General features: G+C 42.4%; 60 protein-coding genes, 1 pseudogene and 1 other annotated feature (2 of these 62 running past the window's edge). Of the genes and pseudogenes, 8 read left to right on the forward strand and 53 right to left on the reverse strand.

Going from position 1 to position 57,671, the window contains the following annotated elements:
* The 37 genes and pseudogenes from SLU01_RS02015 to SLU01_RS02195 form a co-directional block, all read right to left on the reverse strand.
* Positions 1-925, reverse strand: the 5' portion of a protein-coding gene (locus SLU01_RS02015) for a solute carrier family 23 protein (RefSeq protein WP_373866382.1). 371 nt of this gene lie to the left of the window's left edge; only the first 925 of its 1,296 coding nucleotides appear in the window; the start codon lies at positions 923-925; the stop codon falls past the left edge of the window.
* 27 nt (positions 926-952) lie between these two features.
* Entirely contained in the window at positions 953-1,495 is a 543-nt protein-coding gene (gene pyrR / locus SLU01_RS02020) for a bifunctional pyr operon transcriptional regulator/uracil phosphoribosyltransferase PyrR (RefSeq protein WP_147054797.1), read from the reverse strand.
* A gap of 207 nt (positions 1,496-1,702) precedes the next feature.
* Positions 1,703-2,608, reverse strand: a complete 906-nt coding sequence (locus tag SLU01_RS02025) for an RluA family pseudouridine synthase (protein WP_147054799.1) — start codon at positions 2,606-2,608, stop codon at positions 1,703-1,705.
* Positions 2,608-3,084 carry a signal peptidase II gene (gene lspA / locus SLU01_RS02030; RefSeq protein WP_147054801.1) on the reverse strand — a complete coding sequence of 159 codons (477 nt, stop codon included), beginning with the start codon at positions 3,082-3,084 and terminating at the stop codon, positions 2,608-2,610. Before lspA ends, SLU01_RS02025 begins: the two co-directional genes overlap by 1 nt.
* A 138-nt stretch (positions 3,085-3,222) precedes the next feature.
* The gene (gene ileS, locus SLU01_RS02035) at positions 3,223-5,985 is read right to left on the reverse strand and encodes an isoleucine--tRNA ligase (protein ID WP_147054803.1); all 2,763 of its coding nucleotides are present in this window, start codon (positions 5,983-5,985) and stop codon (positions 3,223-3,225) included.
* 38 nt (positions 5,986-6,023) lie between these two features.
* Positions 6,024-6,239: a binding site (T-box leader), on the reverse strand.
* Between the two features lie 56 nt (positions 6,240-6,295).
* The gene (locus tag SLU01_RS02040; RefSeq protein WP_147054923.1) at positions 6,296-6,802 is read right to left on the reverse strand and encodes a DivIVA domain-containing protein; all 507 of its coding nucleotides are present in this window, start codon (positions 6,800-6,802) and stop codon (positions 6,296-6,298) included.
* A 90-nt stretch (positions 6,803-6,892) separates the two neighbouring features.
* A complete protein-coding gene (locus SLU01_RS02045; protein ID WP_147054805.1) occupies positions 6,893-7,669 on the reverse strand; it encodes a YlmH family RNA-binding protein in 777 nt (258 codons plus the stop codon).
* A gap of 39 nt (positions 7,670-7,708) precedes the next feature.
* The gene (locus SLU01_RS02050) at positions 7,709-7,999 is read right to left on the reverse strand and encodes a YggT family protein (protein WP_147054807.1); all 291 of its coding nucleotides are present in this window, start codon (positions 7,997-7,999) and stop codon (positions 7,709-7,711) included.
* 25 nt (positions 8,000-8,024) lie between these two features.
* A pseudogene (locus tag SLU01_RS18420) lies at positions 8,025-8,312 on the reverse strand (cell division protein SepF); the annotation flags it as partial.
* Positions 8,313-8,485: 173 nt separating this feature from the next.
* Entirely contained in the window at positions 8,486-9,181 is a 696-nt protein-coding gene (locus SLU01_RS02060; protein WP_147054811.1) for a YggS family pyridoxal phosphate-dependent enzyme, read from the reverse strand.
* A 71-nt stretch (positions 9,182-9,252) separates the two neighbouring features.
* Positions 9,253-9,495, reverse strand: a complete 243-nt coding sequence (locus tag SLU01_RS02065) for a PRC-barrel domain-containing protein (RefSeq protein WP_170232551.1) — start codon at positions 9,493-9,495, stop codon at positions 9,253-9,255.
* 77 nt (positions 9,496-9,572) lie between these two features.
* On the reverse strand, positions 9,573-10,352 hold the full coding sequence (gene sigG, locus SLU01_RS02070; RefSeq protein WP_147054925.1) for an RNA polymerase sporulation sigma factor SigG: 780 nt from the start codon (positions 10,350-10,352) through the stop codon (positions 9,573-9,575).
* A 96-nt stretch (positions 10,353-10,448) separates the two neighbouring features.
* Positions 10,449-11,159 (reverse strand): RNA polymerase sporulation sigma factor SigE, encoded by a 711-nt coding sequence (sigE, locus tag SLU01_RS02075; RefSeq protein WP_147054815.1) that lies wholly within the window; start codon positions 11,157-11,159, stop codon positions 10,449-10,451.
* Positions 11,149-12,003, reverse strand: a complete 855-nt coding sequence (locus tag SLU01_RS02080) for a sigma-E processing peptidase SpoIIGA (RefSeq protein ID WP_170232552.1) — start codon at positions 12,001-12,003, stop codon at positions 11,149-11,151. The genes sigE and SLU01_RS02080 overlap by 11 nt, the downstream gene beginning before the upstream one ends.
* A 294-nt stretch (positions 12,004-12,297) precedes the next feature.
* The gene (gene ftsZ / locus SLU01_RS02085; RefSeq protein WP_147054818.1) at positions 12,298-13,455 is read right to left on the reverse strand and encodes a cell division protein FtsZ; all 1,158 of its coding nucleotides are present in this window, start codon (positions 13,453-13,455) and stop codon (positions 12,298-12,300) included.
* Positions 13,456-13,495: 40 nt separating this feature from the next.
* Positions 13,496-14,779, reverse strand: coding sequence for a cell division protein FtsA (gene ftsA / locus SLU01_RS02090; RefSeq protein WP_147054820.1), 1,284 nt, complete (start codon positions 14,777-14,779; stop codon positions 13,496-13,498).
* A 94-nt stretch (positions 14,780-14,873) separates the two neighbouring features.
* The gene (locus SLU01_RS02095) at positions 14,874-15,245 is read right to left on the reverse strand and encodes a small basic family protein (RefSeq protein WP_147054927.1); all 372 of its coding nucleotides are present in this window, start codon (positions 15,243-15,245) and stop codon (positions 14,874-14,876) included.
* Positions 15,246-15,247: 2 nt separating this feature from the next.
* Entirely contained in the window at positions 15,248-15,967 is a 720-nt protein-coding gene (locus SLU01_RS02100) for a DUF881 domain-containing protein (protein WP_147054822.1), read from the reverse strand.
* Positions 15,968-15,994: 27 nt separating this feature from the next.
* Positions 15,995-16,699: a DUF881 domain-containing protein gene (locus SLU01_RS02105; protein ID WP_246110839.1), complete on the reverse strand. Its 705-nt coding sequence runs from the start codon at positions 16,697-16,699 to the stop codon at positions 15,995-15,997.
* On the reverse strand, positions 16,692-17,486 hold the full coding sequence (locus SLU01_RS02110; protein ID WP_147054824.1) for a cell division protein FtsQ/DivIB: 795 nt from the start codon (positions 17,484-17,486) through the stop codon (positions 16,692-16,694). The genes SLU01_RS02105 and SLU01_RS02110 overlap by 8 nt, the downstream gene beginning before the upstream one ends.
* Positions 17,487-17,501: 15 nt before the next feature.
* On the reverse strand, positions 17,502-18,593 hold the full coding sequence (gene ftsW, locus SLU01_RS02115; RefSeq protein ID WP_147054826.1) for a putative lipid II flippase FtsW: 1,092 nt from the start codon (positions 18,591-18,593) through the stop codon (positions 17,502-17,504).
* 35 nt (positions 18,594-18,628) lie between these two features.
* Positions 18,629-19,978 carry a UDP-N-acetylmuramoyl-L-alanine--D-glutamate ligase gene (gene murD / locus SLU01_RS02120; RefSeq protein ID WP_147054828.1) on the reverse strand — a complete coding sequence of 450 codons (1,350 nt, stop codon included), beginning with the start codon at positions 19,976-19,978 and terminating at the stop codon, positions 18,629-18,631.
* On the reverse strand, positions 19,979-20,953 hold the full coding sequence (gene mraY, locus SLU01_RS02125; protein ID WP_147054830.1) for a phospho-N-acetylmuramoyl-pentapeptide-transferase: 975 nt from the start codon (positions 20,951-20,953) through the stop codon (positions 19,979-19,981). It lies immediately after the preceding gene.
* 156 nt (positions 20,954-21,109) lie between these two features.
* Positions 21,110-22,951, reverse strand: coding sequence for a penicillin-binding transpeptidase domain-containing protein (locus SLU01_RS02130; protein WP_147054931.1), 1,842 nt, complete (start codon positions 22,949-22,951; stop codon positions 21,110-21,112).
* 131 nt (positions 22,952-23,082) lie between these two features.
* Positions 23,083-25,293 (reverse strand): penicillin-binding protein, encoded by a 2,211-nt coding sequence (locus tag SLU01_RS02135; RefSeq protein WP_147054832.1) that lies wholly within the window; start codon positions 25,291-25,293, stop codon positions 23,083-23,085.
* Between the two features lie 35 nt (positions 25,294-25,328).
* Positions 25,329-25,706 carry a cell division protein FtsL gene (gene ftsL / locus SLU01_RS02140; RefSeq protein WP_246110840.1) on the reverse strand — a complete coding sequence of 126 codons (378 nt, stop codon included), beginning with the start codon at positions 25,704-25,706 and terminating at the stop codon, positions 25,329-25,331.
* A gap of 16 nt (positions 25,707-25,722) precedes the next feature.
* The gene (gene rsmH / locus SLU01_RS02145) at positions 25,723-26,655 is read right to left on the reverse strand and encodes a 16S rRNA (cytosine(1402)-N(4))-methyltransferase RsmH (protein ID WP_147054834.1); all 933 of its coding nucleotides are present in this window, start codon (positions 26,653-26,655) and stop codon (positions 25,723-25,725) included.
* 28 nt (positions 26,656-26,683) lie between these two features.
* The gene (gene mraZ, locus SLU01_RS02150; protein ID WP_147054936.1) at positions 26,684-27,115 is read right to left on the reverse strand and encodes a division/cell wall cluster transcriptional repressor MraZ; all 432 of its coding nucleotides are present in this window, start codon (positions 27,113-27,115) and stop codon (positions 26,684-26,686) included.
* Between the two features lie 189 nt (positions 27,116-27,304).
* The gene (gene bshC, locus SLU01_RS02155; protein ID WP_147054836.1) at positions 27,305-28,912 is read right to left on the reverse strand and encodes a bacillithiol biosynthesis cysteine-adding enzyme BshC; all 1,608 of its coding nucleotides are present in this window, start codon (positions 28,910-28,912) and stop codon (positions 27,305-27,307) included.
* Between the two features lie 93 nt (positions 28,913-29,005).
* Positions 29,006-29,398 carry a DUF3397 domain-containing protein gene (locus tag SLU01_RS02160; RefSeq protein WP_147054838.1) on the reverse strand — a complete coding sequence of 131 codons (393 nt, stop codon included), beginning with the start codon at positions 29,396-29,398 and terminating at the stop codon, positions 29,006-29,008.
* Between the two features lie 6 nt (positions 29,399-29,404).
* Positions 29,405-30,295, reverse strand: a complete 891-nt coding sequence (locus SLU01_RS02165) for a 2-dehydropantoate 2-reductase (protein WP_147054840.1) — start codon at positions 30,293-30,295, stop codon at positions 29,405-29,407.
* 65 nt (positions 30,296-30,360) lie between these two features.
* Complete coding sequence (locus tag SLU01_RS02170; protein WP_147054842.1) at positions 30,361-31,911, reverse strand: acyl-CoA carboxylase subunit beta; 1,551 nt, start codon at positions 31,909-31,911, stop codon at positions 30,361-30,363.
* 243 nt (positions 31,912-32,154) lie between these two features.
* Positions 32,155-32,370, reverse strand: a complete 216-nt coding sequence (locus tag SLU01_RS02175) for a biotin/lipoyl-containing protein (protein WP_147054844.1) — start codon at positions 32,368-32,370, stop codon at positions 32,155-32,157.
* Positions 32,367-33,725: an acetyl-CoA carboxylase biotin carboxylase subunit gene (locus tag SLU01_RS02180; protein ID WP_147054846.1), complete on the reverse strand. Its 1,359-nt coding sequence runs from the start codon at positions 33,723-33,725 to the stop codon at positions 32,367-32,369. The genes SLU01_RS02175 and SLU01_RS02180 overlap by 4 nt, the downstream gene beginning before the upstream one ends.
* Before the next feature lie 129 nt (positions 33,726-33,854).
* The gene (locus tag SLU01_RS02185) at positions 33,855-34,613 is read right to left on the reverse strand and encodes an enoyl-CoA hydratase/isomerase family protein (protein ID WP_147054848.1); all 759 of its coding nucleotides are present in this window, start codon (positions 34,611-34,613) and stop codon (positions 33,855-33,857) included.
* A 132-nt stretch (positions 34,614-34,745) separates the two neighbouring features.
* Positions 34,746-34,919 carry a 50S ribosomal protein L32 gene (gene rpmF, locus SLU01_RS02190; protein ID WP_147054850.1) on the reverse strand — a complete coding sequence of 58 codons (174 nt, stop codon included), beginning with the start codon at positions 34,917-34,919 and terminating at the stop codon, positions 34,746-34,748.
* Positions 34,920-34,942: 23 nt separating this feature from the next.
* Positions 34,943-35,476, reverse strand: coding sequence for a YceD family protein (locus SLU01_RS02195; protein WP_147054852.1), 534 nt, complete (start codon positions 35,474-35,476; stop codon positions 34,943-34,945).
* A 127-nt stretch (positions 35,477-35,603) separates the two neighbouring features.
* Between SLU01_RS02195 and SLU01_RS02200 the strand changes: the two genes are divergently transcribed.
* A complete protein-coding gene (locus tag SLU01_RS02200; protein WP_147054854.1) occupies positions 35,604-36,848 on the forward strand; it encodes a nucleotidyltransferase in 1,245 nt (414 codons plus the stop codon).
* Here SLU01_RS02200 and SLU01_RS02205 read toward each other — a convergent pair.
* A complete protein-coding gene (locus SLU01_RS02205; RefSeq protein WP_147054856.1) occupies positions 36,821-37,873 on the reverse strand; it encodes a SepM family pheromone-processing serine protease in 1,053 nt (350 codons plus the stop codon). The genes SLU01_RS02200 and SLU01_RS02205 overlap by 28 nt on opposite strands.
* Before the next feature lie 221 nt (positions 37,874-38,094).
* On the opposite strand from SLU01_RS02205, the gene SLU01_RS02210 reads away from it, so the two are divergent.
* Complete coding sequence (locus tag SLU01_RS02210; RefSeq protein WP_147054858.1) at positions 38,095-38,985, forward strand: hypothetical protein; 891 nt, start codon at positions 38,095-38,097, stop codon at positions 38,983-38,985.
* Positions 38,986-39,049: 64 nt separating this feature from the next.
* Here the strand turns inward: SLU01_RS02210 and coaD are convergent, their stop codons facing one another.
* Genes coaD through SLU01_RS02225 form a run of 3 tightly spaced genes read right to left on the reverse strand, consistent with a single transcriptional unit; the run spans position 39,050 to position 41,503 of the window.
* Positions 39,050-39,532 carry a pantetheine-phosphate adenylyltransferase gene (gene coaD / locus SLU01_RS02215; RefSeq protein WP_147054860.1) on the reverse strand — a complete coding sequence of 161 codons (483 nt, stop codon included), beginning with the start codon at positions 39,530-39,532 and terminating at the stop codon, positions 39,050-39,052.
* A 10-nt stretch (positions 39,533-39,542) separates the two neighbouring features.
* Positions 39,543-40,088: a 16S rRNA (guanine(966)-N(2))-methyltransferase RsmD gene (rsmD, locus tag SLU01_RS02220; RefSeq protein ID WP_147054862.1), complete on the reverse strand. Its 546-nt coding sequence runs from the start codon at positions 40,086-40,088 to the stop codon at positions 39,543-39,545.
* Entirely contained in the window at positions 40,085-41,503 is a 1,419-nt protein-coding gene (locus tag SLU01_RS02225) for a stalk domain-containing protein (protein WP_147054864.1), read from the reverse strand. Before SLU01_RS02225 ends, rsmD begins: the two co-directional genes overlap by 4 nt.
* Before the next feature lie 95 nt (positions 41,504-41,598).
* On the opposite strand from SLU01_RS02225, the gene SLU01_RS02230 reads away from it, so the two are divergent.
* Positions 41,599-41,991: a DUF7147 family protein gene (locus tag SLU01_RS02230; protein ID WP_147054866.1), complete on the forward strand. Its 393-nt coding sequence runs from the start codon at positions 41,599-41,601 to the stop codon at positions 41,989-41,991.
* A gap of 3 nt (positions 41,992-41,994) precedes the next feature.
* On the opposite strand, the gene SLU01_RS02235 is transcribed toward SLU01_RS02230, so the two are convergent.
* Positions 41,995-42,267: a YlbG family protein gene (locus tag SLU01_RS02235; RefSeq protein WP_147054869.1), complete on the reverse strand. Its 273-nt coding sequence runs from the start codon at positions 42,265-42,267 to the stop codon at positions 41,995-41,997.
* 136 nt (positions 42,268-42,403) lie between these two features.
* Here SLU01_RS02235 and SLU01_RS02240 point away from each other — a divergent pair, with 136 nt between their 5' ends.
* Entirely contained in the window at positions 42,404-43,312 is a 909-nt protein-coding gene (locus SLU01_RS02240) for a glycerophosphodiester phosphodiesterase family protein (protein WP_147054871.1), read from the forward strand.
* Between the two features lie 59 nt (positions 43,313-43,371).
* On the opposite strand, the gene SLU01_RS02245 is transcribed toward SLU01_RS02240, so the two are convergent.
* Positions 43,372-43,815 (reverse strand): YlbF/YmcA family competence regulator, encoded by a 444-nt coding sequence (locus tag SLU01_RS02245; RefSeq protein ID WP_147054873.1) that lies wholly within the window; start codon positions 43,813-43,815, stop codon positions 43,372-43,374.
* A gap of 73 nt (positions 43,816-43,888) precedes the next feature.
* On the reverse strand, positions 43,889-45,325 hold the full coding sequence (locus SLU01_RS02250) for a UDP-N-acetylmuramoyl-L-alanyl-D-glutamate--2,6-diaminopimelate ligase (protein WP_147054875.1): 1,437 nt from the start codon (positions 45,323-45,325) through the stop codon (positions 43,889-43,891).
* A gap of 91 nt (positions 45,326-45,416) precedes the next feature.
* Between SLU01_RS02250 and SLU01_RS02255 the strand changes: the two genes are divergently transcribed.
* On the forward strand, positions 45,417-46,148 hold the full coding sequence (locus SLU01_RS02255; RefSeq protein ID WP_147054877.1) for an amino acid kinase family protein: 732 nt from the start codon (positions 45,417-45,419) through the stop codon (positions 46,146-46,148).
* A 582-nt stretch (positions 46,149-46,730) separates the two neighbouring features.
* Here the strand turns inward: SLU01_RS02255 and SLU01_RS02260 are convergent.
* On the reverse strand, positions 46,731-47,816 hold the full coding sequence (locus SLU01_RS02260; RefSeq protein ID WP_147054879.1) for a CAP domain-containing protein: 1,086 nt from the start codon (positions 47,814-47,816) through the stop codon (positions 46,731-46,733).
* A gap of 291 nt (positions 47,817-48,107) precedes the next feature.
* On the opposite strand from SLU01_RS02260, the gene SLU01_RS02265 reads away from it, so the two are divergent.
* Positions 48,108-48,470 (forward strand): YugN family protein, encoded by a 363-nt coding sequence (locus tag SLU01_RS02265; protein ID WP_147054881.1) that lies wholly within the window; start codon positions 48,108-48,110, stop codon positions 48,468-48,470.
* A 113-nt stretch (positions 48,471-48,583) separates the two neighbouring features.
* Positions 48,584-49,642 (forward strand): sporulation integral membrane protein YtvI, encoded by a 1,059-nt coding sequence (gene ytvI / locus SLU01_RS02270; protein ID WP_174842602.1) that lies wholly within the window; start codon positions 48,584-48,586, stop codon positions 49,640-49,642.
* Positions 49,643-49,679: 37 nt separating this feature from the next.
* Here the strand turns inward: ytvI and SLU01_RS02275 are convergent, their stop codons facing one another.
* The 7 genes from SLU01_RS02275 to cyoE all read right to left on the reverse strand — a co-directional run bounded on the left by SLU01_RS02275 (position 49,680) and on the right by cyoE (position 56,227).
* Positions 49,680-50,141 carry a DUF420 domain-containing protein gene (locus tag SLU01_RS02275; RefSeq protein ID WP_147054883.1) on the reverse strand — a complete coding sequence of 154 codons (462 nt, stop codon included), beginning with the start codon at positions 50,139-50,141 and terminating at the stop codon, positions 49,680-49,682.
* A 24-nt stretch (positions 50,142-50,165) separates the two neighbouring features.
* Positions 50,166-51,083 carry a cytochrome c oxidase assembly factor CtaG gene (ctaG, locus tag SLU01_RS02280; protein ID WP_308507713.1) on the reverse strand — a complete coding sequence of 306 codons (918 nt, stop codon included), beginning with the start codon at positions 51,081-51,083 and terminating at the stop codon, positions 50,166-50,168.
* A gap of 175 nt (positions 51,084-51,258) precedes the next feature.
* Complete coding sequence (locus SLU01_RS02285) at positions 51,259-51,606, reverse strand: cytochrome C oxidase subunit IV family protein (RefSeq protein ID WP_147054885.1); 348 nt, start codon at positions 51,604-51,606, stop codon at positions 51,259-51,261.
* A gap of 1 nt (position 51,607) precedes the next feature.
* Positions 51,608-52,234 carry a cytochrome (ubi)quinol oxidase subunit III gene (locus tag SLU01_RS02290; protein ID WP_147054887.1) on the reverse strand — a complete coding sequence of 209 codons (627 nt, stop codon included), beginning with the start codon at positions 52,232-52,234 and terminating at the stop codon, positions 51,608-51,610.
* Positions 52,234-54,108, reverse strand: coding sequence for a cytochrome c oxidase subunit I (locus SLU01_RS02295; RefSeq protein WP_147054889.1), 1,875 nt, complete (start codon positions 54,106-54,108; stop codon positions 52,234-52,236). Before SLU01_RS02295 ends, SLU01_RS02290 begins: the two co-directional genes overlap by 1 nt.
* 36 nt (positions 54,109-54,144) lie before the next feature.
* Positions 54,145-55,209, reverse strand: a complete 1,065-nt coding sequence (gene coxB / locus SLU01_RS02300) for a cytochrome c oxidase subunit II (RefSeq protein ID WP_147054891.1) — start codon at positions 55,207-55,209, stop codon at positions 54,145-54,147.
* A 100-nt stretch (positions 55,210-55,309) separates the two neighbouring features.
* Positions 55,310-56,227: a heme o synthase gene (cyoE, locus tag SLU01_RS02305; RefSeq protein WP_147054893.1), complete on the reverse strand. Its 918-nt coding sequence runs from the start codon at positions 56,225-56,227 to the stop codon at positions 55,310-55,312.
* 322 nt (positions 56,228-56,549) lie between these two features.
* On the opposite strand from cyoE, the gene SLU01_RS02310 reads away from it, so the two are divergent.
* Positions 56,550-57,455, forward strand: a complete 906-nt coding sequence (locus tag SLU01_RS02310) for a COX15/CtaA family protein (protein WP_147054895.1) — start codon at positions 56,550-56,552, stop codon at positions 57,453-57,455.
* Positions 57,456-57,629: 174 nt separating this feature from the next.
* On the opposite strand, the gene pyc is transcribed toward SLU01_RS02310, so the two are convergent.
* Positions 57,630-57,671: the 3' portion of a pyruvate carboxylase gene (pyc, locus tag SLU01_RS02315; protein ID WP_147054942.1), read on the reverse strand. Its footprint extends 3,396 nt past the window's final position; the window shows 42 of its 3,438 coding nt (coding positions 3,397-3,438); the start codon falls outside the window, past its right edge; it ends in the stop codon at positions 57,630-57,632.

The raw sequence follows: 57,671 nt of genomic DNA on the forward strand, positions 1-57,671 counted from the left end.
GTGTGATAGCCATAACTCCGATGTTTTCACCGTAGGTCGTTTTTGGCGGGCCACCGAGGAAACCACTGATGAGTGTTCCAAGACCATCTCCGAGCAGCGACCGGTTCAACCCGGGATCTTTGATGAAATCTCTTTCGACAACACGTCCAAGCACAAGTTGGTGACCGATATGTTCCGAAATCGTTACGATGGATATCGGAACCATGATCAACAGAAGTTCCGGTGTAATGACAAACTCATAGTCTATTCCCGGAAGCAAGAATTTCGGCATTGCAAACCAATCCGCTTCCTGCACTTTCGAAAAATCCAATATCCCAATAGCCGCAGAATATATGTAACCAACTACTATCCCAATTAGTACAGGCATGAGACTGACTACCCCACGGAAGAACATAAGGCAGATGATTGCCGCTGCCAGTGTGACTAACGCAGCTGAGAAATGTAGAAGATTATATTCCGCTACGCCGTTCACTTTGATAGTGCTTGCCATACTCACTGCTGTCGGTGCTACTGCTAATCCGATAACCATGATCACGGGTCCGACCACAACAGGTGGAAGGATTTTCATGATCCAACCCGATCCCGTTCTCCAGATAACCAATGATATAATCCCGTATACAAGTGCGACAAACATACTGCCAATCATCGCACTTCCAATGCCGCCAGACTCTGTAGCTGCCAGAATCGGTGCAATGAAGGCGAATGATGAACCCAAATAAGCGGGCACTTTGAATCGAGTGACAAGTATAAAGACAAGTGTTGCTAGTCCACTTGTCAATAAAGCGATCGCAGGACTTAAGCCAACTAATTGTGGCACGAGAATCGTTGCGCCGAACATTGCAAACATATGTTGTAAACTGAGGGCGAGCCATCTCCCTGGAGCCGGTTTATCATGTACGTCTAATACTTTGTTGTCATTCATCATTTAGCTCTCCCAGTTTCTATCTTGTTTTTATTTTGTATGGATTGTCACGCCGTCCGTTCCATCTTCCTCAATAACATTTACGACGATCCGCTCTTCACTTGATGTTGGAATGTTTTTTCCAACGAAATCAGGGCGGATTGGCAATTCACGGTGACCTCTATCAACAAGTACTGCTAGCTGTATCGCAGCTGGTCTTCCTAGATCGATGACCGCATCCATCGCAGCTCTCACCGTTCTCCCTGTGTAAAGAACATCATCGACAAGGATCACTTTCTTTTCTGTCACGTCATGTTGGATGTCGACCTGGTGAACTTGAGGTTCCTTGTTCTCGTGTTTAAGTTGAAGGTCATCCCTGTATAACGTAATATCCAACTCACCCGTCTTTATCGGCTTCCCTTCAATTTGCTTGATTCTTTCCGACAACCTTCTAGCAAGTACAGCCCCTCTTGTTTTAATGCCGACAAGAATGCATTCATCGATTCCTTTGTTCTTTTCGATAATTTCGTAGGCAATTCTTGTCACTGCCCGGGAAATTGCCTGTTCGTCAAGAATAACTGCTTTTTCCGTCATGTGAATTCCTCCTTTTAGACAATAAAAAACCCTCTTGCCAGTATGGCATGAGGGTACAGGTGCAGAAAAATACGTACCGAAGGATAGCGCGCAGCTATTCTACTGTACTTCCGTGCAACCTTCCCAGCCTCTCTGGACTGATCTTAAAGGTGTCGCTATTCATTTCATTGATTAGTATAGTTGCCGGGTTTCACTTTGTCAACGTTTTTATGCACGCATTTTTTCAATCAATGTCTCAAACTCTTCCGGCAAAGGTTGCGTAAACTCCAAATATTCACCAGTGCGCGGGTGTTTGAAGCCGATTGTACCCGCATGCAATGCTTGGCCGTTGAAGTCTATTGTCTTTTTCGGGCCATATTTTGGATCCCCTGCAAGCGGATAACCGATATACTTCATATGCACGCGTATCTGATGGGTTCTTCCGGTTTCCAGACGGCATTCAACCAATGTGAAATCACCAAAACGGTCCAATACTTTAAAATGGGTGATCGCATGCTTCCCTTTATCAGCGACCGTCATGCTTTGCCGATCTTTTTGATCTCTTCCGATCGGAGCATCGATCGTTCCTTGATCATGAGGGATGTGTCCGTGCACGAGTGCGGTATATACGCGCGTCACCGATTTATCGACGAGTTGATCGACAAGCGATACATGTGCCTGATCATTCTTGGCGACCATGAGCAAACCAGAAGTGTCTTTGTCGATCCGGTGGACAATTCCAGGGCGCATGATGCCATTAATTCCAGATAGGTCTTTCACTTGATGCATCAAGCCATTTACAAGCGTGCCCGTCGCATGCCCAGGCGCCGGATGTACAACCATTCCTCGAGGTTTATTCACAACAAGTACATCCGCGTCTTCATAGACGATTTCCAAATCTAGATCTTCCGCAACAATGTCAAGTTCAACGGGTTCAGGCTCCATCACTTCGATTGCATCCCCCGTTTTCACTTTGTAATTCGGTTTTACAATTCCATCATTTACGAGAACTGCCCCGTCTTTCACCCATTGCTGGATTTGTGTGCGCGACCAATCGGCATTGATATCTGAAAGAACTTTATCGATTCTGCCTTTAGCATGCTCTTCTGTTATTACAATTTCGAATGGTTCCATTATGCCACCTTATTCCTGTTCTTTTTTTCATCCATAATGACATGGATGATGATGAGGACAACGCCTACTGTTAAGGCTGCATCCGCTATGTTGAATATGGGAAAGTCATAATTGATGATCGGAATGAGGACATCCACAAAATCTACAACTTCCTTCCTCCATACTCGATCGATGAAATTCCCAATAGCGCCACCCAATAAAAACATTAGACTTATACCAAATAATTTACTGCCTTTCGCTTCCTTGTGGAAAAAATAGACGATCCCGCCAACGACAATTATTGTGACAATATAGAACAACCACATTTGTCCTTCTAGCATTCCCCATGCCGCGCCTTTATTACGATGCGACAACAGCCCGAAATAAGGTTCTACTATAGGAATTCGCTCACCGAGATTCATGTTTTGCACAACAAGCCATTTTGTCAGTTGATCGAGCAATATTAAAAAAATCGCTAATCCATAATAAAGTAACAATCCAAAAACCCCCGTCCGACAGTGTCCGTTCCATTTTACCACAAAACTAACCATACAATGAAATTGCTTCAATTGAATTAAAAAAACTGTTGCAGCGATGGTGATAATTCACCGTTGCAACAGCTTTTACCAAATTTATTATTGATAATATTCTTTCACGACTTCTGCACAACGAGAGCATAAAGTAGGATGATCAGCGTCTGTACCTACAGATTCTGAAATTGTCCAGCATCGATCACATTTTTCGCCTTCAGCTTTCTCAACAAGAACAGTAGCATTATCGAGTTTTAGAGCTTCTGCCGATAATTTAGTTTCTTCACCTTCCTCGAATTTAGAAACAATGAAGAATTGTGCGTAATCGATATCTTCTGCCGCTAATATTCCAGCCATTTTTTCCGGCAAGACAATCGTCACTTTAGCCTCAAGTGATTTACCGATCACTTTTCCATTACGCGCTTCTTCGAGTGCTTTCAACACGTCATCGCGTACAAGCATCAATTTGCTGAAACGTTGACGAAGTGCGGACGCCTGCTCGCCAAGATCTTGAGCTTGCGGCATATCCGTCAGCTGGATGCTTTCCTCTTCAACATTGTCAAGATAAGCCCATAACTCATCAGTTGTATGCGGGATGATTGGCGTCAAAAGCTTAAGCAACGCTATAAGTGAATCATACATGACCGTCTGCATCGCACGTCGGTGTGGATGGTCAACGCCTTCGATATAGACGACGTCTTTAGCAATATCGAGATAGAAGGAACTAAGGTCGCCAGTACAGAAATTATTTACTGCATGATAAACGCCAGCAAATTCATAGTTCTCATATGCTTCAAGAACATCCTTGATCAAATCCTGCAATTTCACATAAACATACTGATCGATTGGACGCATATCTTCGAACGCGACACGATCGGTTGCCGGATTGAAATCTGACACGTTGCCGTGAAGGAAGCGGAGTGTGTTTCGGATTTTACGATACACTTCCGATACTTGCTTGAAATTCGAATCGGAAACTCGGACATCAGCCGTATAATCGACAGAGGATACCCAAAGACGAAGAATATCTGCACCTAATTGATTCATCACTTTTGAAGGTACGATCACGTTACCGAGCGACTTACTCATCTTGCGTCCTTCCCCGTCCAATGTGAACCCATGGCTCAAAAGGCCTTTGTATGGAGCAATTCCATTGATGGCGACACTTGTCGTCAAGGAAGAGTTGAACCAGCCACGATATTGGTCGGAGCCTTCGAGATACAAATCTGCCGGATAGACGAGATCATCTCTTTCCACCAATACGCCTTGGTGTGTAGAACCTGAATCGAACCAAACATCCATAATATCCGTTTCTTTTGTAAATTGTCCGTTCGGGCTGCCTTCATGCTTGAAGCCTTCTGGAAGCAGTTTTTTTGCTTCCCATTCAAACCAGATATTTGAGCCGTGTTCGCGGAATAATTCAGCAACATGCGCAATCGTTTCATCTGTAAGAATAGCTTCTCCGTTCTCCGCGTAAAATACGGGAATCGGAACTCCCCATACACGTTGGCGTGAAATACACCAGTCGCCACGGTCGCGCACCATATTAAACAGCCGCGTCTCGCCCCAGGAAGGCGTGAACTTCGTCTTACGGATTGCTTCCAGCAATTCTTCACGGAATGACTGGATGGACGCGAACCATTGAGCAGTCGCACGGAAGATGACCGGTTTTTTTGTACGCCAATCATGTGGATACGAGTGGGTAATGAATGAAAGCTTCAATAATGCGCCTTCTTCATCCAATTTTTGCGTCACTGCTTTATTCGCATCTTCATAGAACAAGCCTTCAAAGCCAGGAGCTTCGTCCGTCATGACACCACGGTCATTGATTGGGGATAATGCATCGATGCCGTATTGCTTCGAAACGTAAAAATCATCCTCACCATGACCAGGAGCCGTATGGACACAACCTGTACCTGCTTCAGCCGTAACATGCTCACCTAACATGACCAACGAATCACGATCATAGAATGGGTGCTTCGCAATTACTTTATCAAGATCCGATCCTTTAATTTCATTTACAATTTCATATGATTCCCAACCGATTTCTTTCGCAACAAACTCCACAAGATCTTTCGCTAGTAGGAATTTATTCCCGTCCACGTTGACGATCGAGTAAGTGAATTCCGGATGGACCGAAATACCGAGGTTTGCAGGAATCGTCCAAGGAGTCGTTGTCCAAATGAGGATTCGAACATCTGTGTCTACAATGCCTAAACCGTCTTTAATTGGAAATGCGACATAGATTGAAGGGGATTTTTTATCTTGATATTCAATTTCCGCTTCGGCAAGGGCAGATTCACTTGATGGGGACCAGTAAACTGGTTTCAATCCTTTGTAAATATAGCCTTTTTTCGCCATTTCGCCGAACACTTGGATTTGTCTTGCCTCAAATTCAGGCTTTAACGTAATATACGGATTTTCCCAGTTTCCACGGACGCCAATACGTTTGAATTGTGAACGTTGACTTTCGATTTGACTGTATGCATATTCCTCACACATCTTCCTGAATTCAGCAACGGAAAGTTCTTTACGATTGACTCCTTTGTTGACGAGAGCCTGCTCGATCGGGAGGCCGTGCGTATCCCAACCGGGCACGTATGGCGCATGGTAGCCTGTCATTGATTTATGGCGTACGATCATATCTTTGAGTACTTTGTTCAAAGCGTGGCCCATATGCAGGTCGCCGTTTGCGTATGGCGGACCGTCGTGAAGGACGAAGAACGGGCGCCCTTCTGTACGCTTTTGAACTTTTTGATAAATGTCCATTTCTTCCCATTTTGCCTGCATATCCGGTTCTTTGTTCGGCAAGTTCCCACGCATCGGGAAGTCCGTTTTAGGCATGAGCAATGTGTCTTTGTATTCCATACTGTTTCCTCCTTAAAATAAAAAAACCCCGTCCCTATGAAAGGGACGAGGGATTATTCTCGCGTTACCACCCTAGTTGCAGCAAAATTCTACATACTGCCTCTCAGATCACCATAACGGGGTGCATCCGGGATTGATTTTGGTCAATCCGGCTCTAGAGTGATTTTCGTTTCCGATTCATCGGCCGGGCTTTCACCATCCCCGGCTCGCTTAAACGTGTATGCGGAAAGTACTCTCTCTTTCAATGCCTTTATATGCTTATATGGTCATTATTATATGTGTGAATGAAATAGAATGTCAAGCATCCTCGTCATTCTGCATCTGCAGCAGACTCAAGATGTTCTGTGACCGGCTCATATTCAAGAAGTTTTTCCCAATCGTCTGTTTTAATTAAATCCAGTTGAGCTTCAATCAGCATTCTGAATCGGTTTCTAAACACTTTCGATTGTTTTTTCAAGTCTTCAATTTCCATCGCAATCTTCCTAGCCCTGGAAAGTGCTTCATTGACGATGCGGTCTGCATTCTTCTCCGCTTCTTTAACGATCAGTTTAGACTCTTGCAACGAGTTCCGGCGAACGTCTTCAGCCGCCTCCTGTGCAATCAAAATCGATTTCTGCAATGTTTCTTCAATTGAATTAAAGTGCGAAATCTTTTCCTTAGTATCTTTCAGATTGCTTTTCAAAACCTTATTCTCTTCGAGGACATTTTCATAATCCTTCATGATTTGCTCGAGAAACTCGTTTACTTCATCTTCGTCATATCCACGGAATCCACGGCTGAATTCTTTATTATGTATATCAAGCGGTGACAATGCCATCTGCTGTTCCTCCTCTTCAAATCTTCTTACTCCCATTATACATATACGCTGACGATAAAACAGCAGTTTTTCAATTGGTTGTCTGAAAAATCATTCTAACTTACCAATCAGCAACCGAATTTTGTCTTTACGTGTCCTGCCCTCTATCGAAATCACTTTGAAACGGCCCGATCCTCTTACTGAGAGTATGTCCGATTCATTCACCTCAAATGCTTGCTGATTGCGAACGACATGATTCACTTTCACTTTGTCATTTTGAATGAGCGAGGCAGCTTTTTGACGGGGACAGTTTACTAAAGAGGCAACAAGCGTATCAAGACGCAATGAGCTGATCGTGTGAAGCTCTTCCTTCCAAGTTTCCGCCATTATAATTAGCGCTTCAGATGAACTTAGCTCTTCTACACGCACTTTGGATTTCCCAATCGATGTCAAATTCGTTTTAAGATAATCCTTCATTTCCTCAGCCGCCGCAAATTGTGCGATGCCTTCCTCCAGGCGGATATCTCCGAATTTTGAACGGTCAATGCCTAGTGCCATAAGGGATCCAAGTATATCCCGGTGCTCGAGTGACATAAATTTTGCAGGATACTTCATTGAAAGGACGGTTACTTGGAAATCCTCAGGCACCGGCTCATAATACTCCGGGTAAATCAAAGCCCGTTGACGCTCTGGCTCCGTAAACACACCGTGAACCTCAAACTGCAGGCCGGAGCTTCTAACAATGGAACCCAATATGAAAATCTGTCGCGGATCGAGAAAACCGGTAAGTTTAGGAGCATACGTATCCTCGACTTCCCGAGTCCAGCCAATTACCATTTCAATAAAGGGCTGCTCGTCTCTTCTAAAATGCTGTATGATGGACTCCATCTTTAACGACTCCTTATTTTACTACCTTTGAAAAAAACCTCACATGAGTGAGGTCATAATTAGTCTGTACACTTCAAATACGCCTCTTGTGATCAAGTAATTTAATACAAAGATCGCAACAATCGGCGAGATGTCAATCATGCCTAGTGGCGGAATGAATCTCCGGAAAAAGCCTAAATACGGTTCTGTAATTTTACCTAAAAATATCCCAAACTTTGTTTCCCTTGACGCTGGTACCCATGACATTAAAATGTAAATAATGAGGAGTATCATATAAAGATTTATCGCTCTAAAAACGATACCAAAAAATATATCGACTGCTTGTATCATATCTGTCTGTACACCTCATTCAATTCTATCTTTCAAAAAAATCCGAAATGTTGCCAGCTACCTCAACGTTTTCGGGCACGCATAAGAAGATGTCAGTACCGATTCGCTGAATATCTCCTCCAAGCGCATAAACGGTGCCGCTCAAGAAATCAACAATCCGGATTCCTTGATCCCTTTCAATTCTTTGTAAATTGACGACGACTGCCCTTTTATTCTTCAAATGCTCCGAAATATCCTGCGCTTCAGCATAGACACGCGGTTCAAAAAGGACCACTTTCGAAGACTTCTGAATGCTTTGCAAGCTGACAACCGTTCCCGGCTGTTGCTGTGTTTCCGCAATTTGCGGCTTCCTTGCGGCCGTTCTTCTCGGCTGTGTCTCTTGAATCGGTTGCTGTTGCTGCTGTTGCTGTTCACGAACCGGCTGCTCCTGTTGGAATTCCTCTTCTTCATCAAGATAGAACCATTTTTCAAATCTTCTCTTAATGCTCATCCGTCTCCCTCGCTCTCCGTTCCGACTAATGCGGTTCCGATTCTAACGTGAGTTGCGCCTTCTTCGATTGCGATTGTATAATCATTTGACATCCCCATGGATAATTGTGTACATGGTGCATGGTCCATATTTTTAGCTGCGAGATCGTCACGAAGGTTACGTAATGATCGGAACACAGAACGGATCAACTCCTTATCCTGTGTAAATGGAGCCATCGTCATCAATCCAATAACACGGATTTTATCAAATTCAGTCAATTGCCGGATGAATTCTTCCAGTTCCTCGGGTTGAAGTCCTGATTTGGATGCTTCACCAGACACATTCACTTGAACAAAACAATCAACCTGAGATGACGCACGCTTTTGAATCTCCTTAGCAATGCTCATTCGATCCAAAGAATGAAGAAAATCTATTTTATCAATGATATCCTTCACTTTTCTGCTCTGAACATTTCCGATAAAATGCCAGTTGACGTTGTCCATTTGAATTCCTTCTTGTTTCGTCAAAATTCCTTCCGGGCGGTTTTCACCTAAATCCAGAACGCCAATTTCAATGACTTCCTGCGCTCTTTTCGTGGAAACTTGCTTTGTTACGGCTATGACAGTAACATCTTCCCGTTGCCTTTCAGAACGAGTGCAGGCGGCTTGAATCTCTTCCTCTATCAGTTGTAAAGAATATTGAAGTGTTTCCATTACAATCACTACTTTTCTGCTTACTTTGCTTTATTGTATCAATTGAGCGGACACATATCAATGATAAGTCTTCATTTATCAGTCTTTTTGCCCACTAGAACGATATCTTTACCGATTGTTAGTACATCTTCATACTTTATTTGCTTCAAATCCTTTATCTTTGTATCTAAAAACATTGTTCTTTCTGCTCCTCCTATTTGGAGCGTGTCTATTTTCCCGTTTTTCATATCAATTGAAGCATCCTGTACGAAACCTAAAAATGACCCCTTTTTTACTTCGATCACTTCTTTCTTCTGTAAATCTGAAAACTTCATCCCCATTCCTCCTTTTTACAGGATATGCATTTTGGCAAGAAAAAAAAACGCAATGCACGAGCATTGCGTTCCTGCCATTACTTATTTTCCATTCCATCTCGAATGATTTGAATTGCATTTTTTTCTAACCTTGAAATTTGGGCTTGCGAAATACCTAACTCCTTCGCAATTTCGGTTTGTGTCTGTCCTAAATAAAAGCGTTTGGAAAGGATCAATTGTTGCCTTTCGGTCATCTCTGAAACCGTTTCTTTCACTGACACATACGTGAGCCATCGTTCTTCGGACACCTTTTTATCTTGTAACTGATCCATGATGTACACTGGATCTCCGCCATCTCCATTCATCGGTTCGTGGAGAGACATCGGATCTTGTATTGCGTCCAAGGCAAATAGTATATCGTCTTCCGGGATACCTGTTACTTCCGCCAAATCCGAAATCTTTGGTTCCCTTTGATGATCATTTACAAACTGTTCTTTTGCACGAATCGCTTTATAAGCTATATCTCGAAGCGATCTGGATACCCTAATAGCATGGTGATCCCTTAAATGTCTTTTAATTTCGCCAATGATCATTGGCACGGCATATGTCGAAAATCGGACATTATGTTTCAAATCGAAGTTGTCAATGGATTTCAATAAACCGATACAACCTACTTGGAAAAGGTCGTCCGCTTGTTCCCCCCTATATGCAAATCTTTGGACCAGGCTTAGGACAAGCCTCAAATTCCCGATGACAAGTTCTTCCCTTGCCGATTCGTCACCACTCTGAAGCCGGATAAACGTTTCTTTCATCACTTCATTCGTCAGTAATGGCAAATTGGACGTATCGATTCCGCAAATTTCCACTCTTGTACGCATCATTCGCTTTTCCTCCGCATTCTGTAGATGACTGTACGAAATAGTTTGTCCTCTGTATTGCAGAATATGCGGAATTTGAATCGCCAATTTCAACCATCAGGCAATAGGATGATTTAATCTATCTCGTAATTCCGAGATAATTTTCTTTTCAAGACGTGATATATAGGATTGTGAAATGCCCAGTAATTCTGCAACTTCTTTTTGCGTCATTTCAATATTTCCTGTTAAACCAAAGCGACATTCCATAATATAACGCTCTCTTTCATCCAAAGTGCTAATTGCCTCAATCATATGCTGTCTCTCTAATTTCTTTTCAACGTCGTCAATAATAATATGTTCATCCGTCCCCAATATATCCGACAGCAGTAGTTCATTTCCATCCGCATCTGAATTTAACGGTTCATCAAAAGAGATTTCCGATCTAGTACGATTAGTTTTTCGTAAATGCATCAGAATTTCATTTTCAATACAACGAGAGGCATAAGTCGCCAATTTAATATTTCGATCGCTTTTAAATGTTTCGATCGCTTTTATAAGTCCGATTGTACCAATGCTAATTAAATCTTCAATATGGGTATTCGTATTGTCAAAACGTCTTGCAATATATACAACAAGTCTTAAGTTTTTTTCTATCAGTGTATCTCTCGCATCCATATCCCCTTCCATGAATGCCCTGATTGCCTTTGCCTCCTCTTCCCTGGATAATGGCTTCGGAAGAGATTCATGACCTCCGATATAATAAGTACCACTTCTTTTCCTAAAGAAGCTTTTAATGATCGATATCCATTTTTTCATTTCATGCCACATGTTCCGTTCCCCTTTCGTTCGTAATTATTTCCAATGCGGAGGCATGCAATATGGCACCCGCGCCTTCAGGATAACGATTATCTTGTTTTGTTAGAACAATATAACCAGATGGCAACTCACTCCCTTTCCCAATGACCCATTTTTCAAATTTAAACCCAACTGCCCATGATGTGCCTTGAACAGTTTGTAACCGAATGAGACGCGTATCTTTCTGGTACGGCTTCGGAATTGCAGAAAGTTGTGGCATGCTTTGGCTATTCCATTTTTGCAATGGTTCTTTCAACTGAGCAGGAAGAATCTTTTCCACTGCTTTCAATGATACGAAATGTACAGCATCTCCTGTTATCGGTTCGGTACATCGATTTCCTGTATCAATGAATGTCGGAATATTGATTGAACCATTCCAAATTGCCAATACGGATTCGGTCGAATATGACGATAATTGTCGGGCCGTTCGTACATCCAACCACTTCGTCTTCAACAAATTTAAAAAAAGATAAGCAAGAAGTGCACAAATGAAGACGGTGACCAAAGCATTCGAAAACATGAACATATCCGTGAATACCGTCAATGCACCGCCAGCAAAAAGCGCGCCAATCAGTACAATGAGTGAAGGACTACCCCATGAAGAAAAGGACAAACCAAAGGCGCAAATCACCATTAGGAGAAAAGCGAATACGATGGCGAGAGGAGAGCTAGGAAAGAGGGTGACTGGTAACGCTCCAATGAAGGAAGCCAATAATAACCGGCTCTTCTTAGCTTGTGCCTTGCCCATTCGATTGGCAAAAGACAAAATCGCAAAATTAAATACGGTATTGATTCCGATAATGATTTCCCCATACATCGGCCTGCCCTCCTTGAACGTAAGGATAACATGCCAAATCTGCAATGTTTGTCGGAATAAGGATGAATAATTAGTAAAAAAACGACAATAATCGAAAGCGAAGGACGCCTGCCTAGAGGCGACAGGCATAAGGCGAAGATGTGAAGTGGCGTTCTTTGCCACGTAGCAGCTTTGACTTATGACCCCGAGCCTCTGGCGTCCGTAGCTGGATGATATCGAAAGCAAAGGGCGCAAAAAAAGCACCATGGCTTGTCCATTGGACTGCCGTGGTGCTTCTTAAATTCAGTACTAGTGTTATCTCCTACGATTGCGAAGGAAAGTCGGAATATCCAGCGCTTCGTCTTGTTGATTTCCTTGTTGTTGTCTTGTCGGCTCGGGTTGTTGGAACTGTTGCCCGGACTCTTCCCTGCGACTATGAACCGGTTGAGCGGGTTGAGATTCACGTTGGCGCGTAGCCCCGAATCCAGGATTTCTTGAAGCCTTTGTTGGATTTAACTGTTCTTCATTAAACCCTGTTGCAATGACAGTCACGACGATTTCATCTTTCAAATCATCATTGATGACAGAACCAAATATCATATTGACGTCTTCATCAGAGGCAGAAGCTACAATATCCGCAGCCTCTTGCACTTCAAACAGACTTAAATTGGATCCGCCGGTAATATTCATCAATACACCTTTAGCGCCATCGATCGATGTTTCTAAAAGCGGGCTGGAAATTGCCTTTTTGGCAGCTTCTGCAGCACGGTTTTCTCCGGTCGACATACCGATTCCCATTAGAGCGGAACCTTTATTGGACATGATTGTCTTCACGTCTGCAAAGTCCAAGTTAATAAGACCAGGAACGGCAATCAAATCTGAAATGCCTTGAACCCCTTGACGAAGAACATTATCAGCTTCTCTGAAAGCTTCTAACATCGGCGTATTCTTATCAACGATTTCCAGCAACTTATCATTCGGTATGACGATTAACGTATCCACAGATTCTTTCATTGCTGCGATGCCACCGATAGCCTGTGTGGAACGCTTCCGGCCTTCAAATGTGAATGGGCGCGTCACAACACCTACTGTAAGGGCACCAAGATCTTTCGCCACCTGTGCGATGACAGGCGCGGCACCAGTACCAGTACCTCCACCCATGCCTGCCGTTACGAAGACCATATCAGCTCCGCGAAGAGCCTCTTCAATTTGCTCACGGCTTTCTTCAGCTGCTTTTTTCCCCACTTCAGGATTTGCACCAGCACCCAGGCCTCGAGTCAATTTCGCTCCAATTTGCAACTTCACTTCAGCCTCAGATAAGTTTAATGCTTGAGCATCTGTATTGACTGCAATAAATTCTACACCTTGTACACCGTGTTCAATCATTCTATTGACGGCGTTATTACCACCACCACCAACTCCAATCACCTTGATGACTGCGAGTGCATCGACATTCGTATCAAAATCCAGCATTTTCTCTCCTCCTAATCCCTATCTGACCGTTTTTATCTGGTCACTCAAAAAATCCATCGAAAAATCTTTTAGTCTTGTTCATGAAGCTAGTTTTTCTTTCTTTTTCCTTTGTAACAACCTTCTTTTTAGGTGAGGCTTGATAATCCAGATCACTAGTTGTTGCTGCAGTTTGAGTTTCAGCTGTAAAGCCAAAATAAGTATCTTCCATATTAGCATACCGGATAAGACCTACAGCAGTCGAATACATCGGTTCCCGGATGCCAATATATTCAGGTGTATGGATGCGGACCCTCGTCTTCAACACATGTCTTGCAAGTTGCAAGATTCCTTCAAGTTTCGTCGTACCGCCAGTCAGTACGACTCCACCCGGTAAATCATGGATTCCCATACGGAAGAGTTCTTCAAGAACCAAATCGAATAACTCTTCTAATCGTACTCCAATGATTTCCGATATGTATCTCTGACTATATTGATCTTTCGAATCAGCCCCGATAACTGGAACTTCAAAAAGGTCATCGTCTGATGCATCATCATAGAAAGCATGTCCATATTGATGTTTTATCTTCCTGGCTTGTTCGGTTGGAGTCTTTAAAATGATCGACAAATCTTTTGTAATATGATCTCCACCTACTGGAATTACAGAGGTTGAAATAAAACGATTATCACCGAAAATGGCAATCGTTGTTGAACCACCGCCAATGTCGATAAACGCAGTACCATGATTCATCTCGTCCTCAGTCAATGCGAATGTGCCTGCTGCAAGGGGCTGCAAATAGATTTCACGAATGACTAAGCCTGCCCTTTCGACGCAGCGTAAAATGTTATGCACCAATGTTTTAGAAGTAGTGATAAGCGTTCCGTCCATCTCAAGTCGAACACCGATCATACCGCGTGGATCTTTTATTTCATCATAATCGTCCACAATGAATTGTTTCGGAATGATATTGACGATTTCTCTTTCCGGGGGAACTGACATGACTTGAGCGGATTTCATTACGCGTCCTAAATCATCGTCCGTGATTTCCCTGTTTTCCGAATTGACAGCTACTACACCTTTAACGTCTTGCAGCAGGACTCCATTTGCAGGAATGCCTAAGACGACTTCTCGGATTTGCATGCCTGTCATCCGTTCAGCTTGTTCAATCGCTTTACGAATAGATTGGACAGTGGCATCAATGTCAATAATGGTTCCTTTACGAATACCCGCCGATTGGACGTTTCCGACTCCAATTACGTGGAGAGATCCGCCGTCCACTTCGCCGATCAGCACTTTGACTGACGAAGATCCTATATCAAGTGATACATATGTTGTAGATTGACTCAATTTCCGGCACCTCCCATTGCAGTCCTTATCTTACATTCTATTGTATTATAGTCGTATTGTCTAAATATTTTCTCCATACATTGCTCATTTCCTTTCATTCCTGCACTTTCGTTTCAGAAACTTTACTTCGCTCCGACCACTTTGAAAGTAAAACCCGTCGAATGACAGCGATATTCTGAAACAATCTCACGCCAAACGCGAAAACGGCAGCTAAGTATAAATCTACTCCAAGATGTACCCCAAGGAAGGCTAATCCAGCAGCTAGCGCTATATTGAAAAAGAAACCTGATATGAACACCTTATCATCGTAAATCTGTTGGAGATGTGCTCGAATCCCTCCGAAAAGCGTATCTAGAGCAGCTAATACAGCAATGGATAAATAATTGCTATATATTTGTGGAATTTGAATATCTGATAACAGACCAAGCGAAACTCCAAGTATCAAACCAAGCAACGGCAACCACATTGTCATTCCCCTTTCGTCTGCTCTTCCAAGTACAGATTTTCAAATTTTTCCGGCCAACCATGTATCATCAAATCTTTTACCGGTTGATTGATGTCCAGTACAAGGTTGTCAAGGTAGAAATCATCATGGATGGACGAAGCTAATAAATAATTATAAAGCTTTTCACTTTCTGACATAGTTGGTGAAATGATTTTAATCTTAAATGGTGGTGTCGAAACATTAAGCCCATTTACTGATGTCGACCCATTAATGACTCTAATCGAGCTCATCACTGTATAACGTTTTCCATCAATTTCCATGTCGATCCCTTTAAAGCGATTCACATCATTGACAAAACGCGTTAATAAATCGGATGAAATACTCGTGATTGGTATTCCATACGCGATACTTTCTGCTGATGGCCGAACTTCGATAACTATACCCGGGCCAGTAATATCTGTAGTACCGGCTTTTCGGCGTAACTTGTCCACAGTATCGTTCAAGGCTTTTCCGGCGCTCGCTTCACTTAGTGATTGATAGGAAGATATTGTATTATCCAAATCACGTATTTCAGAAAGAAGCTCAGAATGGAGTTTTTTCTCTTCTGCCAATTCTTGTCGAATTGCCCATATATCCCTTGTATCACGTGTCTCAGGATACTCCATCGTGTTATATTGAACGGCAATCATAAATCCGATTAGCAGGAGGACAACTGTAAATTTCCAATTGATTGCCTTATTCATCAAACACCCTCCTTCTTCAATGATTGCTTATGACTCGTCCCTTAATGCAGGTAGCCTGATATCCCTCATCGGTTCCATCGTAACGACGATATTTTCGTAAACTAGGCCGTCAATCACTCCCCCGCTCAAATTTAAAGACGATGAGAGAACTTCTGAATCCCCAATTGCTTCAATGACAAATGGAGCAGGAAATGTCCGGCCGTCGATCTTTATGACAGGGCCCGTACATTTTATATACGAATTCGAAGAAATTCTTTGGCCATTTATTGCGATTCCTTGCGCTCCTGAAATTTTCAATTCATTCACAACCCTCAATACATGACTTTCATGGACGATATAATCATTTGGGTTCTGTTCTACAGGATCATAATCTCCATCCATTAATGTGACACGGACACCCGATCCAGCTGCTGGGATAACCCCTAGAAGTAAACGAAGATCTTTTGCTTCATTCACTAGGAAAGAATGGTTGTCCTCATTTTCCGAAAAAGATTTTTCGAATTTATGGATTTCAACTTGTTTCGACTGGATTTCATCAGCTAGTTCTTTATTTCTTTCCTTTTGAGCAATCAATTCGCCACGGTATTGTTCTTCCTGTTGGAAAGTCGGGGACTGAGCTGATTCGCTATTGTCTTTCCCTAAAGTGCGATAAGAAAATGCAAAGATGAAACCGAGCACGAGGAAAACTAGTGAATATAAAAGGTAGTTGCCCCTTTTTTTATCCTTACTCATTTTCTTCGCCATCCTCATCACCTTCCCCTTCCTCTTCCCCTCCATTTCCGTAAACTTCATTGTAGGGTGAAAAAAACGTTCCGACTTCCATGTCGATTATACCCTTTTCTACATCCCCTAATTGTGATGTAATTTCTGGGTAATAATCCATCTTCTCCGCAAATGTCTGTATAATGGCATGCACTTCGTATCCATCATCCATATAAACAGTAATCGTGTCTGGGTCATTTTCTGTCCCTGTATAGATAATTTCAGATATAAGGCTCCGAACATCATCAGACATTTTCAACAACTGCGATGTCAATTTCTTCCTTACCTTCAGGTTATCCATATTATTCAAAATAGGGACATTCGGATAGTTGATATTGCTTGAAATGATGTCACTATTTTCGAGCAAAAGAACAAACTGACCTTTTTCCTCCACATACGCTACCGTCTTCCACTCACTTACCGAGATATCGATGTCCCTTAACCATTTCCTTTTGACAGAGACTTTACTGACGCCTTTAATCTTCAAAAGTTCATTTTCCACGTCTTCCGTGTCGAACCCCCAATAAGAGCTCCCTTCAAGAATCCCACTTTTTTCGAAGTAAAACTGCTCATCATGCAACTCGGCACCACGGATAACAATCTCTCCAACTTTGCTTAACGGGGATTGAAAGTATAACAATACGAGAAGGGCAGCGCAAAAAACGACAATAATGAATAGAAATTTTTTATTCGTCTTCCTTCGTCGTTTTTCTCTCATGGATGGTATACGTTCTTCGATGTCTATCACTTTATCCATGTGCCAACCCTCCGATCAACTTCTTTTTTTCAAAAATGCAAAGTGCAATATGATCCCGGCAGCCATCCAAGTAGTAAGCAATGATGACCCGCCATAACTGATAAATGGCAATGTTACCCCCGTAACTGGCAGTAAACCCGAGACAACACCGACATTCAGAAACGTTTGAAATATAATCATGGAAGCCATTCCCGCAGTAATTAGAAAAGCTTTAAAATCATGTGTACGGATGGCAATTCCAAATGCAGAAATGAGCAATATTGAAAATAAGAGTAGAACAAATGCAGCTCCGATAAATCCTGTTTCTTCCGCAATGATGGAAAATATGAAATCATTTTGCGGTTCGGGTAAGTACAAGTATTTTTGTCGGCTATTGCCGTACCCGTGACCGAATAATCCTCCCGGTGCTATTGCAAACAATGATTGAATCGCTTGAAAACCTGTTCCAAGCGGATCATTCCAAGGGTCTATATAGGATTTGATCCGTTCAAGCCGATAAGGTGCTGCCGCAATTAATGCAATGAAGGCACCAACACCTGTAAAGCCCAGAACAGCGAAAAAAGATAATGGATATCCTGCCAAAAAAAGAATAACAAACGCTGAAACAATCATGATGACTGCAGAACCAAGATCGGGCTGCATCATAATCAATGCGGCCGGTAAAAGGATAAGCGTGAAATGGCTCAATCTGAATGGGCTTTTCCCAGCAGACTGCTTCATATTGCAAGCCAGTTTTCCTATCAATGCCACTTTGACGAACTCCGCCGGTTGAATGCTGAATGGACCTAATGCAATCCAACTTTGTGAACCGTTTCTGACAGCACCAATTCCCGGTATCATGACAGCAACCAACATAATGATTGTTATGTAATAAAAGGCGGTCCAAAACGACTGACTGGACGTCCACGATCCTTTCATCAACATGAATGCCACAAATATCGAAACCGCCATATAAATGCCTTGTTTGACAATGAACGGGGAGGAATCCGCATAATGGACTTGCCCCCAATAGGAACCAGCCGAATGTACAAACACTAATCCAATGATTGACAGTGCCACTGCCGAAATGATGAAGGCAGTCTTTAATTTCTGTTCCAGTGAACGCATCCTTCCGTCTTAGTGTTCAAGAAGTAAACGATGATTTATAATCTTCCTACAGCTTCAATAAAAGCATCTCCACGTTCTTCAAAGTTCGGGAACTGATCCCAGCTCGCACATGCAGGAGAAAGAAGTATTTGATCACCCTGAATCGATATTCCATAAGCTTCTTGTACCGCAGCATCCATCGTTTGTACCTTTTTGACAATTGGCACCCCGCATGATTCAGCAAACTCGATAAGTCTATCGGCAGTTTCACCAAGTGCCACAAGGGCTTTTAATCTTCCCATGTATGGGCGGAGTTCTTCGAATGAATGTCCCCTATCCAACCCGCCCGCAATTAGAATGACAGGTGGCTGGAAAGAAGACAAAGCACTTTTCGTAGCCAGCGTATTCGTCGCTTTGGAATCGTTGTAAAAAGTCCGGCCTTTCAATTCTTTCACAAACTGCATCCGATGCCTGACACCCGTAAAAGAACTTAAAACATTTTCGATAGTTTCCTTATCACAATCCATTAAAATGGCCGATGCTGTTGCCGCCAATATATTTTCCAAGTTATGTTGACCTAGCAACTTGATGATGGAACGCTTCACGAACGGCTCTCCTTGCCAATAGATCATTTCATCATCCGCAGAAATGCCGATTGCCGATTTTCCCTTTAAGGAAAATGGGATTTTAGTAGCATTTGACTGATCGATATACGGCCGCATTTCCGGTTGATCGGCATTGTAAATGAAGAAATCTTCTTTTGTCTGGTTATTCGTCACCTTCGACTTTGCGATCGCATAGTCTTCAGGGGTTCCATGATAGTCAATATGGGCATCATATAAATTTGTCCAAACAGCAATTTTAGGACGGAATTTTTCAGTTCCCGCCAATTGGAATGAAGAAACCTCCATAACGATAAGCTCATCTTCTTTTGCTTTTTCTGCCACCGAGCAAGCAACTGTGCCAATATTGCCAGCGATAAGTGGCTTTTTTCCGCCAATGTTCAAAATATGATAAAGAAGGGTCGTTGTAGTTGTTTTTCCATTCGACCCGGTAATCGCTATGATAGGGGCCTCGCTTACTAAATAAGCAAGTTCAATTTCAGTCCAAATCGGTATCTTTTTTTGAACCGCCTGTTGAAGAACTGGATTATTATAAGGGATACCGGGATTCTTCACAATTAATTCAAACCCATTATCCAAAATTGATTCTGGATGTCCACCGCAAATAACTTCAATTCCTTTAGAACGAAGAACTTCGGCTTCCTTGTTTCCTTCTTCGGGAGACGAATCATTGACTAAAACATTCGCGCCTAGTGAATGAAGCAATTCTGCTGCAGCAAATCCACTTTTAGCAAGACCAAGCACTAGCACTTTTTTACCCACGAATTCATTTTGATTCCTCAATTACATCACCTCCCAAAGTACGGGGACGATTGCAGCCAAGAGAGCGACTCCCCAGAATACAATAACGATTTTCCACTCCGACCAGCCGGATAATTCAAAATGATGGTGGATCGGGCTCATTTTAAAAACCCGCTTTCCTGTCAATTTAAAACTGGTCACTTGAATCATGACGGATAAGGTTTCAATTACATATACAATTCCTATGATCAGGAGGAGAAGTTCCTGCTTCACCAGGATTGAAAGCATTGCAAGCGTGCCTCCTAGCGCCAAAGAACCTGTATCCCCCATGAACACCTTCGCAGGCTTCATATTGAACAGTAGAAAGCCTAGCATCGCGCCTGCTACGACAAATGAGAATATCGCAATATCATATTGCTCGTATACGAGGCCATGCACTCCAAAAGCCGCGAAAGCGATTGTCGAAGTTCCAGCAACAAGCCCATCCAACCCATCGGATAAATTGACCGCATTTGAAAATCCGACAAGCCAAAAAATGAGAAATGCGACGTAGAAAATACCAAGATCCACAGTGAAATTCGTAAAAGGGATTAGGATGGTCGTTTCAAAAGGTCCCATTTTTAATAGGAAAAAGGCTAGAATCGCGATGATGATTTGGCCGATCAATTTTTGAATAGACGTCAATCCTAAATTCCTTTTCATGACGACGATGATGAAATCATCCAAGAAGCCGATGATACCAAAGCCGGCTAGTACAATCATCAATACAATTGTCTGAGTTGTTAGTACGTCTTCTAGTATGTATGATAGGACAAGCATCGTAATGATAATGGATCCCAGGAAAATAAGGCCGCCCATTGTAGGCGTGCCCGCTTTTTTCTTATGCGCTTCCGGACCTTCCTCCCTGATGCTTTGCCCGAATTTCATTCTTCTGAGCAGAGGTATGATGGCGGCGCCGATAAGTGCAGTTATAACGAATGAAACGGCGATAACCGTAATTGTCGTGACGAGTGTCATAGTATGTTCTCCTTAACTGTTTTGAAACTGTTTTAGTTTGTCTAGCTACAGGCGCTAGATACTTGGGTCATAAGTCAAAGCTGCTCTGTGGCAAAAATCGCCACGCCGCATCTTCGCCTTATGCCTGTCGTATCTGAGCAAGCGCCTTTCGCTTTTCTATTCTTCCGTATAAACATGTATAATGTCGTCTACTGACATTACTGAATCAGGGACTGGCATTTGGTATTTGATAACTTCTCCTTCACCATGCCACTGTATACGATATGTGTGAAGTTGGCGGGCGACCATTCCTTTTGTCATGCCAGTCAAATCAGGCACGCGATGTGTAATGGGGTCTCCCCAACGATACTCCTTTTCAAGCTGTCCATCTCTTTTTTCTATTCCTGCCAGCGGCGCGACCTCTTCGATGATCCTGCCGACAATCGGCGCTGCGATGACGCCACCAAATTGAACAGAGTTTTTCGGACTATCGACCGCAATGTAAACGAGTAATTCAGGATCATCAGCGGGTGCAAACCCTATGAAAGAAACAATATAATCTCCATCACGGTAAGTTCCATCCACGACTTTCTGTGCAGTCCCGGTTTTCCCACCAACTCGTAAGCCATCATTGAACGCATTCCTTCCAGAACCATTGGCAACAACTGACTCAAGTGCCTCCCTAACTTGGGCGGAAGTTTCCTCGCTGATGACTCGGCGTTTTATCTCCGGTTCGAAAGACTGTAATGTCTCTCCCTTATCATTCTTTATTTCCTTTACAATATACGGACGATATAAATTACCGCCATTGATGGCTGCTGCGACTGCTTGAACTTGCTGGATCGGCGTAACTGAAATCCCTTGGCCAAAAGCAGTGGTCGCTTGTTCAACAGGTCCGAATGCCTCTTTTGAGAATAAGATCCCTTTCGCTTCACCCGCAATACCAGAGCCGGTCGATTCACCAAACCCGAAATCGCGAATGTACTTGTTGAGCCTGTCGCCTCCCAATCGTTGACCAATTTCAATAAAGCCTGGGTTGCACGAGTTTTCTACGACTTCCAAAAACGATTGATGGCCATGTCCTTCTCTTTTCCAACACCTTAGCCGTGCATTTGCAACCATCGTATAACCTGGGTCATTGAAATGGTCGTTATGAAGGTCGACAACACCCTCTTCCAACCCTGCTGCAAGCGTAACGATTTTGAATGTAGAACCGGGTTCAAATGTCATCCACACCGGCAAGTTCCGATTATAGATTGCTTGATCCGTATCCTGGTATTCAGCGGGGTGGAAAGTCGGCATCGAAACGAGCGATAGAATTTCTCCTGTTTTGGGATTCATAATAATGCCGAGCGCTTGCGTGGCATCGTATTTTTCCAATGCTTGGAGGAGTTCCCGCTCCATCACCTTTTGCATTCCAAGGTCGATTGTCAATTCAATAGACGCACCGTTATCCCCAGTTTGAAAACCGTCATCGACATGTGGCAAGGTAACTCCTTTTGCATCTGTATATAAACGGATTTTGTCGCCGGTACCTTGCAAAATCTCATCGTAGGCGTACTCGATCCCTGCCAATCCAAGGCCATCATAACCCGTGAATCCAATCAATCTGGACAACAACTCGCCATTCGGATAATTTCTCATATAATCCACACCGGTATACAGACCTTCGATTTGGAGCTTTGAAATTTCATCTGCCTGTTCTTGTGTGATATTTTTGCCTTCCGGCGCCAACTTGACCATATACTCTTTCTTCGACATCTTTTCAAGGAGCTCGTCAGCATCGGCATTCAAAATGCCAGCTATTGCCGCTGCCGCTTTTTCCGGTTCCTTATTCTGGGATGGCATAAAATACAGCGTCGGAGCAAGTTGATTGCCAACGATCAATTCACCGTTTCGATCTTGGATTTCTCCTCGTATTGCCCCAAAAGGGATTTCTCTGTCCCAATTCTCTTCCGCACGCGCTTTCAACCATTCATGTTTGATGATTTGTACATGGAAGAGCTTTGCTGCAAGCATGGCAATTGAAATTAGAAATATAACAAAAACTGCCCGCAATCTCTTCTTTGATTGCAAATCGGCAAATTTACGCAGCGCCCCACACCTTTCGTTTTTCTATCAACCTATGAATTGATGCGGACAGCTATACATCATCCTCCGATTATCTCCTCTGTTTCTTCGCCTTCTGTTTCTTCATCCACGGTTTCAACAGGAGTATGTTGAATGGCAGGTGATTGTAATTGGAGTACAACAGGATCATCCTTAGTGACGTTTGCCCCTTCGGATAAACTTTGTTCAACTACATATCCATCTCCATTCAAACGGATATCAAGCCCTGATAACATTCTAAATGATAATACCATTTTTTTCGACCACCCGGAAAAATTTGGAAGGGTCGTATTGCCACTTGTTTCCAAAAGAACAATGGTATCTTTATTTAATTTCGTGCCCTGCCCCGGATATTGGCTTTTCACTTCTCCGCCTTCACCAATTAATACTGGGGAAAATCCTTGTTGTTTAAGCGACTCAATTGCGTCGGTGGAATCTTTCCCGACAAAGTCTGCTAAAGGAATCGTCATCGTACTCTCGTTGTCCTCGGGTACAATATTCATGTATTTCAAGCTGCTTTCCATAATGGATGTGAAAAGCTCGGCAACCGGATCAGAACCGTACTGACCCATCTCCAGTTTAGGTTGTTGGACAATTACATATGTTAATAACTGGGGATCGTCGATAGGCGCCATTCCGAGGAATGAATAAAGATAATTCCCATCCCCGGACAAATAGCCACCATTCTTCTTAGGTATTTCTGCAGTTCCGGTCTTTCCGCCGACGGAGTAGCCAGTCAATGCGAATTTTTTTCCCGTTCCTGCCTCAGAAGTTATAGTAGAAGCTAAAATTTCCCGGACTTGCTTTGCAGTATCCGCTGAAATAGGCGATTTCCGTTCTTCCGATTTATGGTCTTCTTCTATTTCCTCTGTATTCGGATTTACAATTTTATCAATGACATACGGTTTCATCATCTTGCCATCGTTTGCAATCGCTGTTGCCGCTTGAATCATTTGGATCGGCGTCACTGTAGAACCTTGGCCGTATGACGTTGTTAGCCTCTCACTTGGATTTATATCCAATATAATGCCTGAAGCTTCATTTGGTAAATCAATCCCCACTTTTTCACCAAACCCGAAGCCACGCAAATATTCGATGAATGTTCGATCGCCCATCCTTTCCAAAAGATAGGCCATGGAAACGTTCGAAGACCTTTGGAAACCTTCCAAGAAGGAAATTCTACCCCAGCCCGTACGATTGACATCTCGAATCGTTTTATCATAAATCGTATACTGCCCTGACTGGTATTCTGCGAATGGATCCCATTTTTTCTCTTCAATTGCTGAAGCCAATGTGAACATTTTCATTGTTGAACCTGGTTCAATTGTGTTTTGCACCGCATCATTCAGCCAGTTTTCCGTTAATCCTTCGCGAGTTGCCGGATGAAATGAAGGTCGTTGGCTCATCGCATAGATTTCACCAGTCTTCGGATTCGTAACAACAACGAGCATTTTCTCTGGCGAGTATTTCTCATTGACTTGGTTCATAGCATCTTCTACGAAGTTTTGAATCGTTTTATCGATCGTTAGTTGAATCGTCTTGCCATCTTGGGCCGCAACAATTTGCTTTTCAGTTTTCGGCAAAATATAGCCCCAAATATCTGTTTTATAATCCATTTTACCGTCGACCCCGGTCAATGCTTCGTTATAGGTTTGTTCAAGCCCCATTTTACCGACAGTCGATACTTTCCCGTCCTTATCTTCTTCGCGCATCGCGAAGCCGATCAAATACGAAGCGAAATTCCCATTTGGATAAAACCGTTTTTTATCTTCGATGAACTGAAGGCCAGTAACTCCTTCTTCTTCAGCAGCCTCTTTGATGGCTAACATCGTTTCATGGCTTATATCCCGTCCAGCTTTCCCGAACTCGATCTGATATGTCTCATATGTGTCTGTATTCCTGCTCACTGCCTTATCCCTGATTTCTATCATCTTTTCTTTCTCCATCGGGATATACTTGCTCAACAATTCCGCAGCTTTATTGAAATCAGTGACATGCCTAGGCTCTTTCGCTCCCTTTTCAGTCGCTTTTTCACTCAATATGGCAATTAGCCGGTAACTCAATGTATCAGAGGCGATCAACTCTCCATTACGGTCGATAATTTTACCTCTCTCCGCCTTTAAAACTGCTTCCCTCGCATATTTGGCCTCTGCCATGACAGCCATTGGTCTTCCCTCTGCCTGTCCCGTTATTTGGATGCTCAGTAATCGGGTGAATAAAAGAAAAAAAAGCCCTCCGAAAAATACAAACATCAGAAAGGCTCCCCATTGAAATCGAAACTTCTTTTTCATCGTCCAGGCACGACCTTTACGTTTTTCTCGTTTAGATTCAAGCCGAGCTCCTTCGCTTTATTCCAAATCACTTCGTATGTAGATTTCTCGCTCACTTGGATGGACAATTCTGTATTCTGTTTTGTAGTTTCTACAATTTTATTGTTGATTTTTTGTACTTCCTTGTTCGTGTCGTTAATTTGTGCTTGTGTATGCAAAATCATTGTAGAGAAAATAACGAGAATTGCTGTAAACAGCACGAACAAGAACTTTTCTCCCTTGGAGATAAGCTTCCTGGAACGGCGTACCGGTTGAATCTCAGTTGTTTTTGGTGATTGCGGTGTTTCAATTTCATGAATCGTATTCATCTGGAATTTTCTCTGTTCCAATGCCATCTAACAATTCCCCCTTTTATTTTTTCTCTATGATCCGCAATTTTGCAGATCTTGATCTTTTATTCACTTCTATTTCTTCTGCACTTGGTAAAATCGGCTTTCTTGTTACTAATTTAAATTCGGGATCCATGCCTTCAGGAATGACAGGCAAGTTGGGTGGTAGTTCAGGTAATGAAGATGCTTCTTTGAAGATTGTTTTGCATAACCGGTCTTCCAATGAATGGAATGTGATGACAGAAATGCGTCCGCCGGAATTCAAAATCGTCAATGCTTCGGACAAGGAGTCTTCCGCAGCCCCGAGTTCATCATTAACTGCTATTCGTATTGCCTGGAATACCCTCTTTGCAGGATGGCCTCCTGTTCTACGAGCAGCAGCAGGAATTCCTTCTTTAATCAGTTCTGCTAGTTCTCCTGTCGTCTGTATCGGAGCTGTTTTTCTTGCCTCTTCAACTTTTCGTGCAATCCCTTTTGAGAACTTCTCCTCGCCGTATCTGAAAAAGATGCGTACCAAATCTTCATAAGACCACTCATTGACGACTTCGAATGCTGTCAATTCTGCCATTGTGTTCATGCGCATGTCCAGCGCGGCGTCATGATTGTAGCTGAATCCCCGTTCCGGAGTGTCAAGTTGCGGAGAAGATACACCAAGATCATAAAGAATACCATCTACGGAAGACAAACCGATTTTCGCCAGTTCATCTTTCAAATTCCTGAAATTCGAATGGATGAAAGTAATTTGCGATAGATAGTCTTTCAACTTCTCTTTTGCTGCTTCGATTGCTGTCGTGTCCTGATCAAAACAAATTAATCTACCTGCAGGCGACAGCCTTTTTACAATTTCCAAGCTATGGCCAGCGCCTCCAAGTGTACAGTCGACATAGACACCATCCGGTTTAATAGCCAAACCTTCGACGGCTTCTTGGAGTAACACTGTTGTATGGTCGAACATTGAAACCGCCTTCTTTCTTTAAGTGTTTTTAGAAATCAAAGTCAATAATATTTTCCGCAATTTCATTAAATGATTGCTCCGACTCGTCATAATAGGAATCCCATGACGTTTTCGACCAAATTTCGATCCGGCTGGAAACTCCGATGACGACACAATCCTTTTCAACTTTTGCGTATTCCAGTAATGAGGATGGAATATTGACACGTCCTTGCTTGTCAATCTCAACTTCTGTCGCTCCTGAAAAGAAAAACCGGGCAAATGCGCGGGCATCTTTTTTCGTAACCGGCAAGGCTTTTAGTTTTTCTTCGAGTCGCTTCCATTCCTCCATAGGGTAACCGAAGAGACAGTTATCCAATCCACGAGTCAGCACGAAGCCATCCGCCAAATATTCCCTGAATTTCGAAGGGACGATTAAGCGGCCTTTTGCATCGACGGTATGCTGATATTCACCCATGAACATACTCTTCACCCCACTATATGTTTTAAATGTACCACATCCCTCCACATTCCTCCACCAATATTAATACTTCATTTTAAAATGTGCCGATAGTACTTGTTTTATTGAGATATCCCATCAATCATAAAGTAAATGTAGGACCTAAAAAAAACGCTTTTCCAGTCGGAATTTGACTGGAAAAGCGGAAAAACATCAAAGATATACGATTTGGTGGGTGCCATCCATTTTCAACGGCTGACGGAGAAGGTCTTGGACCAATCCGGGACCATACTGATTCATGAAGGAATATGGTGTATAGATTCGTTCTTGCAAAGATTCTTCAGGCAGAAGTTCATTTTCGAGGATCCGATACTTCCGAAGTGCCACCTCATGCTTGATTAACAGTTCCTCTTCCGCTTTCTTTCTCAAGTAATTAAATTGCTTTTTATGAAATTCAAGGTTTTTCTGTAGCAAATCCTTCATTGTGGGATCTGCTTCTTTTGCCAATTCCTCGTATTGGCCCTTCAAAAGCGTTTCCGTCTCTTGGAGTAAACCTTCGAAGTGTTCATTTTGCAGGGATTCGATATACCGTTCACGCTCTTCTTGTACGTTGCCGGATAACACATCGCCTATCGTCAATGAAACATCATCCATTGCTTTTTTTGCGTCAGAAGTAACTAAAGTGATCGAAATACGCGGAACAAGGATCGGCATGCGTATTTCCATGTGGTGGAAAGCTTCTTTCAATAAAGCCCAATATGCGATTTCGCCAGGTCCACCGACGAATGCAAGTACTGGAAAGACCAAGTCCTGCATCATCGGACGCGTCGCAACATTATTACTGAGCAACCAAGGCTTTTCATTCGCCACATCCAACAATTCGTCATATGTAAAACGAATGCCGGTGCTCTTATTTACAAAATCCTCATTATCCCTTGATAATAAGACCCTTCCCGTTTCATGAACGTAGAAAAGGTTCGCAGCATCTTCCTCCGCTTGTATCGGTCGACCAAAACCTAATGCCTCAAAGTCCTTCTCTTTTTGTGCAATCAATTTTGCAAGTTCACCAGACTCCCTAACAAATCGGTCAAAATGGTTCTTTTCAATTTCACGTAAAGGCTTATATGCTGAATCGATGAACAAAAGTCCTTGCTCACTGAAAATACCGTTCATCAGTCTAACAAAAAAACCGGTAAATGTCTTTTCAGCTTTTACAGCCTGAAGGACGTCATTCCGCAACGTTTTTGTATAGCTTGTCTCTCCGAATTGGCGGAAGATGTCATTCACGAACGCTTCCATCTGCGTTTCGGAGTATTCAGCATCGGAAGCCATTAATTTCAGAATGAATTTTTCTCGATATTTTTGCTTTGTCGCTTTTCCGGAAGACTCTGTATAGACATGATTGATTTCATTCAAATCATGATCTTCTCCAGCAACCCAAAAAACCGGGACGACAGGAACGGATAACTCTTTCCGTTTCATCTCTGCTAACAGAATGACGGTAATCGCTTTATGGATCGAATAGAGAGGGCCCGTCATGATACCGGCCTGCTGACCACCGATTACGACGACCCCGTTATCGGAAAGCTCGTTGATATATGCTGAAGCTTTGTCCGATATGCCAAAAGGCTCCATAAAAGTATGAATGACTTCCGCAAGCTCTTTCCTCAGAAACGGTCGGTCGGAAAGCTCTTTCAACCTTTCCGGATAGGCATCATTCTCATTCTTATAATCAAAAAAAGTATGTATGAACTGTTCATCTTGATTGTATGCTTGCATTACTTTATTTCCATTTCGCAATTCAAATGTTTCAATATCCATTGTTGATGCCCCTTTTTACTGGTTTGAAAAGAGTATATCATTGAATTTCCTCAGATTGAAAAATATACGCTTATCACCGCAGATTAGCAAGCTTCATTTTACATATTCCGAAATTTTAAAGAAAACACCAGTTGCAATTAAAAGAACATACGCCAAACTTAACATTAAAAAATACACCCTCCATGTTTTTTGCAAAAAGCGAGTAATTTGAAACTCTTTTTCTTTTATTCGTTCAAAAACAGCAAGAATAATCGCAATCAATATAGCAGTTCCGATAATGTAAAAACCTGTTCCTTTTCCAAAAACCGTTAATGAAGTGATATATATGGATAGGAAAAGAAAGGGAGTTGTAAAATCCGCCGCCTTACCGATAACAACTGCTGGAGCCTTCCCCATTTTTCTCATTGTCACAAGGTAGACAACAGTCACAAGAAACGGAAACAATACGATGATCCCAGCAACGATTGAAAGGATTCCATTGATCATCAGCGATCATCTCCCATCTAGTACTAACAGCATTTTTTCAAGCATCTTCAGCAACGGCAAGGCGGATCCTCTTCGTTCAGCCATACCGATTACCGCTGACACAATCGTTTCTATTTCCATCGGATTTCCTTCTTGCCGATCTTTTAGCATCGATGAGCGATTCAACGCGGTTTTTCTGCAAATATCCTCAACAGCCTCTTTCGATAGATGATCTTGCATCTCAGGAAAAGCGCCTATGATCTCGTTAAACAATTCATCAAATAACATTTTGGCATATGTATTCTCCAGCAATTCACCATTTTTCAATTGTAAAATCGCGGTTAATGGGTTAATCATGCAATTAATAAGTACTTTTCGCAATACCAATTCTCTCGCACCGATTACGAATTCTACTGGAAAGGCAGCTGAATGGGCAAGCGTTAGTTGATCGAATGCCCTCTCATCCCCACGGAATGGGGCCACTTTCAACAGCCCGACACCATTGTGGGAAACTGTCCGATCATCCAAGCGGCCAGCGCCATGCTCCACGGAGGCAAAAAACAGATGTGGCAACTCCGTTTCGCTAACCATATTGAAATGTCCAATTCCATTTTGCAAAAACATCATCGGATTGCTTATATTCCTTCCATTCACCAATTCAAGTATGGATGCGACACCTCCAAACTTAACAGCAACAATCCACGGGGCTGTTGCCGGCAACATTCCTATATCCGTTTCGGCATTTACATTGAAGACCATTTCAGTTCCTTGCCCATCGACACGCCTGATTCCTTGATTCCGCAGAAGTATTGCTTGTTCTTCCCTTCTGACAAAGAACGTCACACCCCAGCCAGCCTCAGCCAAATACGAACCAATTAGTAATCCTATCGAACCCGCCCCCGCTATAACGACTTCCATCAGTATCCCCCTTTTTACAAAAGGGCGCCTTTGAAAAGGCGCCCTTAACTTTTCCTTTTATTCAATTATACAGGATAGACGGGATGTTTTTTAGGTGGTAATGGAAGTTCTTTTGTCGAATAGAATCGGAAGCGATCCGCCAACACTTCACGTAAATTCGAGGGAGCGATAATTTCATCAATAATCAGCTCGGAAGCCATTTTGTAAATATCGATTTCCTCTTTATATTCCTTATGCTTCGCTTGTACGAAAGCGATTTTTTCTTTCGGATCCTCAATTGCTTCAATTTTATTGGAATATACGGCATTGACCGCAGCCTCTGGGCCCATCACCGCAATTTGCGCTGTTGGCAATGCGATGCATACATCCGGTTCAAAAGCCGGACCTGCCATTGCATACAAACCTGCCCCATATGCCTTTCTCACAACGACTGAAATTTTAGGCACTGTCGCCGAACTCATCGCCATGATAAGCTTCGCACCGTGTCGTATAATTCCATCGCGTTCAACTTTCGTTCCGATCATGAAACCTGGCACATCCGCCAAGAACAATAACGGAATCGAAAAAGCATCACATAAGTTAATGAATTTCGCCGCCTTATCTGCCGAATCGACAAACAAAACACCGCCTTTAACTTTCGGTTGGTTCGCGATAATTCCAACAGGTTGGCCTTCAATACGCGCAAGTCCAGTAATCAATTCTGGAGCAAATAGTTTCTTAATATCAAAAAAGCTTCCTTCGTCGATCAATGCATCAATCGCTTCATACATATCGAAAGGTGCATTTTGGTTTTCCGGAATGATTTCTTCGAGCGTACGTCCTGCTTTCGCTTCAATTGATCCTTTCAACGAAGGCTTTTCTGTAAAGTTTGCAGGGAAAAATTCCAAATAGCGTCTCGCCTCACTGATCGCGATTTCCTCACTTTCAACAAGGACATCACCGCAGCCGCTAACGGAACAATGCATTTTCGCTCCGCCCATCTCTTCCAATGTAACCTTTTCCCCAATCACTTTTTCCGCCATACGCGGAGAACCCAAATACATGGATGCATTTCCCTCTACCATTATGACAATATCGCAAAATGCCGGAATATAAGCTCCCCCTGCAGCGGAAGGTCCGAACAGCAGGCAAATTTGCGGAATGAAGCCTGATAATCTCACTTGATTATGGAAAATTCGCCCCGCACCACGGCGATTCGGGAACATATCTAGCTGATCCGTTATTCGGGCTCCTGCTGAGTCAACAAGATACAACATCGGCACCCGGTTTTTTTCAGCGATTTCCTGTATACGAATGATCTTTTCAACTGTACGAGAGCCCCAAGAGCCCGCTTTCACTGTGGAATCATTTGCCATGACGCATACAGTTTGTCCATTCACTTTCCCCATTGCGGTCACTACGCCATCCGCAGGCAGATCGCCCGCCTCGCAATTCGCAAAACGGCCATCTTCCGTATATTGCCCGTCATCGAACAATAGCTTTAGACGATCGCGAACAAATAACTTGTTCTGTTCTTTCAATTTATCGTGATATTTCTGTTGACCACCCGCAAAAACTTCATTAATTCGTTTTTCGAGTTTCTCATTATAGACTGTCTGCCCCGTAAGTTTCGTCATCATTCTACCCCTTCCGATCCTAAGACGGAAATTTATGTTAAATTAATTCAAAGTGTCGAACACCGGATTTCCACTCCAGGCGGACGCTTTCCGCGGGCATGGCTTCAGCCTCCTCACTTCGCTTCGCTTCGTTGCGGGGTCTTCAGCTCATGCTATTCCCGCAGGAGTCGCCGCCTTCCATTCCAATCCTAGAGCAAGTAAAAACATTTTAATTCATTATATAGAAAATACTATAATCATCAATCAAGCTTCAATTTCAGCTAATACGTCTTCTTCGTTTACGAAATCTCCGACTTGTACATTGATAGCTGTCACTTTCCCTGCAACTTCTGTTTCGACGGGAATTTCCATTTTCATGGACTCAAGTACAATGATTACTTGCCCAGCTTGCACTTCTTCTCCAACCGCAACATTTACTGTAAATACCGTTCCTGCCATAGCCGCTTTTAATTGTGTCATATCTTTATATCCTCCTTATTTGTTTTCAACCAATCCGCCAAAACATTTGTATTATAATCGCCATCTCCGAATTCACTCGATCCGATAAACTTTTGGAAAAGGGGTATATTCGTTTTCACACCTTCAATAGTATACGAGTCGAAAAACATCATCGATTTCCGGATGGCTTCCTCGCGTGTATCCCCATGTACAATTACTTTTGCAATCATTGGATCATAAAACGGCGTAACGTTGCCGCCTTCTTCATACCCTGCATCGATACGCACATCTGTGTCGCTCGATTCTATCTTGCTAAGTTTTCCTGGTGACGGCATGAAAGTAACCGGATCTTCCGCATAAATACGGAATTCAATCGCGTGACCCGATAAGTTGATTTGCCCCTGTTCTTTAACAGGCAATCCATTTCCACGAGCAACTTCAATTTGCCACTCGACTAAATCGTATCCTGTGACCTCTTCAGTTACAGGATGCTCCACTTGCAACCGCGTGTTCATTTCCAAGAAATAAAAATCATCTTGCTCTGATAAAATAAATTCAACAGTGCCTGCATTTCGATAATCGACAGCTTTGGCGGCAGCGACTGCTGATGAGTGCAACTGTTTACGAACTGCTTCATTCAAACATGGAGAAGGCGACTCCTCGATCACTTTTTGATTTCTTCTTTGCACGGAGCAATTTCGTTCATACAGATGAACAATGTTGCCTTCATCATCTCCGAAAACTTGCACTTCAATATGACGGGCATTCTCGACAAATTTTTCAAGAAAAACGACGTCATCCCCAAAATAGGCTTTCGCACGGCTTTTAATAGATTGGAAGTGTTGACTGAGCGCTTGCTCATTTTCACAACGGATCATCCCAATGCCACCACCGCCTGCACTCGCTTTCAGCATAATCGGGTAGCCAATTTCACTGGCAGCGGTTATCGCCTCTTCTAAAGAGCCTATACCGTCGTCAGTACCTGGAACGACAGGAACTCCAGCCTTTTTCATTTTTATCCTCGAAGCGATTTTGTCCCCCATTAATTCAATCGTCTCCGCATCAGGGCCGATAAACGTCAGTCCCGCGTCTCTCACTTTTCGTGCAAAACCGGCATTTTCAGACAAAAGTCCATATCCAGGATGAATTGCATCCGCGCCGGCAGTTAAAGCAATTTCAATGATCTCGTCGGCCTTTAAATAGGATTGTTGAACAGGGCCGGGGCCGAGTAGAAATGCTTCATCGGCAAGCTTTACGAAAGGCATATGTTCATCCGCTTCTGAATAGACGGCTATTGTTGAAATACCGAGCCGCTTGCATGTTTCAATGATTCTAAGTGCAATTTCCCCACGATTTGCGATAAGAATTTTTTTCATATAAAAACCCCCAAACTACTAAAATGAACTTTTCCCCACTTCTAGTTTATACGAAGAATGAAACCGTTTTCAACTATTTGTCTGAATTCCTTTGATTATCTGACCTATATTAAGATATTATATCAGTTTTCATTTTTTACTAAAGAAGTTAGCAACGGCTTTGTGGTGGGCATCGCTTTCCCATAGTTGTGCACATTGTTCAGCTTCTTTGAGCATGCGCTTTTCGATTTCGTCCTTTTGCCAATTTGCAATGGCAATTTTTTTGTACGCTCGGTGTACAGACGGATGGATCTTTTTCATCTTTGAGATGAATTCATTCAAGCCGTTATGTGCATCGCCTTCATATAGAACGGTTGCCCAGCCGATTGCCTTCAATTGTTCTGCTGTATGTACTTGTGCCTCAGAAAGGAATTTCAAAACCGTATCATGGTTCTTCATTTTCGCGAATAGTTGCGTTGCACCGCCCCAGCCGCTTGTGATGGCGAGCGTCCCTTGGATGAAGCCCGCCTTCGCTTTTGAAGAGACGACTCTGTAATCGCATGCTGAAGCGATTTCACAGCCCCCTCCTACTGCCGCTCCATTAACTAGCGCAATGACAGGCATCGGCAATGTCGAAAGTCGATAAAGCAACCCAGTCATCCTGCTCAACATCGGAGAGGCTTCATCTGCGGTGCGAAATCCATGAAACTCCGATAAATCACCACCTGAACAAAATGCACGATCACCGCTTCCCGTTATAACGACAAAGGAAACGCTTTCATCTTTTTCAATAATTCCTAGGAATTTCTCCAAGCCATCCATTACATCATAATTGATCGCATTTCTCATTTCCGGTCGATTGATTCTAAATAAAGCGATCCCATCATTGAATTCTATTTTATATGACATTATAATTCCCCCTTTGTTATGATGACGTCTAGCTTCGTTTATCAGATACGACAGGCCGCCTTCCGCTTTATAGAATATAAAAAGATCACCGGAGCCATGGCCTCACGGTGATCTTTAAGTAGGTGACTTACCTTATTCGCCTACTACTTCTTTTCCTTTGTAATGACCGCAAGATTTGCAAACGCGGTGTGCCAGTTTCACTTCGCCACAATTATCGCAAGTTGTCATGCCTGGAACTTGTAATTTGTAATGTGTACGACGAAGTCTTTTAGCTGTTTTTGAAGTTCTTCTTTTTGGTACTGCCATTTGAGGCACCTCCTTATAATCGCCTATTCCTTGTCCGAATTAAAAAATTCAGCCAATCCCGCTAAACGCGGATCAACTTTCTTTTCCTTTTCTTCGGTTAACCGTGCTTCGTATTCTTCGTCGGTCGTATATGACCAACCTTTCCCCTCGGCGCTTTTCATTTCATCAGCATTTTCGCTATAGACTTGCAAAGGCACTTCCAGAAGAATTAATTCTTCAAAGACAGGGGTTGGGTCAATCACTTCACCTACTACCGGGTGAATTGAATCATCCGTAGCAAGAGTAGCTTCGTCCCAACTGAACTGCTCGTCCGTTTCAACTAAAAATGGAAATTTGACATCCTCCCATGTCCGTGAACAAGGTAACGTCATCTCACCTTCCAGTCGAAAATGGCAAGTCAGTTTCTTAGAACCGATCACACAGCGTCCCGTTACGTGGACAGGCTTAATATCCCGAATTTCCGGATTCCGTTCTTTGACGGAGTCAAGGTTGACCACTTCGTCAAGTGGCATATCTCCTTGCCTGTATTTCTGTAATTGATGAATGGACCATTTCACGTCTATATCACCTCAAGACAACACTGTTGATTATATAATGGATAAAAAGGGATGTCAAGATATTTTCTTGTCACCTAAAACAGAGCAACGTATAATGCAATTAGATTATACCGAAGGGGTGAACATATTGAAAGCAACAGGTATCGTAGTCGAATATAATCCGTTGCATAACGGTCATGTATACCATGCACATCAAGCGAAAGAGACAACCGAAGCAGATATAGTCATAGCCGTCATGAGCGGTAATTTCTTGCAAAGGGGCGAACCTGCATTCGTCGATAAATGGACGCGAGCGAAGATGGCATTGGAAAGCGGTGTTGATATTGTATTCGAATTGCCCTACCGTTTTGCGACCGGGAACGCTCCTATATTTGCGCTTGGCGCAATAAGCCTTCTTGACGCGGCTGGATGTTCTGCTTACTGCTTTGGGAGCGAAGATGGAGACATTGAGCCGTTTCAAAACAGTTTAGATCTTATTAATCTCTCCAAAAACGAATACGAATCCGCTGTCAAAAGTGCTGTTCAGGACGGGGTAAGTTATCCAATGGCATTAAATAATGCTTACCACTCTATCCAGTCTTACGCAGAAAAAGATCGTTCACTTGCAGATCTGTCCAAACCGAACAACATACTGGGATTCCATTACATGCAAGCAGCGCTTTCAATTGATTCAACGATGAAACCTGCCACTATAAAGCGACTCGGCGCCGATTACCACGAGAAGGATTTAATTGCAAAAAAGTTCGCAAGTGCTACAGGAATCCGAAAATCCTTCTTTTCTACAAATACCTTGGAAGAGGTAGCCGACTTCATCCCACCAGCGACAAAAAGTATGCTCAGTCATTGGAAAGCGGAAAGGGGTCAATTTGGCAACTGGGATACCTTTTATCCCTATTTAAGATATAGCATTTTACGGGATGGGCCCGATCGACTGCGTCACATCGCCGATATCTCAGAGGGCATCGAAAATTTGATTTATCGGGCTGCCCAAAAAAACAATTCCTTCCAAACGTTCATGGAAGAAGTGAAATCGAAGCGTTATACGTGGACGAGAATCCAGCGTATGCTTACTCATATTTTGACCGGGTTCACATATGACATGCGTTCGGAAATGGATGAGCCAGCTTATTTACGTTTGCTCGGAATGACCAATGACGGCCGCACCTTTTTAAATGAACGAAAAAAAGATTTGCCGATTCCACTCGTTAGTAAGGTGGCAGCCTATTCAGACCCCTCATTAGATATGGATATTCGTGCATCTGATATCTATGCATTGGCAATAGGGATCGATTCAGGCTGCGCCTTAACCGGATTGGATTATACCATTTCACCAATCTTGATAAATCATTTTGAAGGTAGATCTTTCAAGTAATCCAATGCATCGTCCACTGTCCGGACAGGCACGATTTTCATTTTCGTGCCTATTTTTTCTGCTTTTTTCACCGCTTCTTCATAGTTGGTCATAATCCCTGGATTCGCTTCACGTACTTCATCGGGTAAATCATCGTCCGGAGCAAAGAAAATTTCGACGCCTTCACGGTCTGCTGCAATCACTTTGAAGTCTGCGCCCCCGATTCGTCCAACCGTTCCGTCAGCCAGCATTTCACCCGTTCCCGCTATGTTATACCCTTTTGTCAAATCTTCATCCATTAACTGATTCATAATTTCAAGTGTAAACATTAGACCGGCTGAGGGTCCGCCAATCTCAGCAGTATGAATATCCACCTTCGGGTTAGTAGTAAGTTCGCGATCTTCTTGAAATTCTATTCCTAATCCGATTCGGCCTTCTGCATTCGGACTTGGAATTTCACTTAATGTTATTTCCAAATCGACAAGTTCGGCTTCCCTTTCAACTGAAATCATCACTTTATCATCTTTCCCTTTAGTAGAGATGAGTGCAGCGAATTGGCCGGGTTCTTGTAATTGCGTTCCATCGATTGCACGAATCTTGTCTCCAACCTCGAGATTTCCGTCAGCAGCCCCGTCTTTTAATACTCTAACGACGAAAACGCCATCGTACGTAACGTCGACCGGAATGCCTACTTTCGAGAATGCAACTGTGATCGCATTAAACTGAGAATCCGACATAAGCTTTTTTTGGCGAATATTGTATTCCTTATCGTCTTCCCCTTCACGTCTTACTTTAGCAATCGGCAGGATTTTCATCCGATCCGAAAATTGAGAGGCAACGTAGGAAAAGGGTGTCGCCTTACCAATTGAAATGGTCATGAGACTGAATGTACCCACATCATCCATATCTCCGCCTTCAACCTCTACGATCGGGGACAGATCGTAAGCCCCACCGGGTTTTGATACGTATGCATCAAGAGGATAAAGAAATAAAAACAATAAAAAAAGGACCGTAATCGCATACAAACCAACCCTTTTCAATCTCATCCCATCACACCTCCATTAATAGCCTGTACAGTTCAAGCATATAAGTTATAAAAGTTATAAACAAAAGCATTGGCGGGCATGACGCTCGTTAGCCTGCCATATTGTTTAATAGTGTACCACCAAAAATATCCATAATAAAGCAAAACACGGCTATTTATTCTTAAGTTGAAAGGAAGAGCATATTTGAAAAACACTATACATACTATGCCTTTGAATCGAACATGATCAATCTAATTATCATTTGGTGCCTGATCATCTTATTCATTTTACAACCCGGGATCGCCCATGATGGAGCGGTAGCTGGTGCCCAGTTATTTATGCATGCGCTTCTTCCTTACTTATTGCCCTATATCATCTTAACGCAGTGGTTATTAAAAATCCCCACGGAGTCGCGATCACCCAAAAGTTGGAAACGGTATGTAAAAGCATATATTTTAGGTTCTTTCGGAGGATTTCCCGTTGGAGCAGTAACCGTTACAGAAATGGTGAAAAACGGTGAATTATCAAGACGCGAGAGTGGTTATCTGCTTGCTGCATGTCATGCCCCAGGCCCGATGTTCATTTTAGGATTCGTAGGCACTGAGCTTTTCGGCAATACGATGTCCGGTTGGAAGCTGTTAGCTGCAATTCATATTGCGAATATCATCTTTTTCCTTTTGGCATTGCTATTGATGCGAAATAGCCAAACGAAAAGAGAAACTCCAAAACAGAAAAACAATGCAAAAACGAGTAGCTCGCCACTTTTGGACTCAATCAGGGACAGTACGAATGTTATTATCTTAGTCGCAACGACAGTTATATTTTTCTCTGCACTTGGAAATGTACTTACATCGTCAATTTCATCAGCCTTTACTGTCGACCTTGGAATTACAAAAACACTATTACTCGCCATTTTTGAGATGACTTCAGGCGTCCAATCAGCTACTGACCATTTCTTTACGAGTCCAGTATTCCCATTTTTAATTGCCGCAATCATTTCCATGAACGGATTAAGCATTCATATGCAAGTTTTTGTGATTGCAAAAACAGCAGACACTCCGCTTTTGCCCTATCTTATAAGCAGATTGTGGAGCATCATCACGGTCCCATTCATTTTATATTTAATTCTTTAATCAAATAAAAAAAGAGGGTGAGAATTGGTGATCTCCCCCTCTGTGTTAATGCATAACGGTATGATTAACCCTGGAATTTCTTTTTCAACGCCACTTCAACTTGCGATGGAACGAGAGCTGAGATTTCTCCTCCATACTTCGCGACTTCTTTTACAATAGATGAACTTAGAAAAGAGTATTGATTTTTCGTCATAACGAAAAAAGTTTCGATACTCTCATCCAACATTCTATTCATAGAGGTAATTTGCATTTCATACTCAAAATCAGAAATTGCACGCAGTCCACGAACGATGACGGAGGCACCTGCCTCGCGAGCATAGTCGATTAACAACCCACTCGATGATTCCACAATGACATTCGGAAACTTGGAAGTAACAGTTCGTATCAAGTCTTTCCTTTCTTCAACAGTAAACAATGAACGTTTCGAAGAGTTATTCATAACGGCTACTCTCACTTCCGGAAAAACTTTTGCCGCCCGTTCGATAATATCAAGATGACCATTCGTAATCGGATCAAAACTTCCAGGTACAACTGCAATTTTTGTCATGGATATTTCCTCATTTCATGTAAATGGATACCGCACTGTTGCCATAAATCGGATTTTTCGTCTTTACATATTCGCCATACGCGTCTGGAAGAGTCAATCGCTTTTCATGTTCGCATATAATGATCGCATCTTCGGTCAGCAAGCCGGCTTCAGCTAGTGCTTCGGCTAACTGATAATATTTTTCTTCCGCGTAAGGCGGGTCCAGAAAGAGCAAATCGATTTTAGTTAACGGCTGCAATGTTTTCACTGCATTTCTCGCATCACTTCTGAAAATATGTACTTGATCCGTAAAATGGCATTTCTCGATATTTTCACGGATTATGGAAACGGCTTTCGGATTTTTCTCGAATATATAGGCGGCACTCGCCCCTCTGGATAATGATTCAATGGAAAGGGAACCGCTGCCGCCAAACAGTTCCACTGCAGTTCCCCCATCAAAATAAGGGCCGATCATATTGAAGATGGATTCTTTCACTTTATCAGACGTTGGCCTTGTCAAGTTGCCCGCTAAGGACTTTAATGGTGTTCCTTTTCTAGAACCTGATACTACCCTCATTTGGATTCTCCTTCCACTAACGAGGTTATGCTAATTTTGTCTTCATGCTTTTGGATAGACAGATGGAAGAGACGTCTTAATGCATCTTCCTCAAAATAATAGTCATCCCCTATCAATTCAAATGGAAAGTCTCTCAGTGTATATTTTTTCTCGTTAAGCACATAGAAAGAATCCCTTAACGAAAATCTGAATTTCTCTGCTTCACTTTCAATATAAATCGATCTTTCATTCGATGATACCGTATAGCCGTTCGCGGTGAGGACTTGCTTAGCTGGATAGAGTGTCCTTCCATCCTTTACGACAATTTGCACATCTTCTTGCAATTCACCATTTATAACGGCAGGCCGGTTATCTTCAAAATGGAAAGGATATTTACGAATACTGTTCTGTTGCACAAAAGAAGTTTTGAAGCCGCTAACTTCACCTATCAATCCATCTAACTTAACCGCATCCATCGGCGCGCCTCGTTGTGCAGATACTAAATTCCTTAAAGCTTCATACTGATCGACTGTCAGATTCTCTTTTAGTTCACCGAATGCACGTCGAGCGCTTTCTTTCCCTGCCGGAGAGTCGATGAGAATGGAAGTGATCAGATTAGCAACTAAATCCTCCGCTGTCGATAGTACAAACTGAGACTGCACACCCTTTTCAACAACTGTATTCGCAATGGCCGATAACTTTTGGTTTGTAATGATAAATCTATCTGTTTGAAGCTGCTTCCCTTTTGGGTCTATGGCGATGATAAGATGGTCTGCATTCAATGCCATCAGGTCATTATTCAATTGCGCTGCGGACTCTTCATCTACCGGTTGTCCCAGTATTGACAGATTGCTGCCCTTATACGCAATGGGCAATTCCGTATGTTGCCAATATAGATCAGTGACTTGCCCCTCACCTTTGAATAATGAATAATCAACCATATTCATTTTTTTACTACCTACGAATTCCAACCCGCTGACCCACATACCGCCAATACCCGTTTCATCAGTGACATGAAGCATTGTGGATACAGGAACGGCATTCTTCAAAGCCGCAAATGGCTCCTTGAACAACTTCCGATTCACCATACTATCGGATTTAGGAATCTCATAAGATATGGATTGACGATCTTCATCCCCCTCCAAAAATGCTGTTACATTATCATTGATTCTTGAACAAGATGAATCTGTATCCATGAAACATGTAAACTCCTTGCCTTCTGTCGGCAAAATAATTTCATGGCGCCGTGAATCCAATTTACGGAAATGTTGCCTAACAATAAGTGAATCTTTCCTGTTGATCACTTCAATTTCCTGAACGTATTGCAAAACTTCTTCTGAGTCCCCTTTTGCATCCGCTAATTGGCTATAATGCATATATAAGAGAGCTAAGTTCATGATGAATAAAAGGATGACCGTCCGAATGATAATCTTCAATTGCTGCACCTCGTTAGCAAGGGATGATAACTGCGTTTACATAAGTTCAATGATATGATGAAACATATTCCATTTGAAGAAAGGTAGTGTCAAAAATGTTGCAACAATATTTCATTGAACTTGGAGAAGGTTATGGTGATATTTACGAACTTATCGAACTGATGAAAACAAATAGAGAACGGCTGCATCGGTCATTTATTTTTTCCTCGACGATCGATGGCAAACAATCGATCTCCGTCGCCGCTGCCTTCCATCCAGCGAATGAAAGTAATTTCATGCCGATCTACATATGCAGAGAAGGAATAAAGCAAACAGACGACAGCAAATCGAAAAGGAGACTGCTGTTTGAAGAAGCTTCCGAGCAATGCGGCCAGAAACCGGTCTTCATCGGATTGAAACACTCTTCCGAATTCGCTGACACACGATTATTCTATCAATACATAACTGGAATCCTTCGGTTGAACAATCTAGTCCCCCCTTTGCGATAGTGATTATAATCCGATTTTATAATCGTATTCTTTCGCTTTATCCGGCTTGACATTTTCATATTCTGTCTTGACGAAAGGCCGATAGGAAGGCACCACTTTTTTGACAGATGGAAGGCGTTCAATTTTGCGTATATTGTCTTCAACATCCACTTGATCACAATAAAGGACAACATATTTCATTTTTCTGGATATATAATGGACATGACCGTACTTTCTTAATGACTTTGCTTGTTTTAAATGATGGAGATATACTATTATCCCTTGTCGATCAATCATGATTTTCCCCTCTTTTCCTACCCCATACAATACCATAGGTGAGAAATAGGCTGCAACCGAACGTTGCTGACAGCTGCCGTTTTTTCCCCTATAATGAGGAAAGGACATGTTAACGAGAGTAAAGGAGGATACGAAATTGGGAAGAAAAACAAAAGTGGCTCTTACAGTAGGTGCAGCCGGAGTAGCAGCTTGGGCTGCGTCCAAAGTAGTCGTAAAGCCTGAACCCAGACCACATAAGAAAGCACTAGAATTCAATGTTCCAGTCGTTCTGGCGAATCGCGGTGGAACGACGGACGCTCCGGAGCACACGATGGCGGCATTTTCAAAGTCGGCAGAACTTGGTGTAAATGGTTTTGCGATCGATATCCGGTTAACAAAAGATGAAGAAATCATTCTTTTCCATGATGCAACAGCTGATCGAACAACTGATTTTTCGGGGAACATTTCCGAATATACACTAGATGAATTAAAACAAGCGGATGCGGGCTATATGTTTTTAGATGAACAAGGAACCCATCCTTACCGTAATAAAGGCGAAAAGATTATCACGTTGAAGGAACTTCTATCCGCCTATCCACAAATGTTAATCGCTATTAACTTGAAAGATTCTCCGGACACTTATGAAGGAAGCCTAATTCCTTCCAAGCTTTGGCGTCTTCTTGAAGAGACCGGTTCAGAGGATCGTGTGATCGTTATGAGTGCTTTCGACGAGCAAACAGATCGTTTTAATTTATATGCTCAAAACAAAGTAGCAATCGGTGCAGGAAATGATGAAGTGAAAAAGGCCTATGCTTCCTTCACTAGCAAATTCGGTCATTTATACAAACCACATGCCGATTTGTTCAATATTCCTGAGAAAATGGGAGTTTTTCCGATGAATACGGAAAGTTTCATAAGCTTCCTATCCAATTTGAATGTTTCTATTTACTATAACGATGTGAAAGATAAAGAGACTTTCGAAAAGCTTATACATCAGGGAGCCGCAGGTTTCATCACTGACAATCCAAAGTTGGCGACAGAAGTAATCCAACAACATACAGACTAATAGAAACGGTTGCCCTTCATCGAAGAGCAACCGTTTCTATTTGTTATTCATATATTTAGTTAAGCCGAGCAAGAGCAGCTTCCGCCTGATCCGCAGCCTCCCCCGCATGATGAATCCGTAAAGAAGCCATCGCCTGCAGGCACTTTAACAGAATCGGAAACGGACCTTGCAATGAGTGCGCTCACTTCGTTCAACAGGTTTTGAACATCATTTTCCGCTAGACGCAAGGCGGCGACGAGCTCATTCATATCCAATTCCCTTTTCTGTATACGTATATCTTTCATGACTGTTTTATAGTCAGGATGGTATCTTCCAAAGCGTTGTACTTCTTCGTAACGCTCCTTCATGTTCGTAAAATCGTAAATCAATTTGGCTAACGATTCGTTGGAATAAACGGCGTGATTCGCCCTTCTATACTCCTGAATGATTTCCGATGAGAGCAACATATCGGAGAGCGTTTCTGCTTTTTCAATGATCGACATCCATTCATCTGTCATCATCATAGGGCGTTCCCCTCCATTCCAACTAATCATAACAAATAAAGTGCTGTAGATGCATATATTCTGTTCGATTTTTTTACTGTTTCTTCTCACGTAATGCTATTTCCGCAATTTCATAGTCCGAAAACAGAAGAAGTTCATTTCCGACTTGTTGCGTTTTCTCATGCCCCTTCCCCGCAATGACAACTACATCTCCACTTTCAGCTTCATGAACGGCCCTCTCGATTGCTGCTCTTCTATCAGGTTCAACCGTCACCTTCTTTGACTTGCCGGCAGTTCCCGATAGAATTTCTTGAATAATTGTGAGTGGATCCTCATTCCTTGGATTATCGGATGTGATAATAACTTTTGACGAGTAGGTTTCTGCTACATCTCCCATTAATGGCCTTTTACCATGATCACGGTCACCGCCGCAACCAAAAACTGTAATTAACCCACCATTTAGTTCAGCCGATAAAGAAGCCAATACCGTTTGAAGGGCGTCAGGCGTATGGGCATAATCTATAAAAACTGTCACACCCGCCTTTGTAATCTTTTGTAATCGTCCTTCCGGCAATGTCAGTCGTGAACAAAGCGGCAATATGTTCATAGAATCATACCCAAGTAAAGATAACACGGAAACCGCCGCAAGTGCATTCATTCTATTATGCCTGCCTGGCAAATCATGAGGATACAATCCGACCGGAACAGTTCTATTGGCAACCGTCATTTCGTTGAAATAGCAGATTGGCCTTTCAGAAGATTTGACGAGCTCCATACACTGATGATCTTCAGAATTCACAACGAGTGTATTAGCCAGTGTGGCAAGTTTTTTCTTAGCTTCTATATAGGCTTCTTTGCTGCCATGCTCTTCATAATGATCAACACCGATGTTAAGAAAAACACCAATATCGATATCGCAATGATCAAGCCTTGAAGTGGATAATCCTAATGAAGAAGCTTCCATCACTACATAATCCATCCCCGCATCAACACACCTCTTTAGCAATGGGTGAAGAAACTCTGCAGGTAAAGTAGTCATTTCAGGCAATGAAAAGGTCATTTTATTTCCATCCATAAAAATTCCCGTCGTACCGATAACAGTTGCTTTCTTGCCTAGCATAGCCAATAATTGACCGATGAAATGAGTGACTGTCGTCTTTCCATTCGTTCCAGTCACTGCAATGATTGTCATTAGCTCCGAAGGATTTCCCGCGAGTTTCGCACTTGCATATGATAGGAACCTTCTACTATCAGGCACAGTGACAAGTGTGACGCCATTTAGCATTTCCGGGCACGGATATGTGTTTCGATCGACAACAATTACTGTAGCCCCACGCTCAATCGCCTCCTGTACATGCAAAAAACCATCATCGCAAGCACCTTTTCTAGCGACGAAAATATATTCGTCATCCACATTTCCCGATCTCTCGGTTATCCCGCGGATACATACACCAATGCTTCCCGTGACCGTACAGGGCCAATCTTTCAGGATCTCCGATAGTAACAGAAGCCCTCTCCCCTTCCCGAACAATTTTCATGAATACCGAATATATTGAGAGCGAACCATACTTTATCGTATGAAGAGATTGAAACGAACGACACGAAGAAAGTTGGGGGCTTGAATGATTGTTCAAAAATTTGGCGGAGTGGCCATGAAAGACAAACAGACGCGAAAAGTATGCATCGGTCATATCAAATCCGGTGTGGAAAGACATCAAAATGTTGTAGTGGTCGTTTCAGCCATCGGAAGAGGAGATGATCCATACTCCACAGACAGTTTGTTGCATCTTACCGACGCCTTCAGTTCTTCTAAAGCAGCAAGTGATCTGGCTGCTTCATGTGGTGAGCTTATCGCAGCTGCAATCCTATCAGCCGAATTGGAAAGTGCAGGTGTCTCAAACAAAGTTTTACATGGCATCCAAGCAGGCATATGGACTACTGGAGATTTTGGAGATGGAACAATTAGTGATATCGATCCGACAATGATTACCGACAGCTTAACAGAAACGGGTTGCGTCATCATTCCAGGTTTTCAAGGAATGAATGAATTCGGCCAAGTGATGACCATCGGCCGAGGGGGAAGTGATTTAACAGCGGTCGCTCTTGGTGCCGCGCTTCGTGCATCACATGTGGAATTTTTCAAGGATGTACCGGGAATTATGTCAAGCGATCCCCGTATCGGTGAAAACTACAAAAAAATTGAAAATATGACAATCCATCAGTTGCTGCCTTTATTGGATACAGATCGCCCGGTCATTCAAAAACGTGCAGCCATTTATGCAATGAAAAAAGCGATCCCCCTTTACGTAAGGGGTATCGCTTCAAAGGAAAACGGGACTTGGGTCACCCCATAATGCGTCATTGTATTAGGCTTGTTGATTAACCATTATTATACAGTAAAGCCACTCTGAACCCGTTGACTTCCGTTCCGGCGCACGCTTTCCGCGGGCACGGCTTCAGCCAATCGAACCACGAAGAGTTCGATTTGCCGTATTTCTGCGTCCTTTGCAGAAATTAAGGCATCCTACCAATACCTGCTCGCAACGCTACACTTGTGCTCGCAAACGCCGTTCTTCGTAACGGCGTTCGCAGGAGTCGGCGCCTGCACTTCCGTCAACTGAAGATAGCTGAACAATATAGAGAGTTATAAGCACATCTACAAGAGAGCTGATAATTATCCATACTTCCAATTGAAGCAGTAGATGATTGAAGTGCAGGGCGGCGACTCCTTGGGGATTAGCGAAAGCCGTAACGAAGAACGGCTTTTGCGAGTGAAGCGAAGCGAAAGGAGCACATCTTTGCTCTGACAGGTGAGACCCCGCAGGAGCGGTTTTTGCGACGAGGAGGCTCACCGCACGCCCCCAGGAAAGCGTCCGCCCGGAACTGAAATCATCGGACTATGTTATAGCCCATTATTTGGTTAATCAACACGCCTGTCATTGTATAAATCTAGAATCCTGTTTTTTCTTTTGATCCGACTTGATCAACACTTGCGTATAATACTTTCCATACGCCCCAGTCCCAATTTCCGTAACATCCGCATCTAGCAAAACACTTCGGTGAGCAGGAGAATTCAACCATCCATGGACTGCCTCGATGGCATCTACGTAATTGGAGGCGATATTCTCCCCTGCTTTTTTATGTTCGATTCCAGAGCTCTTCAATCTCTCTGACAAATTACCTGCAGATGGAGATTCATGCGAAAAGTAATTTTCAATCGCCATATCCCTGCTATGGTTCTGCGCGAGCACCGTTAACCAATAATCATTTATCACAGGATCCAGGCCGTGATTCTCACGATACATATTTGTCAACTCAAAGATCTGCCTTTCCATAGATCGATCGACCTCCATTTGGGCAGTCGATGATGGTTGACGTGCAGTAACGAGCTCCCCCATATATTCCATATCATACGGTTGATGTACAACCAATGTTTTCGGTTCGATGAAACGTACAGCTTCAATCTTCTCATCTTCAGCATCAACATACACTTGTGCAAATAGGTTATCGAATTTTATTAAGATTTTATCCTTGATATCCTGACTGTTCAATGTAAAAGTATAAATATTTTCGCCAAGGACTACATCCACCTCGGTCTCGATAATTGAAAAACGAAATACTTCATTAATATCCTGACCGATTTCAAAAGGGGCTATATCCAGAAATTTATCCGTACTGTAAATTTGATTGACTTTCCCATCATTCACACCAGCCATTAAATGGCGATCTTTCGTATATACCCACCATTCATATCCATAAGCAGATGGCTCAATCCGATTAGGTTCACCCAACGATTCAATCAATTCGTCGGACGGTTTTCCCACAAACGTAGATAGTCCTTTTTCGGGTCGAGCAGGACCTGATAACTGATTTGCTCCTAAATCTTTGTCAGGGGCCGGAATGGCTACCCCATGCTTCACTGGTGATTCAAGTGGTTCATTTTCCCTAACTCGACTATCAAAGAAATAAAACACCGCGAGAAGCACAACTAGTAATAACGCTATTTTCCATAATACCCTCAAGCCTTCTCGCCTACTTTCAATATTTGATAATATATTTAACCGGATTTCCGCTTCACTCCTATAGATATTGTGAAACTTTTAAATTCATTATGTATAGTTTATTTTAACTAATTTCATATGTAAAAGTCATCCCTTTCCCCTTACTTCGACAAAAGACATTTGTAATGAAGGATAAATCGGAATTCACCATTTTTCATGACACAATGTTGTCATTGCAACTCCCCTCAATTTGTTCTATGATAAATAAGTATAAGCAATTGACTGGATGATCATGAAGGAGGACTTTAAAAGATGTATATCGAAAATACAGGCGTTGAAGAAGTCGTAGCCGATTTATCACTACTTGACGAAATTATGCTGAAACACGATCTCGTACGTGCTGGACAGTGGGACTATGAGCGGGTGACTTATGATAAAAAATATGTCATCAAGGAAGGTACATACTACCTTCGCGTATTTGGTTTCACACCTGACGGGGATGTAGATACTCGTGATGCTATCATACATTTAAAGAAACCCGTTATCGGAAAACATTATTATCCACATGGCGTAGAATATGGCGAAGATGAGCATTTCCCAGAAGGTCTTGTAAAAGATTGCAAAGCAACTCTTAAGGCTGTTATGGAAGACCTGAACCAGTATATTCAAAAATAATGACCCTGTTTTCCAGAAAAGTCGAAGAAGTAATTATTCTTCGGCTTTTTTCCTATTCATTCCTGTTCATTTTGGTTATAATGGTAGCAATAAACAATTTGGAGGAATGACCGTTGTCCCGTTGGCTTACAAAAAGGAATATTATGCTTTTCGCATTATTGATTATTGCAATTTTAGTTTTTATCTTTATTCTCCCTGTTTCTATCCCAATCATATTAGCCCTCTTGACAGCCCTTCTATTTGAGCCACTTGTCAAATTGACTGAGACAAAATTTAAATGGAAGCGTAAAGTTTCCGTCATTTCAGTTTTCATTTTCATAATAGCGCTATTGGCAGTTATTATCTATTATACGGTCACTTCATTGATTGGTAGAATCATTCAATTCACAAAAGATGCCCCAGATTATTTAAACAAATTATCCGGTGTATGGATTGACTTTCAAAGTAAAATTTTTGTATACACATCCGGCTTGCCGGATGATGTAGTGAAATCCATGCAAAACGGTTTTAATGATATTTTAAATTCCTTCCGCGATTCACTGTTGAAATTATTCAATTCTGAGAAGATTGTCGCATTGGCATCTGAAATTCCAAATTTCTTAGTAAGTCTTATTGTTTTCATGATTGCCCTATTCCTATTTATGCTTGAGTTGCCTGAACTAAAACAAATGGTATTCAGGCACCTAACAGATGAAACAGCAAAAAAGGTCCGCTATATGACGGTCAAACTAAATTCTGTTATTTTCGGTTTCATGAAAGCACAGCTTTTAGTCAGTTTTATCATCCTTGCAGTTTCGTTTGTAGGACTGCTCTTAATTGCACCGAAGTATGCTTTGGTCATGTCCATAGTCATTTGGATCATTGATGTCATCCCAATCCTAGGATCCATTATCGTACTGGCCCCATGGTCGTTATATCAATTCGTAAGTGGAGACATTGGAATGGGTACGAAATTGGCAATACTGGCTGCAATACTTCTCATTATCCGCAGAACAGTGGAACCGAAAGTGATGGGCAACCAGATTGGCTTATCCCCTCTCCCAACGCTCATCGGCATGTTCATTGGCCTAAAGCTGTTCGGCGTCCTTGGTTTCTTCATAGGACCGATGATCGTCATTTTATTCAATACTGCACGCGAAGCTGGCATCATCAAACTGAATTTCAAAGTATAAAATAAAACGCGCTTCCATTTTGCAGAAGCGCGTTTTTTTAGAATCCTAATATAGCTTTGATCATCGAAGTTGTTTCGCCGCCTTCAAAAAACACATAAAGCAATAAATAAACAGCTATGCCGGTCAGGGCAGTGAAAAACCAAATGATGCTCGTAACTGGACCGATTTTACGATGTTTGTCCAACTTATTCTTTAATCCCCAATTGATTGTCACGACTCCAAAAACAGCTCCTGTTGTCGCAAGGATTATGTGAAAAACAAGGAAAACTGTATAGTACACCTTCAAATGATCTGGTCCACCAAAAGCTGTATTTCCAATAATAATCGTACGTGACGCGTAAATGATAAAGAAAATAACAGCGGATACTGCAGCCGCAATCATCATTTTTTTATGGGCATCGATTTTTCTTTCACGTATCAGTTTCCACCCGATCGCGACAAATATAGCTGATAACACTATGAAAAACGTGCTCACTGTCGGTAAAAAAGGAACATTCATACCTAATACCCCTTCAAAATAGAATCAGCCGTGCATTTCAAGATTTTCTCTCTCCAACAGAGCATTTTTAGTGATTTCATCTGCATTCAATTGTTCATCACGATACCATGCAATGAAGATCTTTCCGATGACAACAACGTAGATGAGCTCCTGAATGACTTTCATGACGATGCCGCCCAATTGTTGGTCTTGAATTGTGGGCATATTCGTAAATAGTTCAGGTCCTGAAATGGACAGGCCTGACAAAGTACCCGCCGGTACACAAAGCGCCATAGCTTTTAACCACGCTTCTCCGCTACTATAAGTTTCATAAACAGGCACATCGACAAAAATGATAAGTGCACATGCAGGTGTAAGAAGGATTGCACTTAGAATCACGTAACCGATCTTCTTCAATCCATGTAAATGAGGATGGTCTTCCATCGTATTTACGACAGGCCACCAAAGGAATAATGCAGACATAAACAAGGTAATCGTAAAAATGGCGTGCATTACGACACTCAATTTAATGAAATCGAGAACCATTGGATAATGGTTTAATGAAAACATAATTGTGAAGAAAATCAAACTAATGACGGGTTTTGTTAATAACCTAACAATCCGATCAATAATTTTCACACTAAAAACTTTTCTCCAGATGAAATTGGGAATACCGATAATCAAAAACGGAGCAACCATTAATAAAAGAAGCGCCATTTGCGTCATATGGACAGAGAACAATATATGCCCCAATAGATCGACAGGAGACCCTTTGACGATATATAACAGTACCATTGAACCGATAAAGAACCTGATTTGCCTGCCAGTAACCGGCTCAGCCCCATCAAAACGATTTCTCATTTTTTTAGTTAATAAGAAATAAAGAATTGTTATGAGGACAAGAAAAATAAAAAAATACGGACTCCATAATGCACGAAAGCCAAATATGCTTAAAGGCATCATCGCCATCACTCCTTTAAAGTGTCTTTCATTATTATAAAGCTAATACGACGCGAACACAATGAACGAAGTATGACAATAATATAAAGCGAAGGGGGCCTGCTTAGAGGCTCCAGTAGCTGGATTGAGAAAAACCGAAAAGCCTGTGGAAAACATTCCACAGGCTCTTTCGTATTAATTACCACCAAACGATTGTAACGAATGTTAAAGGAATTAAGAAGCCTAAAAGAGCTCCCGTGTACATGAACATTTGAGGAATGCCATGTCCTTTTTCACTCATATGCATAAAGTAATACAGTTGCAACCCAACTTGAACAGCTGCGAAAAGCATGATCATCGGAATGATGAAGAACTTGGAAAATCCTGCAACTTCTGCTTCAAATGCTACTACCATCGAGAATGAGACAATTGTCAGGAAGATCATAAGAGAAAACATCATAACCTGATTACGCATAGATTGTTTCGCACGTCTTTGTGCAAGCTGCTGTTCAGCAGGTGTACGTTTGTAAACTTGGATGTCTGCCATCTTAACCTACCACTCCCATCAAGTAGACTACAGTAAAGATGAATACCCATACAACGTCAATGAAGTGCCAGTACAATGAAAATGTATAGTACTTCGTTGCGTTATAAAGATTCAAACCGCGTTTCGCATTACGGAAGATCAGCAATGTGACCCATACAAGACCAACAGCTACGTGGAAACCGTGTGTTCCGACTAGCGTAAAGAACGCTGAACTGAATGCACTATTGCCATACGTGAAGCCGAGGCCTACGTAGTGTGAGAACTCATACACTTCAAGCATGAGGAATCCTAGTCCTAAAAATGCAGTAATAGCGAGCCATAATTGCATTTTCTTGAAGTTGTAATTACGCAAGTGGTACATCGCGAACACACTTGTCAATGAAGATGTCAAAAGCAACATCGTCATGACGAAGACTAATGGTAATTCATATAACTCTTGAGTAGAGAATCCAAAACCGCTCGGTCCGGAGTTCTTCAGTGCAACATAGGTTGCGAACAAGGTCGCGAAAAGGATTGTCTCTCCACCAAGGAACAACCAGAAGCCGACAAACTTGTTTTTTGCTTCAAGTGTCGCTCTTTCCGGATGATCAGGCCACGTCTCAGGGGTGAATTTTTTGTTCAAATCCATTAGTTTTGACCCCCTTTACGTTTTAAATCACGGAGAATCTCGTCTTTCTTAATATAATATCCTGTATCGTCTTGCAACGAACGCGCTGCCATTGAAACGAAAGTCCATAATAGACCAAAGATCAGGACAGGCAGACCCCATGACTCTTCAGTGCGGAACATAGCACCGAATCCAGCTATGAATAGACCAAATGACATTAGAAGTGGAATGATGGAACCGTTTGGCATATGAATGTCCTTAATCGGCTCTGCAGGAGTTAACCCTGACTCATTTCCTTCCATTTTTTCGATCCATACAGTGTCAAGTCCGCGAACTAGCGGAGTTGCATGGAAATTGTAATAAATCGGTGGAGATTCGATAGCCCACTCAAGTGTACGCCCATCTCCCCAAGGATCGTTTGCAACCTTAACATTTTTAACTGATGTCATGATTGCGTTGATGACAAGAACAATTACACCAATTGCCATCATGAACGCACCAATTGTACTGATAAGGTTTGCTAAGTTCCAACCTTGACCGTCCATATACGTCCATACTCGACGCGGCATTCCCCAGAATCCTAACCAGTGCTGGATAAGGAATGTCATATGGAAACCGATGAAGAAGAACCAGAATGTGACCTTACCAAGTGTTTCATTCAACATTGTACCGAACATTTTCGGCCAATATAGATGTGTTGCTGCCAAGATCGCAAGTACTACCCCACCAACGATAACGTAGTGGAAGTGAGCTACGATGAAGTAAGAATCGTGCAATTGGTAGTCAAGTGGTGCAGCCCCTTGCATTACACCAGTAACTCCACCCATAACAAATGAAGGGATGAAACCTAGTGCATATAGCATCGGAGTTGTAATCTTGATGCTTCCGCCCCACATTGTCAATAACCAGTTAAAGATCTTGACTCCTGTAGGAACGGCAATCGCCATTGTAGCAACAGCGAAAATGGCGTTCGCAGTCGGTCCTAGACCAACAGTGAACATATGGTGAGCCCATACCATGAATCCAAGGAAACCAATCAACACAGTCGCGAAGACCATGGATGGATATCCGAAGAGTCGCTTACGGGAGAAGATCGAGAAGATCTCCGAGAAAATACCGAAAGCAGGCAAAATAAGAATGTAAACTTCAGGGTGACCGAAAATCCAGAATATATGCTCCCAGATAATGGTGTTACCACCCATTGTATGGTTAAAGAAGTTCCCGCCGAACATACGGTCAAATGTCAAGAAGAATAGACCAACTGTCAATGGAGGGAATGCGAACAAGATCATTGCAGACGCAACGAACGTAGTCCAAGTGAACAATGGCATACGCATGTATGTCATACCAGGTGCACGCATGTTAATGATTGTAACAAGGAAGTTAATCCCCGCCATCAGCGTACCGCCCCCGGCAATTTGAAGCCCTATTGCATAGAAGTCAACACCATGTCCTTGAGATGCAAGTGAAAGCGATGCATAAGATGTCCATCCAGCATCAGGAACCTCACCATACAACCAAGAAATGTTTAGGAATAGTCCTCCGAAGAAGAACATCCAGAAACCTAATGAGTTGATGAATGGGAACGCTACGTCACGCGCACCAATTTGCAACGGTACAATGGCGTTCATAAATCCGAATAATATAGGCATGGCTGCTAAGAAAATCATCGTCGTTCCGTGCATCGTAATCAAGTCATTGAATAGGCCCGCACTGACGAAATCGTTGTTCGGTATATGAAGCTGCCAACGAATCATCATTGCTTCAATACCGCCTAGAACGAAGAAGAATCCGCCCCCAAGGAAGTAAAGGATTCCGATTTTCTTATGGTCGACTGTAGTTAACCAGTCCCACAGCGTTGCACCAAAACCCTTTTTTTGAGCAACTGAACTCACTTTGTTTACCTCCTCATCAAAATCGAGTAAAAATTATTATTCAACAGATAGTCCCATCAAATATTCAACAAGAGCATCCATCTCTGCATCAGAAATCTGATTCTTGTCAAACGAAGGCATTTTATTGCCAGGTTTGTGTTCCTGAGTATCTCTGATCCACTCGACCAGTTTTTCATCTGTATGGTCCAAGAATCCTGCTACACGGTTACGGTCGCCGAATGTTGCAAGGTTTGGTCCTTGTGCACCAGACTCACCAACACCGGAAGTTGCGTGACAACCGATACAGCTCTGTTGGAATACCTCTTGACCGTCTTGATTCGCGACAACTTGATTTTCAGCAGTATTCTGCATAGCTGTCACCCATTGATCGAATTCAGGGCGTGGCATCGTTTTCACTTTGAAGTCCATCAATGCGTGAGATGGTCCACAAAGCTCTGCACACTTACCATAGAAGACGCCATCTTTAAGATCTTGTGAATCCTTTTCAAATACTAGATAGAACTTATTCACGTTTTCAACGTTCGTATCGAGCTTACCGCCGACAGCCGGAATCCAGAAGGAGTGCTTGACGTCTGCAGCAAGAAGATTGAAGTAAACCTTTTCATCCATAGGTACGACTAATTCTTGTGCTGTGACGATACCTAGATCTGGATATTCAAATTCCCACCAATAAAGTTTCGCTGTCACATCTACTACAAGATTTTCAGCATTCCCATCTTCATCCACAGCTCCCATTGCCGCCACATCACCAAGTTTATATGTGTAATAAACGGTAGGAACAGCTAGAAGCAAAATCAATAGAATTGGAATAATCGTCCAAACAAGTTCAAGCTTGTGACTTCCTTCAACTTGTTCCGGAATATGGTCTTCTCCCAACTTGGAACGTCTGAAACGTACTAACGCTACTAAATAAATTGTTACAACTACGATAATGACGAGTAACATAATCCCTGAAGATAGAAGCAGTAAGTTGAACTGATCTTTTCCGACTTGTCCTGCCGGCAGAAGCGTTGAAAGTTCTTCCTGACCACATCCTGCAAGGAAAACTGTTAGTACAGCCAATAGAGAAAAGAGACGCCACTTTTTGAGTCCTTTCATCATCGCTAACTAATACCTCTCTTTCTAAAAAAATGTTTTGTTCAAATGAGGACTGTTGACCTCTCTATCATGAATTCCTGTCAAAAAGAAAGAATTCCATCAGTTAGATGAATATCGAAAAAATGATCATAGCAACAAAAAGGATTGTCATGTAGTTCAGTGAATAAATGAACATGGATGTCGCCCATTTCAAATCATCCTTTGCCTTGAATCCTTTTAACGCCAAGTATAACCAACCGATATTCAATACAGTTCCTAGCACAATGAATCCTATACCTAATTCAGCAAGAAGGAACGGCAATGGGAATAAAACAAGCACCCAAGCCAAAATCGATTTCTTCGTCCTCTTAAATCCCTTCACAACTGGAAGCATCGGTATTCCTGCTGCTCTGTACTCTTCAGTCCGTCGCATTGCAAGCGCATAAAAATGTGGAGGCTGCCATGCAAACATAATAAGGAACAACGCCCACGCACCCATGCCGAGTGACGGTTCAACCGCAGTCCAACCGATTAAAGGAGGTATTGCTCCGGAGATGCTTCCGACAATCGTGTTGCTGACATGTTTTCTTTTGGACCACATTGAATAGAGTACAACATAGCTGAATACACCCGCAAGTCCCCATAATCCCGCTGCAGTCGATGCTGCAAACAACATTACTTCTCCAATCAGAATGAAAGCGAGCGCTAGAGCCAAGACAGCCGGTGCTTTAAATCTGCCCGTAACTGTAGGACGTGTTTTCGTTCTCGACATAACAGGATCAATATCCCGATCGATCAGATTATTCAAGGCTGCCGAACCGGCTATAATGAGCCCTGAACCGAAAAGCGCATACAACAGTAAGTCCAAGTTATGGATAAAGCTTTTGCCGGTGAATTGGAAAGCAAGGAAAAGTCCGGTAAACGTAGTAATCAGATTTGAATTCACAATGCCGATTTTAATAAGTGCTAGAAAATCTTTCACTATGGAAGTCGATCCGATATCCGGCTCAGCGGATGATGAAATCGCCCGACCATTTGACATATGTACCCTCCTTTCAAGCTTGTCGGCAAAGACCGCTATACTCTACTATATCGAAATTCACGACTAATTTCTATACATAATGCGAATTTCGACAAAAGTGCAGAGTACATCATCATTCTTAAATACATCGCCTTATCTATAGTAAATCATTTCCCTATGCCTTTTGTGAAGTTAAAGGGTCTTTTTTATGAACAATTTGTGAAATAGGTGTCTACAAACCCAGTTTCGACCAATATACGTTGTTTTTTTGCCTTTTTTTCGATATCATCAACAAGCGGAGCCATATACATTTGGCCATCAATAGTTAAAGTAGGTGTCTTTTTTGCGATATAATAAATACTTAAAATGGTTTGGCGTCGCCTCTACAATAGGTATGCTATTGATTCTTTTAGGCGGTGCACTTGTTACAAAAACAGATAGTGGAATGGGTTGTGGAAGGCATTGGCCAGGTTGTAACGGTCAATTGATTCCGGATGAAATTACAGCTGAAGTCCTTATTGAATTTTCCCATCGCCTCGTTACGGGTGCTGTTGGTATTTTAATTGTCGTCCTATCTGTTTGGTCATGGAAAGCGATTGGACATATTAGGGAAACAAAACTCTTATCGTTTTTAGCGTTATTCTTTCTGATTTTACAAGCCTTGATTGGAGCAGCACAAGTTCTTTGGGGGCAAGGTGATTTCATTCTTGCATTGCACTTTGGTATTTCACTCATTTCCTTCGCAGCTGTTTTCCTTCTTACCTTGCTCATATTTGAGGTTGATAAGAAATTTGATGCGGATAAGCTTAAAATCGGTAAAACGTTAAAATTCCATACAATTGGCGTAACAATTTATTCTTTTATCGTCGTCTATTCGGGAGCGCTTGTCCGTCATACGGAGTCTGAACTTAGCTGTACGGATTGGCCGATGTGTAAGAATGGTGACTTTTCTCTTCCGGGTAACTTCTGGGAATGGGTGCAAATGAGCCATCGGACGGCCGCAGCATTGATTTTCATTTGGCTAGGGATTATCGCAATCCATGCAATTAGGCATTATAAAAATCAACGGGTCATCTATTGGGGATGGATCATTGCTTTCTCATTAGTAACTTTGCAAGTTTTAGCAGGCGGTGCGGTCATCATTTCACGTTTGAATCTTTATCTTGCATTAGCGCACTCACTATTCGTTACCCTCTTATTTGGATTACTGACCTATATGGTCCTACTTATTTCACGGAGTAAACAATAATTTTTAAAAATAAAAGCACTCGCAGGCGTATAACCTTGCGAGTGCTTTTTTAATCCAGCTCCGGGTGCCAGAGTCTCGGGTCATAAGGTAAAGCTACTGCGTGGCAAAGATCGCCACTTCGTATCTTTGCCTTATGCCTGTCGACTCTTGTCGGGCCCCCTGCACTTTTTTATATTAGTGCTCGAGTTCTACTAACAAGTCACCTGTCGAAATGGA

It is taken from the genome of Sporosarcina luteola, from assembly GCF_007991495.1.
Taxonomy (GTDB): domain Bacteria; phylum Bacillota; class Bacilli; order Bacillales_A; family Planococcaceae; genus Sporosarcina; species Sporosarcina luteola.

Excerpts from the sequence above, each read along its gene's own strand:
- ftsZ (WP_147054818.1), bottom strand. The coding sequence starts at position 13,455 with ATGCTGGATTTTGATACGAATGTCGATGCACTCGCAGTCATCAAGGTG.
- bshC (WP_147054836.1), bottom strand. The coding sequence starts at position 28,912 with ATGGATATTGAAACATTTGAATTGCGAAATGGAAATAAAGTAATGCAA.
- SLU01_RS02060 (WP_147054811.1), bottom strand. The coding sequence starts at position 9,181 with ATGGAAACACTTCAATATTCTTTACAACTGATAGAGGAAGAGATTCAA.
- SLU01_RS02235 (WP_147054869.1), bottom strand. The coding sequence starts at position 42,267 with ATGATTGATCGACAAGGGATAATAGTATATCTCCATCATTTAAAACAA.
- SLU01_RS02255 (WP_147054877.1), top strand. The coding sequence starts at position 45,417 with ATGATTGTTCAAAAATTTGGCGGAGTGGCCATGAAAGACAAACAGACG.
- SLU01_RS02285 (WP_147054885.1), bottom strand. The coding sequence starts at position 51,606 with ATGGCAGACATCCAAGTTTACAAACGTACACCTGCTGAACAGCAGCTT.
- SLU01_RS02065 (WP_170232551.1), bottom strand. The coding sequence starts at position 9,495 with ATGAAGTTTTCAGATTTACAGAAGAAAGAAGTGATCGAAGTAAAAAAG.
- mraZ (WP_147054936.1), bottom strand. The coding sequence starts at position 27,115 with ATGTTCATGGGTGAATATCAGCATACCGTCGATGCAAAAGGCCGCTTA.
- SLU01_RS02080 (WP_170232552.1), bottom strand. The coding sequence starts at position 12,003 with ATGTATGGGGAAATCATTATCGGAATCAATACCGTATTTAATTTTGCG.
- rsmD (WP_147054862.1), bottom strand. The coding sequence starts at position 40,088 with ATGAGGGTAGTATCAGGTTCTAGAAAAGGAACACCATTAAAGTCCTTA.
- mraY (WP_147054830.1), bottom strand. The coding sequence starts at position 20,953 with ATGACACTCGTCACGACAATTACGGTTATCGCCGTTTCATTCGTTATA.
- SLU01_RS02275 (WP_147054883.1), bottom strand. The coding sequence starts at position 50,141 with ATGAATGTTCCTTTTTTACCGACAGTGAGCACGTTTTTCATAGTGTTA.
- SLU01_RS02290 (WP_147054887.1), bottom strand. The coding sequence starts at position 52,234 with ATGGATTTGAACAAAAAATTCACCCCTGAGACGTGGCCTGATCATCCG.
- SLU01_RS02245 (WP_147054873.1), bottom strand. The coding sequence starts at position 43,815 with ATGATGATGACAGATGAATGGATGTCGATCATTGAAAAAGCAGAAACG.
- SLU01_RS02185 (WP_147054848.1), bottom strand. The coding sequence starts at position 34,613 with ATGTCATATAAAATAGAATTCAATGATGGGATCGCTTTATTTAGAATC.
- ftsL (WP_246110840.1), bottom strand. The coding sequence starts at position 25,706 with ATGGCATTGGAACAGAGAAAATTCCAGATGAATACGATTCATGAAATT.
- rpmF (WP_147054850.1), bottom strand. The coding sequence starts at position 34,919 with ATGGCAGTACCAAAAAGAAGAACTTCAAAAACAGCTAAAAGACTTCGT.
- SLU01_RS02110 (WP_147054824.1), bottom strand. The coding sequence starts at position 17,486 with ATGGATAAAGTGATAGACATCGAAGAACGTATACCATCCATGAGAGAA.
- ftsW (WP_147054826.1), bottom strand. The coding sequence starts at position 18,593 with ATGCGTTCACTGGAACAGAAATTAAAGACTGCCTTCATCATTTCGGCA.
- SLU01_RS02210 (WP_147054858.1), top strand. The coding sequence starts at position 38,095 with ATGATCAATCTAATTATCATTTGGTGCCTGATCATCTTATTCATTTTA.
- SLU01_RS02165 (WP_147054840.1), bottom strand. The coding sequence starts at position 30,295 with ATGGAAGTCGTTATAGCGGGGGCGGGTTCGATAGGATTACTAATTGGT.
- coaD (WP_147054860.1), bottom strand. The coding sequence starts at position 39,532 with ATGACAAAAATTGCAGTTGTACCTGGAAGTTTTGATCCGATTACGAAT.
- pyrR (WP_147054797.1), bottom strand. The coding sequence starts at position 1,495 with ATGACGGAAAAAGCAGTTATTCTTGACGAACAGGCAATTTCCCGGGCA.
- SLU01_RS02100 (WP_147054822.1), bottom strand. The coding sequence starts at position 15,967 with ATGAATAAGGCAATCAATTGGAAATTTACAGTTGTCCTCCTGCTAATC.
- sigE (WP_147054815.1), bottom strand. The coding sequence starts at position 11,159 with ATGTGGCATGAAATGAAAAAATGGATATCGATCATTAAAAGCTTCTTT.
- SLU01_RS02135 (WP_147054832.1), bottom strand. The coding sequence starts at position 25,293 with ATGTTTGTATTTTTCGGAGGGCTTTTTTTTCTTTTATTCACCCGATTA.
- SLU01_RS02130 (WP_147054931.1), bottom strand. The coding sequence starts at position 22,951 with ATGCTTGCAGCAAAGCTCTTCCATGTACAAATCATCAAACATGAATGG.
- ctaG (WP_308507713.1), bottom strand. The coding sequence starts at position 51,083 with ATGATGCCTTTAAGCATATTTGGCTTTCGTGCATTATGGAGTCCGTAT.
- SLU01_RS02095 (WP_147054927.1), bottom strand. The coding sequence starts at position 15,245 with ATGTGGTTGCCGTTGCTTGGTTTGATACTTGGAGTTTCGCTTGGTCTG.
- SLU01_RS02160 (WP_147054838.1), bottom strand. The coding sequence starts at position 29,398 with ATGATCAATGGAATCCTTTCAATCGTTGCTGGGATCATCGTATTGTTT.
- SLU01_RS02040 (WP_147054923.1), bottom strand. The coding sequence starts at position 6,802 with ATGGCATTGTCACCGCTTGATATACATAATAAAGAATTCAGCCGTGGA.
- SLU01_RS02175 (WP_147054844.1), bottom strand. The coding sequence starts at position 32,370 with ATGACACAATTAAAAGCGGCTATGGCAGGAACGGTATTTACAGTAAAT.
- SLU01_RS02170 (WP_147054842.1), bottom strand. The coding sequence starts at position 31,911 with ATGACGAAACTTACGGGGCAGACAGTCTATAATGAGAAACTCGAAAAA.
- SLU01_RS02105 (WP_246110839.1), bottom strand. The coding sequence starts at position 16,699 with ATGAGTAAGGATAAAAAAAGGGGCAACTACCTTTTATATTCACTAGTT.
- SLU01_RS02045 (WP_147054805.1), bottom strand. The coding sequence starts at position 7,669 with ATGGAGTCCATCATACAGCATTTTAGAAGAGACGAGCAGCCCTTTATT.
- SLU01_RS02205 (WP_147054856.1), bottom strand. The coding sequence starts at position 37,873 with ATGAGATTGAAAAGGGTTGGTTTGTATGCGATTACGGTCCTTTTTTTA.
- sigG (WP_147054925.1), bottom strand. The coding sequence starts at position 10,352 with ATGCGTACAAGAGTGGAAATTTGCGGAATCGATACGTCCAATTTGCCA.
- ileS (WP_147054803.1), bottom strand. The coding sequence starts at position 5,985 with ATGGAATACAAAGACACATTGCTCATGCCTAAAACGGACTTCCCGATG.
- SLU01_RS02050 (WP_147054807.1), bottom strand. The coding sequence starts at position 7,999 with ATGATACAAGCAGTCGATATATTTTTTGGTATCGTTTTTAGAGCGATA.
- cyoE (WP_147054893.1), bottom strand. The coding sequence starts at position 56,227 with ATGTCAAATGGTCGGGCGATTTCATCATCCGCTGAGCCGGATATCGGA.
- coxB (WP_147054891.1), bottom strand. The coding sequence starts at position 55,209 with ATGATGAAAGGACTCAAAAAGTGGCGTCTCTTTTCTCTATTGGCTGTA.
- SLU01_RS02180 (WP_147054846.1), bottom strand. The coding sequence starts at position 33,725 with ATGAAAAAAATTCTTATCGCAAATCGTGGGGAAATTGCACTTAGAATC.
- SLU01_RS02265 (WP_147054881.1), top strand. The coding sequence starts at position 48,108 with ATGTATATCGAAAATACAGGCGTTGAAGAAGTCGTAGCCGATTTATCA.
- SLU01_RS02025 (WP_147054799.1), bottom strand. The coding sequence starts at position 2,608 with ATGGAACCATTCGAAATTGTAATAACAGAAGAGCATGCTAAAGGCAGA.
- SLU01_RS02230 (WP_147054866.1), top strand. The coding sequence starts at position 41,599 with ATGTTGCAACAATATTTCATTGAACTTGGAGAAGGTTATGGTGATATT.
- rsmH (WP_147054834.1), bottom strand. The coding sequence starts at position 26,655 with ATGTTCGACCATACAACAGTGTTACTCCAAGAAGCCGTCGAAGGTTTG.